Consider the following 50294-nt stretch of genomic DNA (forward strand, 5'->3'; position numbering starts at 1 on the left):
CGTCAGATGTGTATAAGAGTCAGTTCCCCCCGTTTTCCCGTGCGATGCACCCCCCTTGTGTGTCGTATGCACCCCTGATGCAGAGGAGCACGCCATCATGCGTACCGATCTGATCCGCAAGACCGCTCTGACCGCCGCTGGCCTCGCGTTCACCGGCGGCGCCATCGCCGGCCCCGTCACCGCCGCGTACGCGGCCTCGGATGCCAAGCCGGCCAAGACCCAGACCGACCGCAAGCCGTCGGGTGAGCGTCAGCTGGGTGTGCGGTACGAGGCGCAGCCGAACTTCTACTACTGCGGCCCCGCCGCCACCCGTAACGCCCTGTCCGTGCAGGGCAAGGACATCAGCGTGGACGCCATGGCCAAGGAGATGGGCACCACCGAGGCCGGCACCAACTCCATCAACGACATCACCCCGGTGCTGAACAAGGAGACCGGCAAGAACGACGCCTACCACAGCGTGGAGATCTCCAGCCCCAGCGCTGACGGCAAGCAGACCGACAAGCTGCGCGCCGACATCGTCAAGACCGTGGACGACGGTCGGGCTGTGGTCGCGAACATCGCCGGCACCACCACCGATGTTGACGGCGGCGTGCACTCCTTCGAGGGCGGGCACTACATCAGCGTGGTCGGGTACCGCGACGGCGGGAACGTGGTGAAGATCGCCGACTCGGCCGATCCGGACACCGCCTCCTACGAGGTCACCGTCGAGCACCTCGCCGACTGGATCGCCACCCGCGGCTACGCCACCAGCTGACACACACCAACAGGCACGATCGACAAGGGCCGGACCCCCAGGGGTCCGGCCCTTTCGTCATGCCCGGATCAGGATTCGTGGCCCGCGCGCACCGGCTCGGCGTCCGGCGTCGGTTCGGCCGCCTCGAACCGGTGGGCCCGGCGGCGTAGCCACCAGGTGCTGGCCAGGCCGGCGAGCACCGCGAGGGCCAGCCCGGCCCAGGAGATGTCCTTGAGCCAGTGCTCGGCCGCCCGGCCCACGGTGAACAGCAGGTAGGTGGTGCCGAACGCCCAGACCAGCCCGCCGGCCGCGTTGGCCAGCAGGAACCGCCGGTACGGCACGTGCAGCGCCCCGGCGAGCGGGCCGGCCAGGATCCGTAGCAGTGCCACGAACCGACCGAAGAAGACCGCCCAGACGCCGTACCGGGCGAAGCTCTGTTCCGCCCGGGCGAGCTGTGGGGGGCCGAGATGTCGGGGGAAGCGCCGGCCCAGTCGGGCCAGCAGCGGTCGGCCACCTCGGCGGCCCACCGCGTACCCGATGGAATCTCCGATGATCGCGCCGGTGGCGGCGGCGGTGGCCACCCACTCCGGTTCGACGACGCCGGTGGCGGCGAGCAGGGCGGAGCTGACCAGGACGATCTCGCCGGGTAGTGGGACGCCCATGCTCTCCACGCCGATCACTCCGGCGACGAGCAGGTAGACCGCGATCGGCGGCAGCGACACGAGCCAGTGCTGAACGTCGAACACCGTCGACCCCTTCCCCGTCCGGCCTCGAACCCTACCTGCGGCTGGTCGGGTCGACCGGCCCGTGCGGCCGAGCCCACGCCCCGTGACGCGTCCTAGGAGGCTAGGGATGAGATGGAGCGCGCGGGTCGGTGCCGGGTTGCGCAACTAGCAAGACGGACGTACGGTTTTGTTGAGAGCGGAATCGGCGGTAAGTGTCACCTAACCTCGGCGGCACCCTGGCCGGTGCGACACACTGCTCAGGACTACTCACGGTCGCTGGTGTGAAGGAGTACGACGTGGCGAGCCTCGACACCTTCGGTGCGAAGACCCAGCTACGCGTCGGAGACGCGAGCTACGAGATTTTCCGGATCGACAAGGTGGACGGCCACGCCCGGCTGCCGTACAGCCTGAAGATCCTGCTGGAGAACCTGCTGCGGACCGAGGACGGCGCGAACATCACCGCCGACCACATCCGCCAGCTCGGAGGGTGGGACTCCACCGCCGCCCCGAGCGTGGAAATCCAGTTCACCCCGGCGCGGGTGCTGATGCAGGACTTCACCGGCGTGCCCTGCGTGGTCGACCTGGCCACCATGCGCGAGGCGGTGCGCGACCTGGGCGGCGACGCCACCAAGGTCAACCCCCTCGCCCCGGCCGAGCTGGTCATCGACCACTCTGTCATCGCCGACCTGTTCGGCCGCGAGGACGCGTTCGAGCGCAACGTCGAGCTGGAGTACGAGCGCAACAAGGAGCGTTACCAGTTCCTGCGCTGGGGCCAGACCGCGTTCAACGAGTTCAAGGTCGTCCCGCCGGGCACCGGCATCGTGCACCAGGTGAACATCGAGTACCTGGCCCGCACCATCATGGAGCGCAACGGCCAGGCGTACCCGGACACGGTGGTCGGCACCGACTCGCACACCACGATGGTCAACGGCCTGGGCGTGCTGGGCTGGGGCGTCGGCGGCATCGAGGCCGAGGCCGCGATGCTCGGCCAGCCGGTCAGCATGCTGATCCCCCGCGTGGTGGGCTTCAAGCTGCACGGCGAGATGCCGGCCGGCACCACCGCCACCGACCTGGTGCTGACCATCACCGAGATGCTGCGCAAGCACGGCGTGGTCGGCAAGTTCGTCGAGTTCTACGGCCCCGGCGTGAGCGCCGTGCCGCTGGCCAACCGGGCCACCATCGGCAACATGTCCCCCGAGTACGGCTCCACCGTGGCGATCTTCCCGATCGACGGCGAGACGGTCCGCTACCTGAAGCTGACCGGTCGCGACGAGCAGCAGGTCGCGCTCGTCGAGGCGTACGCCAAGGAGCAGGGTCTCTGGCACGACCCGGACGCGGAGCCGGAGTACTCCGAGCGCCTCGAACTCGACCTGAGCACCATCGAGCCGTCGCTGGCCGGCCCGAAGCGCCCGCAGGACCGGGTGCCGCTGGGCAGCGCCAAGACGCTGTTTCGCTCGGCGCTCACCGACTACGTGGCCGACGACGAGGCCGGCGAGCGCGACCTGAAGCCGGGCGTGCCCCGCGAGCAGCTGCCGATCGGCGCCAACGGCCCGGCCGACGAGGCCAGCGCCGAGTCCTTCCCGGCCAGCGACCCGCCGGCCAACGAGTTCAGCGACCCGGCCGACGAGCCGCGCGACCTGGAGACCGCGGCGGTCGGCTCCGGCGGTCGGGCCACCGACCCGATCCGGGTCACCGGCGCCGACGGCGTCGAGTACGAGTTGGACCACGGCGCCGTGGTGATCGCCGCGATCACCTCCTGCACCAACACCTCCAACCCGCAGGTGATGATCGGCGCCGCGCTGCTGGCGCGCAACGCCGTGGAGAAGGGCCTGACCCGCAAGCCGTGGGTCAAGACCACCCTGGCGCCCGGCTCCAAGGTCGTCATGGACTACTACGAGCGGGCGGGCCTCACTCCGTACCTGGACAAGCTCGGCTTCAACCTGGTCGGGTACGGCTGCACCACCTGCATCGGCAACTCCGGCCCGCTGCCCGAGGAGGTGTCGGCGGCGGTCAACGAGAAGGACCTCGCCGTCGTCTCGGTGCTCTCCGGCAACCGCAACTTCGAGGGCCGGATCAACCCGGACGTCAAGATGAACTACCTCGCGTCCCCGCCGCTGGTGGTCGCGTACGCGCTCGCCGGCACGATGGACATCGACCTGGCCAACGAGCCGATCGGCGAGGACAGCGAGGGCAACCCCGTCTTCCTGCGCGAGATCTGGCCGAACAGCGCCGAGATCCAGGACGTCATCGCCCAGGCGATCGGCGCCACCGGGTTCAGCGCCGCGTACGCCGACGTCTTCGCCGGCGACGAGCGCTGGCAGTCGCTGCCCACCCCCACCGGCGACACCTTCGCCTGGGCGAACGACTCCACCTACGTGCGCAAGCCCCCGTACTTCGAGGGCATGCAGCAGGAGCCGAGCCCGGTGACCGACATCGCCGACGCCCGGGTGCTGGCCAAGCTGGGCGACTCGGTGACCACCGACCACATCTCGCCGGCCGGTTCGATCAAGCCGGACTCCCCGGCAGGTCAGTACCTCGCCGAGCACGGCGTGCCGCGGCACGAGTTCAACTCGTACGGCTCCCGCCGGGGCAACCACGAGGTGATGATCCGGGGCACCTTCGCCAACATCCGGCTGCGCAACCAGCTGGTCCCCGGGGTGGAGGGCGGCTTCACCGTCAACCACCTCACCGGCGAGCAGACCTCGATCTACGACGCCTCGATGGCCTACCAGGAGGCCGGCATCCCGCTGGTCATCCTGGCCGGCAAGGAGTACGGCTCGGGCTCGTCGCGGGACTGGGCGGCCAAGGGCACCATGCTGCTGGGCGTCCGGGCGGTCATCGCCGAGTCGTACGAGCGGATCCACCGCTCCAACCTGATCGGCATGGGTGTGCTGCCGCTGCAGTTCCCGGTGGACACCACCGCCGAGTCGCTCGGCCTCACCGGCACCGAGACGTTCACCTTCACCGGGGTGACCGCGCTCAACGACGGCGAGACCGCGCGCACGGTGACGGTCACCACCGACACCGGTGTCGAGTTCGACGCGGTGGTCCGGATCGACACCCCGGGCGAGGCGGAGTACTACCGGCACGGCGGCATCCTGCAGTACGTGCTGCGCCGCATGATCGCCAGCTGACGTACCGACGTCACCAGGGCCCCTGACCGCCGCGAGCGGTCAGGGGCCCTGCCGCGTTCCGGCATGCCGGGCTACGGGTCGAGTTCCGCGGCCCGGCTCAACAGGGCGCTCCGCTCGGCGGCGGAGCCCACCGCCTCGGCGGCCCGCCGGAACAGGGCGGCGGCGCGCAGCCGGTCGCCCTGTCGGGCCACCAGGTCGGCCTCGACCGCCACGGCGTGCGGGTAGCCGTCCAGCCCGCCGCCGGTGCGGGCCGCGTCGAGCAGCGCCAACCCGGCGGCCGGACCGTACGCGTAGCCGTGCGCGACCGCGCGGTTGAGCGCCACCACCGGCGAGGGTCGGAGGTCGCTCAGCGCGTCGTAGGCCCGTGCGATCGCCGGCCAGTCGGTGGCCTCGGCGGACGCGGCGGTGGCGTGGCAGGCCGCGATCCGGGCCTGCCACGCGTACGGCCCGTCGTCGCGTGCCCGGGCCAGCGCGGCGAGCCCTTCGGCGATCGCGCTGTGGTCCCACCGGCGGCGGTCCTGCCGGTCGAGCGTGAGGAGCGCACCGGCGGCGTCGCGACGGGCGTCCCGGCGGGAGTGCTGGAACAGGAACAGCGCCAGCAGGGCGGCGACCTCGGACTGCTCCGGCATCAGCCGGTCGAGCAGCCGGGCCAGCCGGACCGCCTCGTCGGCGAAGGCGGGTTCGCCGTCGGCGACGTAGCCCCGGGTGAAGAGCAGGTACAGCACGGCGAGCACGCCGGGCAGCCGTTCGGCCAGCGCCGGCCCGCTCGGCACCCGGTACGGGATGCCCGCCTGCGCGATCCTGGTCCGGGCCCGGGTCAGCCGTCGGGTCATCGTCGACTCGCTGACCAGGAGGAGCCGGGCGATGGCGGCGGTCGGCACCCCGCAGACGGTGCGCAGCGTCAACGCCACCCGGGCCTCGATCGCGAGCGCCGGGTGGCAGCACGTGAAGATCAGCCGCAGCCGGTCGTCCACCACGTCCTCCCCCATCGCGGGCCCGGGCTCAGCGTCAACCGGCGTGAGCACCGCCAGGTCGTGCAGCTTGCGGCGTTCCACGGCGGCCCGGCGCAGCACGTCGATCGCCCGGTTGCGGGCCACCGTCATCAGCCAGCCGCCCGGGTTGGCCGGCACACCGTCGCCGGGCCAGCGCTCCAGCGCGACGGCCAGCGCCTCCTGGGCGCAGTCCTCGGCCAACGCCCAGTCCCCGGTCACCCGGATCAGGGTCGCGACGATCCGTGGGTACGCCTCGGCGCCGGCGGCCGCGACGGCCTCCGCCGCCTCGGCCGCCGGCGTGCCGGTCACCCGGCCGGCGCGTCCGTGTCGCGCACCGTCCGGCGTTTCGGTACGGGCCACCCGGTCAGCCGGGCAGGCCCGCGAACGGGCGCAGTTCCAGTCGTCCGTGCCGGGCCATCGGGTGGGCACGCGCCACCTCGATCGCCTCGTCGAGGTCGGCGCAGTCGAGCAGGTCGAAACCCACGATCACCTCCGTGGTCTCGGCGAACGGCCCGTCGGAGACGAGCAGCTCACCGCCGCGCACGCGAACCGTGGTGGCCGCGGTGGTGGGCGCCAACGCGTCGCCCTGGAGGCGGCGGCCACGCGCGTCGTTCTCGGCCACCCACGCGTGGATGTCGGGTACGTCGCTCGGGTCGGTGTCCGGTTCGGTGTCGGTGCAGACGAACATCATGTACTTCATCTGGTCGCTCCCTGGTGTGTCCGGGTATCGCCAGCATGACGATCGGCCGCGGCCGTTCCGGACACCGGGTGCCGGAATTATTTCTTCGGACCTCGTCAGTTCGAGCCGGCGGCGCGGCGTCGGGCCTCCCGGGTTTTCATGGCGTGCTCCATCAGCGTGACGAGCACCTCCTTGCTCGACTCGCGCTGACGGGCGTCGCAGAGCAGCACCGGCACCCCCGGGTCCAGGTTCAGCGCGGTCTGCACCTCGTCGAGCCGGTACTGCCGGGAGCCCTCGAAGCAGTTCACCGCGACCACGAACGGGGTGCCCCGGCCCTCGAAGTAGTCGATCGACGGGAAGCAGTCGGCCAGTCTCCGGGTGTCGGCCAGCACCACCGCGCCGATCGCGCCCAGCGCCAGCTCGTCCCAGACGAACCAGAACCGGTCCTGCCCCGGGGTGCCGAACAGGTAGAGCACCAGGTCGTCACTGATGGTGATCCGGCCGAAGTCCATCGCCACGGTGGTGGTGGTCTTCTCCTCCACACCGGACAGGTCGTCGATGCCGACCCCGGACTCGGTCAGCACCTCCTCCGTGCGCAACGGCCGGGTCTCGCTCACCGCGCCGACCATCGTGGTCTTGCCCACGCCGAAGCCACCGGCGACCAGGATCTTGATCGCGGTGGGCAGTGGGGTCGCTCCCGCCGGCCGGTCAGAGTGCCCGTAGTCCATTGATTACCGCCTCGAAGATGCTGTTGTCGGGAAGACCGGCCGTGGTCTGTGGTTCGCGGACCTGCACCAGGTTGCGGGCCGCCAGGTCGCCGAGGAGCACCCGGATGGTGCCCACCGGCAGGTCGAGATGGGCGGCGATCTCGGCGACGGACTGTATTCGTTGGCACAGTCCGACGATCGCCAGGTGCTCCGGACCGATGCCGATCTCCGGTGTGACGTCGGCTCGGGTCGCGGTGACCAGGGAGATCAGGTCGAACGTGCCGGTGACCGGGCGGGCCCGCCCGCGCGTCATCGCGTACGGGCGGACCACCGGACCCGCATGGTCATCCACCCACTGATGGTCCGCGGATTCTCCCTGCACCGTCATGGCCGCTACTTCTCGCCGGCCGGCTGGTCGGCGCCGCGGGATGGGGAGGCGACGTACTTGCCGACCCGGGTGACCAGCATCGCCATCTCGTAGGCGATCAGGCCGACATCGGCGTCCTCACTGGCGAGCACCGCCAGGCAGGCGTTGCGCCCGGCCGCGGTGACGAACAGGAACGACGACTGCATCTCGATGATGGTCTGCTGCACCTGCCCGCCACCGAAGCGCTTGCCGGCGCCCCGGGCCAGGCTCTGGATGCCGGCCGCCATCGCCGCGAGGTGCTCGCCGTCGTCCCGGCTCAGCCCCTGCGAGGAGGCCATCAACAGCCCGTCGGTGGAGAGCGCGACCGCATGCTCGGCCTGCTTCACCCGGCCCACAAGATCATCCAGCAACCACGTCAGGTCGGCACTCGAAGCCGTCTTCTGGGCCACTCGTCGTCCTCTTCTCCCCCGGCTGTTGTCGCCGTACTCGTCTGGGGCTGACCATCACGCCGCACGGAAACCCGCGTCACCGGCGCCCGGTCAGGTAGTTCGCGGGTCCTCGTCGGTCGGCTCGGGCGTCGCCGGCGGGGCGCCGGACGGGCCGCCGAGCAGTCGTGCCGCGTCGGTCCGACCTCGCCGCGTACCGCTCTGGTAGGAGCTCATCATTCGGCGCACCTGCTCGGGCGGACGCGCCGCGTCCTCCTCGTCGGTCTCGGTGGCCGCCGGGTCGTCGCGCAGCTCGGGCACGATGCTCGCCTGCCGGATCCGCACCGGCAGGCCGGAGTCCGTCCGGTCCGCCTCGGCCCGGGCGGGCATCGGCCCGCCGTCCGCGCCCGGTTCGTCGGCGCGGTCCGTCGGTCCGACGCGGTCGACCGAGGGCAGGCCGGTGGGCACCGTCGGGCCCTCCAGGGCCGGCTGGCCCAGGGCGCGCCGGGCCCGGCTGGGCAGCTCCGACGACCCGGTGCCCGGCGTCGTCCGCTGGCGGGTCGGCAGGGCGGCGTCCACATCGGTCCCGTCGGTCTGCGCCGTCGGGCTGGTCGTCCCGCTCGCCACCGGCGCGCCGGCCGGGACCGCCCCCGGGGCGGCCGGGGTCACCGGTTCCGGTGCGTCCGGCGCCGTCGTGCCGGCCGTCGCCGGTGGTGCGGCCAGCGCGAGGGTGGCCGGGCGATCGCTGGCGGCGAGGGCGGCGGTCGACGACGACGGCAGCGGGATGGCCGGCGACCCGGCCCGCATCGCGCCGGAGTCCTCCGGGGACGCGCCGTTCTCGGTGACCAGCTCCAGCGGGATCAGCACGACAGCGGTGGTGCCGCCGTACGCCGACTCCTTGAGCCGGACCCGCACGCCGTGCCGCTCGGTCAGCCGGCTCACCACGTAGAGGCCGAGGCGGGCGGCGTTGGCGAGGTTCAGCTCGGACCGGTCGACGATCCGGTGGTTCGCCGCGGCCAGGTCCTCCTCGCTCATGCCGAGGCCCCGGTCCTCGATCTCGATGGCGAACCCGTGGCCCACCAGCTGGCCACGAACCTCCACCGTGGTGTGCGGCGGGGAGAACGACAGGCCGTTCTCGATCAGCTCGGCGAGCAGGTGGATGATGTCGCCGACCGCGCGGCCGGCCAGCGAGACCGGCCCGAGCGGCAGCACGTTGACCCGGGTGTAGTCCTCCACCTCGGCCACCGCGCCGCGCACCACGTCGACCATCGGCACGTTGCGGCGCCAGGCCCGCCCCGGGGTGGAGCCGGAGAGCACGATCAGGTTTTCCGCGTTGCGCCGCATCCGGGTCGCCAGGTGGTCGACCCGGAACAGGTCCTCCAGCTCCTCCGCGTCCTGTTCGCGCCGCTCCATCGCGTCCAGCAGGGTGAGCTGGCGGTGCACCAGCGCCTGGGTACGCCGGGCCAGGCTGAGGAAGACCTCGCGGACGTTGCGGCGCAGGTCGGCCTGCTCGACGGCGGTACGCAGGGCGGTCTCCTGGACCGCGTTGAACGCCTTGCCGACCTGGCCGATCTCGTCGGTGCCGAACTCCAGCGGCGGCGCCTCGGTGGCCACGTCGACCTCCTCGCCGTGGCCGAGTCGCTCCACCACCCGCGGCAGCCGCTCGTCGGCGAGCTGCCAGGCGGCCTGACGCAACCGCTCGAGCTGGCGCAGCAGGGTACGCGCCGTGGTGATCGAGATGACGACGGACGCGATGACGGCGAGCAGACCCAGGCCGGTGGCGAGCACCAGCCGGACGACGACCATCACGGCGACGCCGGTGGCCCGGTCGACGATGCCCTCGCCACCCGCGGCGACCGCCTCGTTGACCTCGGCCAGCGCGGGCTCGACGGTGCCGCGCCACTGCTCGGCGCTGACCGGCAGCTGGGTCGCCGGCCGGCCCTCGCGGATGATGCCGTCCTGCACGGCGCGCAGCCGGGTGAACGCCTCGCCCTCGACGAGCTGCTGGTAACGGCGCTGATCGGCGTCGCCGAGCCGGGCCCGGGTCTCCTCACCGAGGAACCGCTCGGCGCCGACCAGGCTGACGTAGCGGGCGTACTCCGGCCCGCTCATCCGGCCGTTGCCGAAGAGGCCGCTGAGCAGCGCGTCCTCCTGGGAGATCAGCTCCTTCATCCGGTTGAGCTGGATCAGGGCGGCCGCTTCGGCGGCGATCTCCTTGTCGTCCAGGCTGCCCGTCACGTCGTAGACCTGGAAGATCGACTCGATGGCGCCGGTGTAGGCGGTGGCTGCGGCGACCCGGTCGATCCTGCGGCCCAGCACCTCCACCCGGGTCTGTTCGAGTGCGCCGACCTCGGCGATCGTGGCGTCCAGCTGGGCGTCGAGCGCCGAGCTGCCGGCCACGTCGACCTGCCAGTTGCGGACCGAGCTGGCGAAGTCGTCCGCCAGCTGCGCGGTCTTGCGCTGCTCGGCCTCCAGCGCCGCCCGTTGCTCGGCACCGGGGTTGCTCAGGTACGCCTGGGTCAACCGCCGCTCCAGCTGGAGCTCCTGGAGCAGCGGCTCGCTCGGCGTGTAGACCTTGCTGTTGAGCAACTGGACACCGAGCAGGTTGAAGCCGTCCCGCAGGGTGACCCATGCCGCGAACATCCAGAGCGCGACCAGGGACAGCAGCAGGGCGACAACCTTGGTGCGAATACTCGTACCGCGAGAACGCATTGAACCGTCCCAGGCTGGGCGTTGACTCAGCTCATCAACGGGTGATCATGGAGGGCGATGTCCCACCGCAGCGGGGCATACGGGGCTGAGGCTCTGCGTACGCTAGCAGTGTCCACACAACCCCTCAAGTTGTTGTTTTTGTTGCCTGGTAACCGCAATCCGCCACCGAACGGTCGACACCCGGGGTGCGGGCGGCGGCCAGTCGGCAGGCGGCGAGCACTGCCGAGCGGACGATGGCGGTAGGGCAGTACAGCTCCTTGCCGTACCACAGTGGAGGGTGTTCCCGACCAGCCGATTCGTGCAGGTAGGCGTGCCCCCGGGCCACGGCGTCGTCGACCCTCGGTCCCGCCGTCGGCGCCGCGAAGAGGATCTGCAGGGCGTACGCGGTCTCCTCGGCGGTGCCGGCCCACCGCCCCCAAGAGCCGTCGGCGCGCTGGCTGTCCAGCACCCAGAGGGCGGCCCGGTCCACCGCCTCGGCCGCCGCCGCGCCCCGGCCGAACTCGGCCAGCGCCAGCACACAGCAGGCGGTGGCGTAGTACGGCGAGGCGTGCCACCGGTCCTGCCAGCCGCCGTCGGCGCGCTGGTGCCCGGGCAGCACGACGCTGAGCCGTTCGACCGCCCGGTGGTACCGCCCGTCGGCATCCGGTTGCCGTGCCACGTGCTGGCCGAAGGCGTCCAGCACGTGCGCGTTGGTGGTGACCGAGAAGCCGTCCTCGCCCGGCCAGGTGCAGAAGCCGTCCGTCGTCTCGTACGCCCACAGACTGCCCGGGTCGGCGGGGCGACCGAGTCGAGCCAGCGCGTCCAACGCCACCGAGGTGGTGTCGGCGTCGGTCGGCAGCCCGTCGCCGGTGGCGATGCCCTCGGTGCCGGTGGCCCCGGCCAGGCTCTTGAGCAGGGCGCTCGGCGGGTTGACCGCGATGCCGGCGCGGCGCAGCCCGCTGAGCACCCAGGCCCGTTCGAAGACGGTGATCGGCGCCGGGCAGGGCACCGGGCCACCGCCGTCGCGGATGAGGTCCCGCAGGAAGTCGTGCGCGGTCGGCCCGGCTTCCGGGCCGGCCGTGGTCAGCCAGGCCGCGGTGGCGGCGGGCGAGGCGCCCACGGCGGTCAGGGTGGGCCCGGCGTCGGCCGGCGCCGCGTCCAACACCTCGTAGAAGTGGGCCAGCTTCGGCGGCAGCGCCGCTCCGGCGGCCACCGCCGCCCGCACCGCGCGCAGCCGACCGGGTTCGAGCCCGGCGGGCAGCCCCAGCGGCGGTCGGGGCAGCAGGTCCGCGGTCTCCCGGCCCAGTCCGGCCAGCCGGTTGTTGATCGAGTCGACCAGCGCCGGGACGATGAGGTCCAGCGCCGGGGTGTCCGGCAGCTCCCGGGCGTCGATGGCGAGCAGCGTGCCGGTGAGCGCCCGCAGCCCGCGGGCCACCGGGGCGAGCAGCTCCGTCCCGGCAGGGCTCTCGGCCAGCGCGGCGAGCAGCGCATCGGTGGCGCTCAGCGTGGGCGCCAGGGCGTACCCCTCGGGCGGGCCCCACGCGCCATCCGGGCGCTGGCGGCGCAGCAGGAACCCGATCCGCTGGCGGTGGCCGGTCAGCCACGGGGCGTCGGCGACCAGCCGACCGGTCTCGTACACCGATGGCGCGACCTGCCCCCACGGCCGCAGCACCAGGCCGGCGATCAGCTCGCGGGCGGAGTCGGTGGCCGGGTCGCCGCCGGTGACCGGCCCGGCCAGGACCCGGAACGCGCCGTCACTCATCACGCACCCCCCAGAAGTCCGACACCTGGTAGAAGCCGCCGGTGAAGGAGATCTGCCGGTGCAGGTAGTCCGCCTCGCGCGGGCAGCGTTCGGCGAGGGCGGCCAGCTCCGCGCGGGAAGCGGCCGTCAGCTCGGCCAGCCGGGTCTGCACCTGCGCCGGGTCGGCGACCAGCAGCGCGTTCAGGTCGCCCCACTCGGCGTCCCGGCCGTGCGTGGCCAGGTCGTTCACCAGCCGCAGTACGCGCTGCACGCCGCGCCCGGCGGCCAGCAGGTCGCTCAGCTGGGCGAGCGTCTCGTCGTCGCCGGTGGCGATCCAGTGGGTGACGTTGACGAAGGAACAGGCGAGGTTGTCGGCGTTGTCCAGGTAGCCGTCCAGGTCCGGCAGGCGCTGTCCGGTGGACGGGTCGGCGGGAAGCTTCTTCCAGTCCCACTCCCGGGCCACCGCGGCGAGCATCCGGGCCAGCTCGTCGCGCCAGATCGGCCGCAGCTCGGCGAAGGCCGGCACGGCGGCCAGCTCGTCGCGCAGGTCGGCCAGCAGCCGCGCCAGGTGCCGCCCGGGCGGCGGCGCGCCACCGTCGGCCACCGCCAGGCAGTCGGTCACCACCTCGCGGACGTCGTCGGCGGACCGGGCGAGGTAGTCGACCTGCCAGTCGGCCGCGAAGACCCAGAGCAGGGTACGGGTGGTGATCCGCAGCTCGGCGGCGGTGTGCCAGGGCGCGGTGAACGCGATCGCGGTGGCCACCGAACTGAGCAGCGCCGGGTCGAACGGCGCGGCGTCGAACAGCTCCGGGTGGGCGGCGGTGACGTCCTGCAGGTCGCGTACGCCGCGTACGGCCAGAGCGCACACCCGACCCTGCTCGGCGACGACGTCGCGACCGGTCTGCACCGGCCCCGTCACGGTACGACCGGGCGCTCGACCGGGGTGAGGATCAGCTCGGCCCGCTGCTTGGGTTGCAGGGAGGCGCCCATCCGGGGTGTCAGGTCGACCGGGTGGCGCAGCTGGAAGCGGTAGCGACTCAGCACCGTGCTGACGATGAGCTGCGCCTCCAGCAGGAACAGGTACTGCCCGAGGCACTGGTGCGGGCCACCGCCGAACGGGAAGTAGGAGTAGCGGTAGGGCCGCCGGGGCCGCTCCGGCGCGAAACGCTCGGGGTCGAAGAGGTCCGGGTCGTCCCAGAAGGTCGACATCCGCTGGGTGACGTACGGGCTGACCAGCACGGTGCCGCCGGCCTTGATCCGTACGCCGCCCAGCACGTCGTCGCCGACCGCGGTCCGCGGGATCATCCAACCGGCCGGGTAGAGCCGCAGCATCTCGTCCAGCACCATCCGCCCGTACCGCAGCTCGGGCAGGTGCTCACGGCCGACCCGGCCGCCGCCGACCACCCGCTCGATCTCGTCGGTCATCCGCTCGGCCACGTCGGGCCGGGAGGACAGCACCGGCCAGAGCCAGGAGAGCAGGGCGATGGTGGTCTCGGTTGCGGTGGAGAACATCGCCACCACGTCGCCGCGGATGGCGTACTCGTCGGGTTGGCGGCCGTCCGCGCGGGGCCGGCACAGGGTGGAGATGATGTCGTCGCCGTCGGTGGGCCGGGCCCGGGCCTCCCGGATGATCGGCAGCACCACCTCGTCGATGGTCCGCACCGCCTCACGGAAGGGCCGGTCGCCGGGCATCGGCACCGCGTACGGCACGAAGGGCACCAGCAGGCGCGGGAGCATCGCGGTGGTGACGGTGTCCAGCGCGGCGCTGATCCGCAGCGCGTCCGGCACCGAGATCCGGTCGGCGAAGAGCACCCGCATGGTCGTACGCAGCACGATGCGGGTCAGCTCGGCGCCGCCGTCGATCGGGCGGCCCTCCCGCACCGGCTCCAGCCATTCGTCGACCGCCTCGTTGATGGCGTCGGCCATCTTGTCGACCAGCGTCTCGGCCCGTTTGGCGGTGAACAGCGGTTGCAGCGCGCCCCGGCTGGATTCCCAGACCTCCCCCTCGGCGACCAGGATGGCGTCGCCGACGATCCGGCGGACCGGCCGCCAGAGCAGGCCGTCCCCGTCGCGGGTGTAGTTGGCAACGTTGTCCCTCAGCACCCGTTGCAGGTGCTCCGGGTGGCTGACCAGGTAGGGGCGGAACGAGCCGAGGTTCAGCCGGACGACCTCGCCGCCGGCGGCGTCCGCGAAGCCGACCAGCGCGCCGAGCGGGTCGCGGACCAGCGCGGGCAGGACGCGACGGAGCGGTATCGTCCGGGGCTCGGTGCTGACGGGGGCGGGGCCGGCATCGGACACCTGCGACATGGAACCACGACTCCTCGGCGTCCCACCGACCGCAGCGGTCCACTTCGGTCGGTCGGAACTGTGGAACTTTCACCTTCTGGGCGACGGAAGCATCTCACCAAAACCAGGGCACCTCTAGACTTGCGCTCGGTGGAATTTCCACGCTCATGGTGCGTTCCCCTCGCGGGCGCAGCTCAGCCGGTGTCCGGAATGGAGAGTCAGGAGCATCACCCGCGCCGGCGCTGGCGGGGCTCGTACTCTCGTCGATCGCCAGGTCGGCGGCGAGCCGCCAGAGTCGGGGACGCCGGCACAGCGGCCGGCCCGCGACCGTGACCGGGAACGCACCGGTCCCCCCGAATCCGGGCGATGCCGGGCACCCTGTGCCAGGCTCTGTGGCATGGACGACAAGACCATCCTGAACCGGATCTCTGAACTGGTCGACGAGGAACACAAGCTGCGTGCGGCGGCTCAGGCCCACGAGTCGGGCACCGAGGGCGAGGCCAGCGAGCGGCTGCGTGACCTGGAGGAGTCCCTCGACCAGTGCTGGGATCTGCTGCGCCGCCGGCGGGCCGCCCGGCAGACCCACGGCGACCCGGATTCCCAGGGCGAACGCCCCAAGCCCGAGGTGGAGCGCTACCTGCAGTGACCGGCGGGTCGGGCGGCCGGTGCGGCCGCCCGACCCCTTCCGGTCAGCGCAGTCCCGCCTCGCGCAGCAGCTCCCCGGTCAGCGTGCCGGGGTCGACCTGCTCAGCGGCCAGCCCCCGGGCCACGAACCAGGCGCCGACCACGCGTACGTCGCGGGCCAGGAACTCGGGCCCCTGCGGGTTCGCCACCACGTCGACCACCTGCGGCAGGTCGATCACGATCAGCCGACCGCGGTGCACGAGCAGGTTGTACGGCGACAGGTCGCCGTGCGCGTAGCCGGCCCGGGCCAGCACCCGCAGCGCCTCCACCAGCTGGTCCCACAGGTCGCGCAGCTCGGTCGGACCGGGCCGCAGCTGGGCCAGCCGGGGCGCGGCCTCCCCCGATTCGGCGTCGCCGACGAACTCCAGCATCAACTCGGTGCCCCGTAGCTGCACCGGGTAGGGCACGGCGATCCGGTCGTGCCCGGCGCCGAGTTCCCAGAGCCGGCTCAGGGCGGCGAACTCCGCCGCGGCCCACTGCCCGGCGATCATCTGCCGACCGAAGGCCGTCCGGCCGGCCATCGCCCGGTTCTCGCGGGACCGGCGCACCCGCCGGCCCTCCAGGTAGCCGGCGTCCCGGTGGAACAGCCGGTGCTCGGCGTCCCGGTAACGCTTGACCGCCAGCAGGCAGGACCGGTCCGTGCCGGGCACCGCGCGGCGGACCAGGTGCACGTCCGCCTCTTTGCCGGTCTTCAGCACACCCAGCTCGGTGTCCTTGGCGGCCAGCTCGGTGACCAGCCAGTCCGGGTACGGCTCCGGGCCGTGCACGGCGTCGTCCCAGGACGACCAGCGGTCGCCGGTGTCCGGGTCAGGTTCGCTGTCCGGGTCGGCGGGCGGCTCGGTGTGCCGCCCGCGCTTCAGAAACTGCGGCTCGTCGTCGTCGAAGCGACCTCTGCCGCGGGGCCGGCGCTCAAGCGCCGGAAGGTCGTGATCACGCACTGTGGTGAGGTTCCCTTGGTCGAGGCTGATGAAGGCAGCTGGAAGCGACCTGCGAAGACGGCCATGACCGACCCCCTCTCCTCGACCGGGCGCGTACCCGGGGTGCACGATGCGCTGACCATGCTCGCCGTCGTCCCGGCAGCCGGTCAACCGAATTATCGAAACGTCCGCCGCGAGCGGCGGCGACGCGTGCCGTCAGCCGCCGAGCACGGTGGCGACCGCGGCGATCAGCCCGTCCACCGATCGGCTCGGCGCGAACCGGGTGTCCGACCAGGTACGCCCCCGGTGCAGCCAGACGCTGGGCAGCCCGACCGCGGCAGCGCCGCCGATGTCCGCCTCCGGGCTGTCGCCGACCACCCAGGCGCCGCGCAGCGGCATCCGGACCCGCTGCGCGGCGAGCGCGAAGATCCGCGGGTTCGGCTTGCTGACCCCGGCCTCCTCGGAGATCACCCAGTCGGCGACGTAGCGGTCCAGGCCGGTCTGGCGGATCTTGGCGTCCTCCACGCGTACCGTGCCGTTGCAGACCACCACCGGCACCCAGCCGGCGTCGTCGGCGATCCGCAGGGCGCAGGCGATCAGCGGATCGAGCCGGGTCTGCGCGACCACCCCGTCGTGCAGCTCCTCCACCAGGTCGATCGAGGGTATGCGCAGCTCGTAGCGGTCCCGGATGGCGTCGGCCAGGTCCCAGCGGTCGGTCAGCCCGTCGGCGTCGATCGAGATCAGCCAGTCGATGTCGGTGGGGGGCGCGCCGATGCCGTCCAGGAAGCGCTCACCCCAGCGGCGGAACGGCCCGGCCCGGTCCAGCAGGGTGTTGTCCAGGTCCAGCAGGAGCAGTGGCACTCGGGCACCCTACGGGACCGACGTGTCCGCCAACAGGTCCGGCGGGTGTCGACCTGACGGGGTGCTCAACCGGACATCGACACCCGCTGGCCACCCTGGTCCGGCAGTCGATCGGCGAGCATCGAATGGGCCGTGCGGGTGGCGGCGAGCACGGCCGGGTCCAGCGTCGCCACCAGCACCGCGGTGCCCTCGTCGGCGCCCCGGGCCAGCACCCGCCCCTGCGGGTCGTAAATCGCCGCGCCGCCGTTGAAGCGCCACGGGTCGACGCCTCCGACCGCGTTGGCGAAGACCACGAACATGGTGTTGTCCAGGGCGCGCGCGGCGTAGTACAGGTCCCGGCGATGCTCGGAGCCGGCCAGGTAGCCGCTGGGGCACAGGTAACCGTGCGCCCCGTCGAGCGCGGCGGCGCGGCCGTGCTCCGGAAAGCAGCCGTCGTAGCAGATGCCCAGCCCGAGCCGCCAGTCGTCGACGAGCAGCGTGGCACCCCGCCCACCGGGGCTGAACAGGTCCCGTTCGGTGCCCCACAGCTGCTGCTTGTCGTATCCGACGCGGACCGCGCCGGCCCGGTCGACCACCAGTGCGGCGATGGTCCGCCGGCCGTCCGGGTGCCGGGCCGCGGCGCCGACCACCACGGTGACGCCGGCCTCGCGCGCTGCCGCGCGCAGCGGATCGAGCCGGGGGTCGGCGACGGCCCCGGCCGGGTCGGCCGTGACGTCGGTGCCGGTCGGGTCGGCGGCGAGGGTCGGTGGGTGGTACGCGCAGAGGTACAGCTCCGGCAGGACGGCCACCCGGGCGCCCTGCCCACCGGCCCGGCGGACCAGGTCGGCGGCGGCGACCGCGTTGCCGGCGACGTCGCCGGGCGTCGGCGTCGCCTGGACGGTGGCCACGGTGAGCGGGGCGGCGGGGGTGCGGGGCGCAGTCACGGGGCGATGGTAGCGGTGCCGGCTCGGGTGATATACCAAGCCGTACGTACGGTTTGCGTGACGCGGGGTGACCTGCGACGATCGACGCGTGCCCAGAGTAAGCCAGGACCAGCTCGACGCGCGCCGTCAGGAGATCCTCGCCGCCGCGCGGTCTTGTTTCGCCCGGCACGGCTACGAGGGGGCGACCGTACGCCGCCTCGAGGAGGCCACCAGGCTCTCCCGGGGTGCCATCTTCCACCACTTCCGGGACAAGGACTCACTCTTTCTCGCCGTCGCCGAGGACGACGCCGCCGCGATGGTCGAGACGGTGGCCCGCAACGGCCTGGTGCAGGTGATGCGGGACCTGTTGGCCGGCGCCGTCTCCCCCGATACCACCGGCTGGCTCGGCAGCCAGCTGGAGGTCTCCCGCCGGCTGCGTACCGACCCGGCGTTCGCCCGGCGCTGGGCGGAACGGTCCGCGGCGATCGCCGAGGCGACCCGGGACCGGCTGGCCCGCCAGCGCGACGCCGGGGTGCTGCGCGAGGACGTGCCGATCGACGTGCTCGCCCAGTTCCTGGAGCTGGCCTACGACGGCCTGGTGCTGCACCTGGCGATGGGCCGGCCGGCCGGCGACCTGGGCCCCGTTCTCGACCTGGTCGAGGAGGCGGTCCGCCGCCGCTGACCGCTCCGGCCGCCACGGAGCGTCCTACCCGGACGCCGGGCCGACGACCGTGGCATCGCTGCTCCACAATGAGGCCGCCGAACCCTCCGGCGACAGGAGCAGCCGATGAACGTCCACGCCGCGTCGGGCGACACCTGGGGCATCCCCGGCCCGACCTTCCTCCGGCTCTACCTCGCGGCGGCCGCCGTGCTGGTCGCGCTCTCGGTGTGGCACCGGCTCCGCCGGCCCGCCAGCGCCTCGGACGCCGTGTCGGGGCCACTCGATCCGCAACAGGCCGCATACCTCAACGGCGGTCCCCGCCTCGCCGTGCACGCCGCGGTCGGCGGCCTGCGCGGTGCCGGTGCGATCGGCGTCGGACCGGACCGTCGCCTGCTGACCACCGGCCCCGCGCCGACCGGGCTCACCCCGTTGGACCAGGCGGTGCACTGGGCCGCCCATCAGCGCGCCCGAGCCGGCGAGCTGCCTCAGGACCAACGGGTCCGCACCGCGCTCGACCAGCTCCGCGCCGGGCTCGAGCAGCGTGGACTGCTGCTGAGCCACCAGCGCCGGACCGCCGCCCGGCACTGGGCCCTGGGCCTCGTCGGCCTGCTGGCCATCGGCGGGTACCGGTTCTTCACCGGGCTCTCCAACGGACGCCCGGTGGGCTACCTGATGCTCGCCATGTTCGCGGTGCTGGCGGCGGTGCTGGTGCTGTGGCGGGTGCCCGACCGTACCCGGGCCGGTCGCGCCGCACTGCGCGACCTGCGCCGCCAGCACACCCACCTGGCGCCCGCCTCGTCCCCCGCGTTCGCCACCTACGGCGCGGCCGGCGCGGCGATGGGCGTGGCCCTGTACGGCACGGCGTCGCTCTGGGCCCTGGACCCGGGCTTCGCCGAGCAGGCCGAGATCCAGCGCCAGGCGGCGTCCGGCAGCGGGTGGTCGTCGGGCGGCACGTCGGGTGACGGCGGCGGCAGCTCGTGCAGTGGTGGCAGCTCGTGCGGCGGAGGCGGCGGCTGCGGCGGCGGTGGTGGGTGCGGCGGATGACCGGCCCGTACGGCGTCGGCATCGGCTGGCGCCCGGAGATCGCCGGCTTCGTGGCCGAGCTGCCCGGCCTGCGCTTCGTCGAGGTGGTGGCCGAGTCGGTGCCCGCGACCGGGCCGCTCCCGCCGGGCCTGGCACAGCTGCGCGAGCGCGCGCTGACCGTCGTACCGCACGGGGTGCGGCTCTCCCTCGGCGGCGCCGAGCCGGTTGACCCGGCCCGGGTCGCCCACCTGGCCGCGGTGGCGCAGCGGGTCGACGCCCCGCTGGTCAGCGAGCACATCGCCTTCGTCCGGGCCGGTGGTCTGGAGGCCGGGCACCTGCTGCCGCTGCCGCGCAGCCGGGAGGCGGTCGACGCGGTCTGCGCCAACGTGGCGCGGGCCCAGGCCGACCTGCCGGTGCCGATCGCGCTGGAACCGATCGCCGCGCTGGTGGACTGGCCCGACGACGAGCTGGACGAGGCGGACTTCCTCACCGAGATCCTGGACCGGACCGGGGCGCTGCTGCTGTTGGACGTGGCGAACGTGCACGCCAACGCCCGCAACCGGGGCACCGACCCGCTGGCGTTGCTGGACCGGCTGCCCCTGGAGCGGGTCGGGTACGTGCACGTGGCCGGCGGCGCGGAACGCGGCGGTTTCTACCACGACACGCACACCGACCCGGTGCCGCCGGCGGTGCTGGAGCTGGTCGGCGCGCTCTGCGCCCGGCGGCGACCGCCGGCGCTGCTGCTGGAGCGCGACGGCGACTACCCGCCCGCGGCCGAGCTCCGCGCCGAGCTGGACGCTCTCGCCGCAGCCGCGAACTTCCCGGCCGTGACGTGACCGGCGCGCCACCACCGGCCGGCAACGGGCCGCGGGCCGCCGTCGACCGCGCCGGCGACCCGACCACGGGCCGGCTCGCCCAACGGCAGGCGGAGCTGGTCGCGGCGTTGGTAGCCGGGGGACCGCCGCCGGCCGGGTTCGCACCGGGGCCGCTGGCCGCCACCCGGGCGGCCCTGCTGCGTAAGCGAGCCGGCGAGGTGGCCCGGCACTGGCCGCTGCTCGCCGCCGGCCTCGGCGCGGGCTGGCCGTCGACCTTCGCCGACTGGGCCGCCAACCGCCCCACCGTCGGATCGCTGCGCGACGGCTGGGACCTGGCCCGGGCCCTGCGCGAGCGGGGCGCACTGCCCCCGGCGGGCGCCGAGGAGCTGGTTGCCCGGGAGGTGGTCCTGCGCTACGACGGGCGCTCCACGCCGCGTCCGCGTCGGCTGCCGGCGGTCGCCCGCGCCGGCGGCGCCGTCGCGGCGCAGATCGCCGGCAGGGTACGCCTGCTGCGCCCCGCCCCGCGTCCACCGGCGGCGCTGCCCGCTGGTGGCGACGGCGTACCGGATGCGGCAGGATCGGCGGCATGGATCTCGGACTGACCGACCGGGTGTACGTGCTCACCGGCGCCTCCCGCGGCCTCGGTTACGCGACGGCGCAGTGCCTGGTGGCCGACGGGGCCCGGGTGGTGCTCTCGGCCCGGGACGCCGACGCGGTGGCCGCCGCCGCCGAGCGGCTGGGCGGCCCGGAGCGGGCGCTCGGCCTGGCCGCGGACCTCGCCGACCCGGAGACGCCCGGGCAGCTCGTCGAGGCGGCCCGACAGCATTTCGGTCGACTCGACGGCGCACTGGTCTCGGTCGGCGGCCCGCCCGCGGGCAACGCCGCCGTGATCAGCGACGAGCAGTGGCGGCAGTCCTTCGAGACGGTCTTCCTGGGCACCGTCCGCGCGGTACGCACGGTCGCTGACGCGCTGCCCGAGGGCGGCGCGATCGGGCTGGTGCTCTCCACCTCGGCCCGCGGCCCGGTGCCCGGCCTGGGCATCTCCAACGGCCTGCGGCCCGGCCTGGTGGGGGTCGCCAAGGACATCGCCGACGACTACGGCCCGCGCGGCGTGCGAATCGTCGGCCTGCTGCCCGGCCGGATCCTCACCGACCGCAACCGGCAGTTGTTCGCCGCCACCGGCGACCCGGAGCGGGCCCGCGCCGAGGCGGAGGCCACCATCCCGCTGCGGCGCATCGGGGACCCGGCCGAGTTCGGTCGCGTGGCCGCGTTCGTGCTCTCCCCCGCCGCGAGCTACCTGACCGGCGTCACCGTGCCGGTCGACGGTGGCGCGCTGCGCGGGCTGTGACGCCCAACCCGGTCCGGCGGGCCACCGACGCCGCCGGGCACCCCCGGCCGACCCGGGCGGAGCTGGCCGCCGCCGCGGACCGGACCATCCCCGACGTTCTCGCGCCGGGGTTGGCGGTGCTCTTCGTCGGCATCAACCCCGGCCTGTGGTCGGCCGCGACCGGTTGGCACTTCGCCCGGCCGGGCAACAGGTTCTGGCCCGCGCTGCACCGGGGAGGATTCACCCCCCGGCTGCTGCACCCGAGCGAGCAGGACGAGCTGCCCACCCTCGGCCTCGGCATCACCAACATGGCCGCCCGGGCCAGCGCCCGCGCCGACGAACTGAGCACCGAGGAACTCTACGAGGGCGCCGCGATCCTGACCGACAAGGTGGCCCGGCACCGGCCGGGCTGGGTGGCGGTGGTGGGTGTGACGGCGTACCGGATCGGTTTCGGCCGGCCCAGGGCCGCCTTCGGGCCGCAGCCGGAGTCGCTGGCCGGGGCGCGGCTGTGGGTGCTGCCCAACCCGAGCGGGCTGAACGCGCACTTCACGCCGGCGACCCTGGGCGCCGCGTTCGCCGAGCTGCGCCTGGCGACCGGTCTGCCGGACCGCTCGGCGACCTGAACGCCGCCGTCGCCTCTCGGCGAACCAAAGGCTGCACTGGCGCCGGACTTCCACGTCGGACAGGACGACCCACAGCACCGGGGGGACCGACCAGCGGCCTTGCCTCGCACTGTGATCGACCGGTGTCGTTCCACTGCGAACGGGGAACGAACACCACATGGCCGACGATCAGAGGCCCGATCTGGAGGAGCTGCTCGCCTCGCAGCTGTGGCCCGCGGTGCTCGTCCCGATCGGTGTGCTCGCCGCGCTGGTCGGCGCCGGCATCTGGCTGGCGCCCGCCTTTCCGTTCGTGCCGGTCGCTCTTCTGCTCGCCACGGTGCTGGTGGCGTGGTGGCAGCGGGGCGACGCCGTGTTGGCCGACCACACCGGACTGCTGGTCCGACATCGCGGCCGCGTCACCCGCCGCTACCGATGGGAGGAGATCCGCGAAGCCGGGTTGACCCGGCCCGGCTTCGGGCAGATCGCCCTGGCCGTCTATCCCGATGGCGGGCCGTGGGACGTGCCCGGCCCCAACAGCGCGGTCCTGGTGGGTCGCATCTGGAATTTGCGCAAGCCGGACCAGGAGACCCGGGACCGGGTCAACGCGCTCCTGCGGTCCCGGGGCGTCCACGTCGTCGACTCACCACACCCACCATTCGGTGCCTGACCCTCCCACCGGCGGCCTGCGAACTGCCCGTGTCTCCAACGGAGCACTCGTGGCCGCTCCGCGCTGGAAGGTGAGCCAGATGACCAACCGGGTCAGTTGGCGGCTGCGGGCGGCAGCGCCTCGTCGGCGACGTAGGTGCCCAGCGGCATGATCACCGGCTCGGGGCCGGTCGCGTCCACGTACGGGGTGGGCGAGTCGGCGACCGCGAACTGGGTCCGGTACAGCTCGGCGTAAAGCCCGCCGACCGCCACCAACTCCTCGTGCCGCCCACGCTCGACGACCCGCCCACCGTCCAGGACCAGGATCTGGTCGGCGTCGCGGACGGTCGAGAGCCGGTGCGCGATCACCAGGGCGGTACGCCCCACCAGAGCCACCGACAGCGCCCGCTGCACCGCCGCCTCGCTCTCCGAATCCAGGTGCGCCGTCGCCTCGTCGAGGATCACGATCGACGGGGCCTTGAGCAGCAGCCGGGCGATGGCGATGCGCTGTTTCTCGCCGCCGGAGAACCGGTAGCCGCGCTCCCCCACGGTGGTGTCCAGCCCGTCGGGCAGCGACCGGACCAGGTCGGCGACCTGGGCGCCCGCCAGGGCGGCCCAGATCTCGTCGTCGGTGGCGTCCGGCTTGGCGTAGCGCAGGTTCTCGGCGATCGTCTCGTGGAACAGGTGCGAATCCTGGGTGACGACGCCGATCTCGTCGCGCAGGGAGGCGAGCGTCGCGTCGCGCACGTCCACCCCGCCGACCAGCACCTGCCCGTCGGTGACGTCGTAGATCCGGGAGATCAGCATGGACAGCGTCGACTTGCCGGCGCCGGACGGGCCGACCAGGGCGACCATCTGCCCCGGCTCGACGCTGAACGAGACGCCCTTGAGCACCGGCTCGTTGACGGTGCGGTCGAGCGTGGCGACCTCCTCCAGCGAGGCGAGGGAGATCTCGGCGGCGCTCGGGTAGCGGAACCGCACGTCGCGGAAGTCGACTCGGCCGGCGCCCCGGGGCACCGGCACCGCGTTGGGCTTCTCCACGATGCCCGGCTTCAGGTCGAGCACCTCGAAGACGCGGTCGAACGAGACGAGTGCGCTCATCACGTCCACCCGGACGTTGGAGAGCGCGGTGAGCGGCCCGTACAGGCGGGTGAGCAGCAGCGCGAGGGTCACGACGGTGCCCGCGCTGACACCGCCGGTCACCGCGAGCCAGCCGCCGAGACCGTAGGTGAGCGCCTGGGCCAGCGAGGCGACCAGCAGCATCGCCACGAAGAACGTCCGCGAGTACATGGCGGACTGGATGCCGATGTCGCGCACCCGCTCGGCTCGACCGGCGAACCGGCGGGCTTCGATCTCGGGCTGACCGAAGAGCTTCACCAGCAGCGCGCCGGCCACCCCGAACCGCTCGGTCATGGTCGCGTTCATCTTGGCGTCGAGGTTGTACGCCTCGCGGGTGATGTCGGCCAGCCGCCGGCCGACCCGGCGGGCCGGAATGATGAAGATCGGCAGCAGCACCAGCGAGAGCGCGGTGATCTGCCAGGAGAGGGTGAACATCACCGCGGCGGTGAGCACCAGCTGGATGACGTTGCTGACCACCCCGGAGAGGGTGGAGGTGAACGCCCGCTGGGCTCCGAGGACGTCGTTGTTGAGCCGGCTGACCAGTGCGCCGGTCTGGGTGCGGGTGAAGAACTGCAACGGCATCCGCTGCACGTGGTCGTAGACCCGGGTGCGCAGGTTGAGGATGATGCCCTCGCCGATCCGGGCGGAATACCACCGCTGCGCCAGCGAGAGCAGCGCGTCGGCGACCGCGAGCCCGGCGATGAACAGGGCCAGCTTGACCACCAGCCGGCCGGCCTCGGTGCCGCCCCGGTTGATCGCGTTGATCACGTCGCCGGCGAGCACGGGGGTGGCCACGCCGATGATGGCGGCCAGGACCACGGTGGCCAGGAAGACCACGATGTCGCGTCGGTAGGGCTGGGCGAAGGCGACGATCCGCCGGGCCACCCCGTGCTTCAGCCGGTGGGTGGAGACCTCGTCCCGGTTACGCATCGACCGGAGCATGCTCCAGCCCGCCATGCCACCGCCGGACATCGGGTTGGACACCACTCACCTCCGGGTCGTCGGGCGGACCGAGTCGTCAGGTCAATTCTCCCGACGACTGTGACAACCTCGGTCGTAACCCGGATCTTCCCGAACGGTCCTTACTATTCTCCCTGGCCGGCGAGGTCACGCAGCCGCCGGGTCTGTGCCTCCCGTTCGGCGCGCTGCTGGTCGGCGTGCGACCGCCCGGCCGCACCGGCGATCAGAGCCTTGATCTCCACCACCGCGTCCCGTGCGCCGGCGAGCAGCCCGGCGGTCAGGTCACGGACGGCGTCGTCCAGCTCGGTGGGAGGCACGACCAGCGTGGCGAGCCCGATCCGGTCCGCCTCGGCCGCGTCCAGCCGCCGGCCGGTCGCGCAGATCTCCAGCGCCCGGGCATAGCCGACCAGCTCGACGAGGCGCTTCGTGCCGGCCAGGTCGGGCACCAGGCCGAGGGTCACCTCGGCCATCGACAGGTTCGCGTCGGCGGTCAGGACGCGCAGGTCGCAGGCCAGAGCGAGCTGGAACCCGGCGCCGATCGCGTGACCCTGCACGGCCGCGACCGAGATGACGTCGGGCCGGTGCAGCCAGGTGAACCCGGCCTGGAACTCGGCGATGCGGTCGGCACACTCCTGCTCGGGCAGCGTGGCCAGCTCGGCGAAGGAGCCCGGCCCGGACGCGCCGGCCACGGCGAGGTCGAGACCGGCGGAGAACGCGCGCCCCTCGCCCCGGACCACAACCACCCGCACATCGCCGGGCAGGTCGCGGGAGAAGTCGCTCATCGCGCGCCACATCGCGGGCGTCTGCGCATTGAGCACGTCGGGCCGGCACAACGTCACCGTGGCGACCGGCCCGTCGCAGGTCAGCCGGACCCCGGTCGTCTCGGCGGTCACCGGACCGCCCGGGGAACGGCGCTGGTGGACGACGCTGAGGGTCGGGTCACGCCTTCTTGCGGCGCCGGGCACCGCCGCGCTGACGCAGCTGCACCCCGGACTCGGTGAGCACTCGGTGGATGAACCCGTAGGAACGGCCGGTCGAGGCCGCCAGCGCGCGGATGCTTTCCCCCGAGGTGTACCGCTTTACCAGGTCCTTGGCGAGCGTCTGACGCTCGGCTCCGACGATCCGGCGACCCTTCTCAGTGCTGGTGGCTGTGCCAGTGGCTGCCATGCTGTGTCCTCACGTCCCAGACTGTGCGGTTCGGATACGGTCCCACCTATTAGACCGTCTCGAACGATCATGCGCCAGATATCAACTCTTCGCCAACCGACACGCTATGCAATGTCAGCTTCCCGATAGAGTGATCCTGGCGATCGGTCCCGCCGCGCCGTCCGGGCGTACCACCATCGCCGTGCGACAGTGCCCGCCGACGACCCGTACCCTGCGGTCGTGATCGACCTGCTGGGCACCGCGGCCGGGGCGGCCGTGGTCTTCGCCGCCACCGACATCGACGACATCGTCCTCCTGACGCTGTTCTTCGTCAGCGCCCGCCGCACCGGCCGCCCGCGGGCCCGGCAGATCGTCGCCGGACAATATCTGGGCATCGGGACACTGGCACTGGCCAGCGCGGTGGTCGCCGCGGGTCTGCTGGTGGTGCCCGACCCGTGGACCGGGCTGCTCGGTCTGCTGCCGATCGCGCTCGGGATCCGCGCCCTCGTGCGGCGCGACGACGACGAGGCGCCCGCCGTGGTGGCCTCCACGCTCGGCGTGGCCGGGGTGACGATCGCGAACGGCGCGGACAACGTGGCCGTCTACGTACCCGTGTTCCGCGCCCTCGGCCCGGCCGACAGCGCGGTCTTCCTGCTGGTCTTCGTGCTGCTCATCGCGCTGTGGTGCGCCGCCGGGGCCTGGCTGGGCGGGCACCCCCGGGTGGTGCGCCTGGTGGAGCGCGCCGGCCACTGGCTGGTGCCGGCGATCTTCGTCGGCATCGGGGTGGTGATCCTGGTCAGCTCCGGCGTGCTCGGCCGGCTGGTCGACCTGCTCGGCTGAGGGCGGCCGGGCGGGGCGGCCCCGCCCGACACGCGACCGGTCAGGCCAGCTCGACCAACTCGAGCAGGTCGTCGCTCCAGGCGTCCTCGTCGCCGTCCGGCAGCAGGATCGCCCGGTCCGGCTTGAGCGCCAGGACCGCGCCCGGGTCGTGGGTGACCAGCACGATCGCGCCCGGGTAGTTGGCGATCGCGTCGAGCACCTGCTCCCGGCTGACCGGGTCGAGGTTGTTCGTCGGCTCGTCGAGCAGCAGCACATTGGCGCCGGAACAGACCAGGGTGGACAGGGCCAGCCGGGTCTTCTCGCCGCCGGACAGCACCCCGGCCGGCTTGTTCACGTCGTCGCCGGAGAAGAGGAACGCGCCGAGAATCTTGCGCAGGTCCGTGTCGGACTGCTCGACGGCGGCGGCGCGCATGTTCTCCAGCACCGTCCGCTCCACGTCCAGCGTCTCGTGCTCCTGGGCGTAGTAACCCAGCCGCAGGCCGTGCCCGGCGTGCACCTCGCCGGTGTCCGGCGCCAGCAGGCCGCCGAGCATCCGCAGCAGCGTCGTCTTGCCGGCGCCGTTGAGCCCCAGGATGGCCACCCGGGAGCCGCGGTCCACCGCCACGTTGACGTCGGTGAAGATCTCCAGCGACCCGTACGACTTGGACAGGCCGGTCGCGGTGAGCGGGGTCTTGCCGCACGGCGCCGGGCTGGGGAAGCGGACCTTGGCGACCCGGTCGGCGACCCGCACCTCCTCCAGGCCGGAAATCAGCTTCTCGGCCCGGCGGGCCATGTTCTGCGCGGCGACGGTCTTGGTGGCCTTGGCCCGCATCTTGTCGGCCTGCGCCATCAGGGCGCCGGCCTTCTTCTCGGCGTTGGCCCGCTCCCGGCGACGGCGGCGCTCGTCGGTCTCGCGCGCCTCCAGGTACGCCTTCCAGCCCAGGTTGTACACGTCGACCACGGACCGCGTGGCGTCGAGGAACCAGACCTTGTTGACCACCGACTCCAGCAGCGCGCCGTCGTGGGAGATCACGATCAGGCCGCCCTTGTGGTTGGCCAGGAAGCCCCGCAGCCAGGTGATCGAGTCGGCGTCGAGGTGGTTGGTCGGCTCGTCGAGGAGCAGGATGCCGCCGCCGTTCTCGCCGGCGTCCCGGAACAGGATCCGGGCCAGCTCGATACGCCGTCGCTGCCCGCCGGAGAGGGTGCCGATGGACTGCGCGAGCGCGCGGTCCGGCAGGCCCAGGTTGGCGCAGATCCGCGCGGCCTCGGCCTCGGCGGCGTACCCGCCCAGGGCGGCGAACTGGTCCTCCAGCGCGCCGTAGCGGCGGACCAGCTTCTCGTCGGCGTCCTCGGCGAGCTTGGCCTCGATCTCCTGCATCTGGGACATCAGCACGTCCAGGCCGCGCGCGGAGAGGACCCGGTCGCGACCGGTCACCTCCAGGTCGCCGGTACGCGGGTCCTGCGGCAGGTAGCCGATGGCGCTGCGCTGGTCGATCTGCCCGGCGTACGGCTGACCCTCGCCGGCGAGCACCTTCAGCGTGGTGGTCTTCCCGGCGCCGTTGCGGCCCACCAGGCCGATCCGGTCACCGGGCTGCACACGCAGGGTGGTGTCGGACAGCAGGATCCGGGAGCCGGCACGCAGTTCCAGGCCGGTGGCAGTGATCATCTGTTCGGGGCTCGCTCTCGGGGTCTGGAAGGCTGACTCGGGGCACGCGAAACCGCCGGCGGGCTCGGTGGCCCGACGGCGCGGGGCGGTTCAGCCTTCGCAGCGCAGCACCCAACCAGTGTACCGGGCGTCGCTGGAGGGCCCGTCCGGATTACCGATCAAGATCATCGGGTACCGAAAGCGCTGTCCGGACCCCGTCCGGCATTTTGAGGACAGAACGACATTCACACGACATTCACCGGCATACGGCGATCGGGGTCAGCATGGAACTCAACGAGCGGGCCGAGCTCGACACCTCCCAGGTCAACGACCGGGGCCGGGGCGGTGGAGGGGGCGGTGGCCTCGGCATTCCACTTCCCGGCGGCGGTGGTCGCGGCGGACTGATCGGCATCGTGGTGGCCGTGCTGGTCGCGCTGCTCGGCGGTGGGTTCGGCCTGAACGCGATGACCAACGGCGACGAGGGCGGGCAGGCCGGCGGCACCGACCTGGAGCAGCTCTGCTCGCGCGACAACCCCCAGCGCTTCGACGACCTGCGCTGCCGCAACCTGGCCTACGTCAACAGCATCCAGGGCTACTGGCAGGAGGCGTACCCGGAGCTGGGCAACGGGAAGTACGAGCCGACCGACACCAACTACTTCCAGGCCGCCGTGAACACCGGCTGCGGGCAGGCCGACTCGGGCGTCGGCCCGTTCTACTGCCCCGCCGACCGGCAGGTCTACATCGACCTCAGCTTCTACGAGGAGTTGGCCTCCCGGTTCGGCGCCAAGGGCGAGTTCGCCCAGCCCTACGTGCTCGCCCACGAGTACGGACACCACATCCAGAACCTGCTCGGCACCAACGAGAAGGCCAGCCAGGGCGACCAGAGCGGCCCCCGCTCCGCGTCCGTCCGGCTGGAGTTGCAGGCCGACTGCTACGCCGGCGCCTGGGCCAAGCACGCCACCGAGACCAAGGACAAGACCGGCCAGGAACCGCTGTTCAAGTCGATCACCCAGACCGACATCAGCGAGGCGCTGAAGGCCGCCGAGGCGATCGGCGACGACAGCATCCAGGAACGCTCCGGCGGGCAGGTCAACCCGGACTCGTTCACCCACGGCACCTCAGCGCAGCGCCAGCGCTGGTTCCAGCAGGGCTACGACCAGGGCAACCCGAAGACCTGCGACACCTTCGGCACCGACCAGCTCTGAGACTGGCCCCGGTCGCCGTCCCCGTCGATCATGAAGTTGTGGTGCCCGGTATGGGCGGACGAGCAACCTTCGTCCACCACCACAACTCCATGATCGACACGGGAGGGGCAGCACGGCGGAACGCCAGGAACGCCGGTTCCTCCGAGCGGGCAAGGTCAGTCGGGTGCCGGGTCGCGCAGCCGGATCCGTACCGCACGAGCCGCAGCCACCGCGGCGACGAGCACCGCGTGCCGAGGCTCGGGCACGTCGAGCAGCCGCTCGGCGCGCAGGGGCACGAGCGGGGCCAACCGCCGATCGGCCAGCACCGTGTCCACCGCCTTGCGGTCACCACCGCAGACCATCGCCGTCAGCGCCGCCGCCTCCGGCAACAGCAGGCGTACGGCCAGGTCCGCCGCATCACCCAGCGCCGCCTTGGCCTGGTTGTCGCGCCGCCGGGCGAACCGGTGCTGGGACCATCCACCAGCGGCGGTGCGCCCCTGCACGTACCGGGTGTCCACCTTGGAGACGACAAGGTCGGCGCCCTCGGCCACGCCGACGGCCACCGCGCCCTTGCGGGCCAGCAGCAGGCCGATCCGGCGGGGCGCCACGGCAGCGGCCACGAACCCGGGGACGTCACCGCTGGCCGGCGCGCCGGGTGGGGCGTACAGCTCGGCGGTGGCCCCGTCCGGGGCGGTGAGCAGCAGGCCGTACTCCCGCTCGGTGGTGGCGTGCGGGCCGTGCCGGTCGGCGAAGCCCTCGACCCAGCGCCCGACGCGGGCCGGGTCGACCTCCACCCACCGGCCTCCCCCGGCTGCGGGTCGACTGGTCACCGCCCGACCGTACGGCACGACAGCGCAGATCGGGCGGTCGGGCGCGGCGCTCAGCCCGGCAGCAGCGCGGCCACCGCCAGCGCGGCGATCAGCGCGCTGGAGACCAGGCCGGTGACCAGGCGCCCGCGCGGGCTGCTCAGTGCCCGACCGACCACGGTGCCACCGCCGGCGATGACCAGCTGCCAACTCGCCGACGCCAGGAACACGCCCGCCACGAAGAGCGCCGCCGCGCCCGGGTCCGCGTCGGCGGTGTCCCGACGACCGAGCACCAGCGCGGTGAAGTACAGCACCGTCGCCGGGTTCAGCAGGGTCAGCCCGAGCAACGCCGCGTAGGCCCGCCCGGGCGTGCTCAGACCACGCCCGACGGGTGCCGCCGGCGTCTGCCGCGAGCGGTGGGCGGACCAGGTCCGCCACAGACCGTGCCCGGCGAGACCGAGCAGGACCACGGCGGCGACCACCCGCAGCGGCCCGGCGACCGGCCCGACGATCCCGGCCAGGCCGGCGCCACCGAGCGCGGCGACCGCCGCGTACAGGCCGTCGGCCGTCGCCACCGCGAGCGCCGCGGCCGCGCCGACCCGAAACGAGGTACGCGCACTCAGGCCCAGAATCAGGATCGCGATCGCGCCGACGGGGATGGCGACGCCGTAACCGGCCACCAGACCGGCCAGGAACGCCCCGCTCACGGACGTCGGTGCCGGGTCGAGGCTCGTCCCCGGACCGGCCGCTGTCGACGCACGGCAGTGGCCGCACGGACAGGGACCTGCATCGGGTACGCCTCAATCACACGCGCATCCTGCGCGCCGAAGCCACGCCGGCGCCACCGCATTTCCCAGCCCCGCGCCCGCACGCCCCCGCGTCCCGCGCCGTGCGCCCCGCGCCGTGCACCCCGCGCCAAGATCCGCACAACATCGCCGAAGTTGTTGCCTCCGGGGAGCGGAAGGCCCCAACGTCCCCGATGTTGTGCGGATCTTGGGGCGCGTCGGCGCGTCGGCGCAGCGGGCCCGTCGCAGGTACGAACGATGCGCATGATCGCGCTCGATCCAGGAAGTAGTCCCCATCCGTCGGGCGGTGAGGACTCTTTCCAGGATCGAGCACGATCATGGGTCCGCGACGCGGCGCTCCACAGCACGACGCGACGCGACGCGACGCGACGCTCCACAGGGCGGCACGACGCGGCACGGCGCGGCACGACACGGCACGATGCGGTGCGGTGCGGTGCGGCGCGGCGCGGTGCGGCGCGGCGCGGTGCGGCGCGGCGCGGTGCGGCGCGGTGCCAGCGCAGGCGTGGAGGTGCGGTGGGCTAGGACGGGGGCGCGTCGAGGACCTTGGTCAGGCGGCGCCAGACGTGCGAGCGCCAGCCGCCGTCGAGCAGGGCGTAGGTGCGCTGTTGGAGCGGGTCGTCCGGGTCGAAGCCGGAGTGTTCGAGGAAGAGCCGGGTGCCCCGGCCCTCGGCGAGGAGGGTCCAGGTCACCACCGTGTCCAGCGATCCGCCGCGCCAGGACCAACGCAGCAGGCGCTGGGGGTCGAGGTCGAGCACCTCGCAGCGCACGATGCCGTCGAACCCGGGGCGCGGGTCGGTGCGGAACGTGAACCGGTGGCCGACGACGGGCACGAAGTCGGTCTGCATCAGCCAGCGCGCGATGAGATCAGGATCGGTCAGCGCCCGCCAGACCTTTGCTGGTGGATGGGGCAGGAACTGATCCACCCGGATGGTGCCGCGCTCACTCATCGTCGAGCTCGTCCAGCACGTCGCGCAGCGCGCCGAGGCGACCGCGCCAGTACGCCTCGTACGGGCTGAGCCAGTCGGCGACCTCGCGTAGTGGCTCCGGCCGCAGTGCGTACAGCCGTTGCCGGCCGACTGGCCGCTCGGTCACGAGGCCGGCTTCCTTGAGCACCTTGAGGTGCTCGGACAGGCTCGGCCGACGCATGTCGAAGTGGTCCGCGAGCCGCTGCACCGGCTGCTGGCCGCCGTCGCGCAGCAGCCGCAGCAGCTCCCGGCGGGTCGGGTTGGCGAGCGCCGCGAAGACGTCCGACTCAGACACGGGTGGCCTGCAGGACGATGCCGTTGCCGTCCGGGTCGTCGAAGGTGGCGTAGCGGCCCCAGGGGGCGGACCGGACGCCCCCGTCGGCGAAGTCCACCCCCCGCTCCCGGAGCCGGGCGACGTCCGCGTCCAGGTCGTCGGTCTCCAGCACCAGGCCCTTGAGCGACCCGGGCGGCATGGTCGGGAACCAGGTGACCAGGGTCAGGGCGGTGGCGGCACCCGGCGGTGCGACCTGCACCCAGCGCCCGCCGTCGGGGCCCATCGGGTTGTCCCAGATCAGGTCGAACCCGAGCACGTCGACGTAGAAGTCCCGGGCCCGGTCCTGGTCGGCGACGGGCACGGAGAGCAGTTGCACGTGGGTCACGGTCATGCCGACCACAATAGGTAGGAGTTTTCCTACCGGTCAAGCGGAGACCCTACTTGAGCTGGCCCGCGGTCAGCCCGGTCTGCACCTGTCGCTGGAAGCCCACGTACACGGCGAGCACCGGCAGCACGGCGATGCTCAGCCCGGCGAAGAGCCGGGCGTAGTCGCCGGCGTAGCCCTGACTGACCGACAGGGCGAACAGCCCCTGGGCGAGCACCCACTTGGACTCGTCGCCCTGCATCAACACCTGCGGTAACAGGAACTGGTTCCAGTGGCTGAGGAAGTTGAAGAGCGCCACACTGATCAGTCCCGGACGCGCCATCGGCAGCATCACCCGGAAGAACAACCGGAAGTGACCGCAGCCGTCGACCATCGCGGCCTCGGCCACCGAGGTCGGCAGCGTCCGGAAGAACGCGGTCAGGAAGAACACCGTGAACGGCAGCGAGTAGGCCGCGTACACCAGGATCAGGCCGGTCCAGGTGCCGAAGAGACCGGCGTTGCGGACCACGAAGAAGAGCGGCACCAGGGCGAGGAACACCGGGAACATCAGCCCGCCGACGAAGAGGTAGTAGACGAACTGCCGGCCACGGAACTCGTACCGGGCGAAGACGTACGCGGCGGTGGCGCCCATCAGCATGGTGAGGCTGACCGAGCCGGCCACCACGACCAGGCTGTTGAGGAAGTACCGGCCGATGTGCGCGCCGGTCCAGGCCCGCGCCCAGTTGTCCCAGTGCAACGCCCCGGGCAGCCCCCACGGGTCGGCCAGGATCTCGCCGTTGGTCTTGAACGAGCTGATGAACATCCACAGCAGCGGCAGAACGGTGAGCAGGCCCCAGATCAGCAGGAACCCGTGCGAGAAGACGTTGGCCACGCCGAGTTCGCGGCGGATCGGGCGGTCCCGGCCGGCGGCGGACGTCGGAGCGGTGGCGGTGGTGGCGGGCTTGTCCAGTGTGGTCACGAGTACTCGATCCGATCGCGCCGGCCGACCCGCAGCGACAGCGCCGCCACCGAGAGGGTCAGGAAGAACATCACCACGCCGATGGCCGAGGCGTAGCCGAACTTGGTTTCGCTGCCGAAGGCGGTGTCGTACATCCGTACGCCGATCACGTCGGTGGAGAAGTTCGGCCCGCCGTTGGTCATCAACTGCACGAGGATGAACCCGTCCAGGGCGAAGATGGCCAGGTAGACCCAGGCGACCTGGACGGTGTCCCAGAGCAGCGGCAGCGTGACCCGGCGTAGCGTGGTGAACCGGGACGCGCCGTCGAGCAGCACCGCCTCGTAGATCTCCTTGGGAACGGCCGACATGGCCGCGCCGAACAGCACCACGTAGAAACCGACGTTGCTCCAGACCATCACGGCCAGCACGCACCAGAAGGCGGTCGCCGGGTCGCCGAGCCAGGTCGGCGCGGGGAGGCCGAGGGCGTGCAGCCCACTGGTGAGCAGCCCCTGGTTGGGGTGGTAGACCTCCTTCCAGAGCAGCGCGATGATCACCACGGAGAGCACCTGCGGGAAGAAGTACACCGTGCGGTAGAGCGCACCGCCGCGTACCCCGGTCACACCGGCGCGGCCCTTGCGCCCACCCATGGCGAGCATGGTGGCGAAGAAGAGCCCGAGCACGATGGTCAGCACCGGCACCAGCGCCAGCAGAATCGCGTTGTTCTGCAACGCGTTCCAGACGTACCCGTCGTTCCACAGGGTCTTGAAGTTCGCCAGGCCGACCGAGTTGGCGTCGGCCGAGTAGCCGAGCCAGTCGGTGGTGGAGATCTGGAACGCCTGGAGGTACGGCGACACGACGAAGACGATGTACAGCAGCACCGGCGGCACCAGGAAGGTGACGATCAGCGGCCACTTGCCATGTCTCACGATGAGGACCTACTTCCCGTGGTGCGGCCGGTGGGGGCCGTCCGCCCCCACCGGCCGGGGCGTCACGCTGCCCGCTTGAACTTCTTGATCGAGCTGTCCTGGGCGATCGAGTCGGCGCCCTTCTGGCACTGGTCGAGGAAGTCCGCCGGGCCGATCCGGCCGCTGAAGAACTCGCCGCACGCGGCGTCGACGAGGTTGCGCTCCAGCTTGCGGTAGAAGTTGTTGTAGACCCAGTTGAAGCCGTTGGCGCCGGACGCGTCCAGTGCCTTGACCACGGTGCTCAGCCCGTACGGCAGCTCGACGCCCTCGGTGGCGCCGGCCACCACGGTGAGGCTGGCGACCTTCTTCGTGAAGTCCTGGGCGCCCTTCTTGGACAGCATGGTCCGGAAGTACTCCAGGCCGCCGGCGACGTTGCGGGCCTTGGCCGGCACCATGAACGGCTCGCCGGCGGTGCCCCGGATCGCCTCGAACGGCAGCTTGTCGCCGCTGCCCAGGCTCGGCGTCGGCGCGATGGTCATGTTGAAGCCGGCCGGGGTGACGTCCTTCTGCTCGCTCTCCAGCCAGGAGCCGCAGGAGATGAACGCGGCCTTGCCCTGGCACCAGGCCGTCTGCGACTGCTTGTGGTCGAGGCCGGGCGAGCCCTCCAGGATGTACTTGTCCTTGACGATCTGGTGCCAGGCGTCGGCAGCGGCCTTCATCGCGTCGGACTTCCAGGCGTTCGGCTCCAGGTTGTCGAGGGCGGTGGCCACCGACGGGCCGCCGAACTTGATCGCGGTGGAGATCAGCGGCCAGCTCATGTAGCGCGGGTGGATGCCGGCGTACGTCCAGGGGGCGATGCCGGCGGCCTTGATCTGCTTGCAGAGCGCGATGTGGTCGTCCCAGGTCTTGGCGTACTCCCACTTGCGATCCGTGAACAGCTTGCTGGAGTGCCAGATGCCGTACGCGGTGTAGGTGTAGTTCATCACCAGGAACTTGCCGTCGTACGAGCCGATCTCGACCGCGCCGGGCAGCAGGGTGTCCTTGACCGTCTTGCCGGGGACGTCGAGGCTCGGGGCGGCGAGCAGCTCGCCGAGGTCGGCGAGGGCGTTCTGGCTGACCAGGCCGTTGAAGTCGATCTGGCCGGTGCCGGAGTTGTTGACCACGTCCGGCGGGGTGCCGTCGACGAAGCGCGGCTGGAGGGTCTTGCTGATCTCCTGGGTGACGGAGTGCTTGATCGTCGCCTTCGGGTACCGCTCGGTGTACATGGTCTCGTGGGCCTTGGCGTACTCATCGCCGAACCCACCGCCGAAGATCACCACCTCGAGCGGAGCGTCCTCCTTCACGCCGAGCGGGTTCTGCTCGCTCTTGGTGCCCTTGTAGGCGTTGGCGTCGCTCTTGTCGTCGCCGCCGCCGGTGGCGCAGCCCGTCAGCAGGCCGGCGGCGGGGGTGGCCAGCAGGCCGGCGGCGGCGCTGCGCCGCAGGATGTCACGCCTGTTCATGATGTCTCCTCGGGTCGGGTCGGGCGGGCGCCGGTGATGGGGGTGGCGTCCGTCGCATCGAGGCGCTGGGGGGGATGTGTTGCTTGTCTTCATTTGACACGAAGTCGTTGAAGAATTTCTACGGCAGCGACGCCCGGACTTCAACCCCCGGCAGCCGAACCGTTATCACCACCGGCCAACACCGGGTCGCATACCCTGAGGCGATGCGCCGCCTGCGCCAGCTCGCGGAGCGCACCCCGCCCAGCCGGGAGCGGTACATCGACCTGCTCCGCGCCCTGGCCATCACCATGGTCGTCCTCGGACACTGGGGCGTCACGGTGATCGAACGGGACGCCTCCGGTCGGCCCACCGGGCACTCCGCGCTCGGCGACCTGCCCTGGGCGTACCCGCTGACCTGGGTGGCCCAGGTGATGCCGGTCTTCTTCCTCGTCGGCGGCTACGCCAACGCGGCCTCGCTGACCCGGCTGCGGGCCCGCGACGGCGACGCCGCCGGCTGGCTGCTCGACCGCAGCGCCCGGCTGGTGCGCCCCACCAGCGTGCTGGTGCTGGTGCTCTGCGCCGCGGCGGCGGTGGCCCGGCTGCTCGACGCCGACCCGACCCGGATCCGAGAGGTGGTCTGGTTCGCCACCATCCCGCTCTGGTTCCTGGTCGCCTACCTGGCGGTGGTCGCGCTCACCCCACCGATGTACGCGCTGCACCGCCGCTTCGGCCTCGCCGTCCCGCTGGTGCTCGTCGCCCTGGTCGGCGTCGGCGACCTGGCCCGGCTGACCGGGCGGGAAGAGCTGGCGTACGGCAACTACCTGTTCGGCTGGCTGGCCGTGCACCAGCTCGGCTTCGCCTGGCACGACGCCCGCGCCGCCCCGCCCGGCGTGGCCGGAGCCGCCGGCCCGTCGGCGCCCGGCCATCCGGGGGTACGCCGACGCCGGCTGCCCACCTCCCGCCGGGCCGGCGTGGTGTTCCTGGCCGGCGGGCTGGCCGCGCTGCTCCTGCTCACCGTGCTCGGCCCCTGGCCGGTGTCCATGCTGCACGTGCCCGGCGAGCGGCTGGACAACGCCGCGCCGCCCAGCCTCGCGCTGCTGGCCGTCGCCGCCACCCAGCTCGGCCTGATCCTGCTGCTACGCGGCCCGGCGGAGCGCCTGCTGCGCCGCACCGGCCCGTGGCAGCTCGTGATCGGGGTCAACCTGGTGGTGCTGACCGTCTTCCTCTGGCACCTGAGCGCCGCCGTCCTGCTGGTCGGCCTGCTCGACGCGACCGGGACGCTGCCCACCCCGGCGGTCGGCTCGGCGGCCTGGTGGGCGTGGCGGCTGCCCTGGCTGCTGCTGCTCGCGGTGGTCCTGGCGATCCTGGTCGCCATCTTCGGGCCGGTGGAGGCCCGCAGCAGCCGGCACCGCACCGCGCGCCGGGCCGGCGGCGGCACCACGACCCGGACGGCGCTGACCGTGGCCGGCTACGCCGCCGTGGTGGCCGCGCTGCTGATCAACAGCGCGACCCCGGCGCGAACCCCGGAACCGCTCGGCACGCCCGTCCCGGCGCTGCTGGCGTACCTGGCCGGGGCGGGCGTGCTGCGGCTGCTCAGGTCTGGGTGGGGAACCCGAGGTTGACGCCGCCGTGGCGCGGGTCCAGCCACCGGCTGGTGACCACCTTGCCTTGGGTGAAGAACCGCACCCCGTCCTCGCCGTGCGCGTGCAGGTCGCCGAAGAGCGAGGACTTCCAGCCGCCGAACGAGTGGTACGCCATCGGCACCGGGATCGGCACGTTGATCCCGACCATGCCCACCTCCACCTCGTGCTGGTAGCGCCGGGCCGCACCACCGTCGTTGGTGAAGATCGCCGTGCCGTTGCCGTACGGGCTGGCGTTGACCAGCTCCACCGCCTCGTCGTACGAGCCGACCCGGACCACGCTCAACACCGGCCCGAAGATCTCGTCCGTGTAGATCGACATCTGCGGGGTCACCCGGTCGAACAGCGTCGGGCCCAGCCAGAAGCCGTCCGGGTCGCCGTCCGGCGTCACGTCCCGCCCGTCCACCACCGGCACCGCGCCGGCGGCCACCCCGGCGTCCACGTAGGCGCGCACCTTCGCGGCGTGCGCGGCGGTGACCAGCGGGCCCATGTCGCAGCCGCGCCGGCCGTCGCCGGTACGCAGCCCGGCCAGCCGCGCGGCGATCCGCTCGACCAGCGCGTCCGCCACCGGCTCCACCGCCACCAGCACCGAGATGGCCATGCACCGCTCCCCCGCCGACCCGAACCCGGCGTTGACCGTCGCGTCGGCGGCCAGGTCCAGGTCGGCGTCGGGGAGCACCACCATGTGGTTCTTCGCCCCGCCGAGCGCCTGCACCCGCTTGCCGGCGGCGGTGCCGCGCTGGTAGACGTACCGGGCGATCGGGGTGGAGCCGACGAACGACACCGACCGCACCTCCGGGTGGTCCAGCAGCGCGTCGACCGCCTCCTTGTCGCCGTTGACCACGTTCAGCACCCCGTCGGGCAGGCCCGCCTCGGCGAACCACTCGGCCAGCAGCAGCGCCGCGCTCGGGTCCTTCTCACTCGGCTTGAGCACCACCGCGTTGCCGCACGCCACCGCGACCGGCACGAACCACAGCGGCACCATCACCGGGAAGTTGAACGGGGAGATCACCGCGACCACCCCGAGCGGCTGCCGGATCGTGTACGAGTCGACCTCGGTGGAGACGTTCTCGCTGAACGCGCCGCGCAGCGCCGAGGGCAGGCCGCAGGCGTACTCGATCACCTCCAGACCGCGCTGCACCTCCCCGGCGGCGTCGGCGAGCACCTTGCCGTGCTCGGCGGTGATCACCTCGGCGAGCCGGTCGCGGCGCGCGTGCACCAGCTCGCGGAACGCGAACAGCACCGCCGACCGCTTCGCCAGCGACGCGTCCCGCCACGACCGGGCGGCGAGCACGGCGGCCCGCACCGCGACGTCGACGTCCGCGGTCGAGGCCAGCTCCACCTCGGCGGTACGCCGACCGGTCGCCGGGTCGAACACGTCGCCACGCCGCTCGGACGTGCCGCCGACCCGCTTGCCGTCGATGAAGTGCCCGATGCTCATGCCGCCACCTCCGCCGCCGAGCGGATCGCGTCGACGAGGATCGCCAGACCCTCGCGGGCCTCCTCCTCGGTCAGCGTCAACGGTGGACCCATCCGCAGCACGTTGCCGTACAGGCCGCCCTTGCCCGCGAGCAGCCCGCCGTCGCGGCACGCCTCGAAGACGCGGTTCGTCAGCGCCGGATCGGGCTCGCTGGTGCCCGGCCGGACGAACTCGACGCCGAGCATCAGCCCCTTCCCGCGTACCTCGGCGACGCAGTCGAGACCGCCCACGGCGGACCGCAGGCCGTCGGCGAGGATCGCGCCGACCCGGGCCGCGTTCGCCTGGAGGTCGTGTGCGATCAGGTAGTCGAGCACCGCGTTGCCGGCCGCCGTGGAAATGGGGTTGCCGCCGAACGTGGAGAAGCTGATGGCCGGCACCGACTCCAGCACCTCGGCGCGCCCGACCACCCCGGCGAGGGCGAACCCGTTGCCGATCCCCTTGGCGAAGGTGAGCAGGTCCGGGGTGACGCCGTGCGCCTGGTAGCCCCAGAAGTGCTCCCCGGTACGCCCCCAGCCGGTCTGCACCTCGTCGGCGATGAACAGGATGCCGTGCTCGTCGAGGACCTTCTTCCAGCCCGCGAAGAGCCCGTCCGGCGGGTGCACGAAACCACCGACGCCCTGAATCGGCTCGGCGATCAACGCCGCCACGTCGCCGGCGGTCTGGGTGGCCAGCACCTCGCGCAGGTCGTCCACCGCCGCGTCGACCTGCTCCTCGGCGCTCAGCCGGGCCAGCAGACCACGCACCCGGTCGCCGGAGTGCAGCCAGGCCACCTGGAGGGGGTTGAGCCCGCTGGCCGACCAGTTGCGGTTGCCGGTGACGCCCATCGCCGCGTACGACCGGCCGTGGTAGCTGTTGCGCACGGCCAGGATCTGGTGCGAGCGACGGTGGTTGGTGGCGACCAGCAGGGCGGCCTCGTTCGCCTCGGTGCCGGAGTTGGTGAAGAACACCCGCGCGTCCGGGATGCCGGAGCGCTGCGCGATCTTCTCGGCCAGCTCCACCTGCTGGCGGATCAGGTAGAGCGTCGAGGTGTGCGCGATGCCGGTGGCGAGCTGACGCTCGACCGCCTCCCGGATCTCCGGAATGTCGTAGCCGATCATGTTGGTCAGCACGCCGCCGAAGAAGTCCAGGTAGCTGCGGCCCTGGGCGTCGGTGACCCGGCGGCCCGAGCCGGACACCAGCTCGATCGGCTCGGCGTAGTACAGCGGCATCCAGGACGGGAGCACGGCCCGGTGCCGGGCCAGCAGGTCGTCGGTCATCGTGGCAACCCTTCAGCGGCGTTCGTGGATACCGCACGCTCCCACCGGCGGCCGGTGTGGACAACTGCCACTGTGTAGCGCAGCGCGCACCCGTCCCTGACAGTGCGTCAGCCGGCCGCGGTGGCGCTCCTGCGGCTACGGATCACGCCGACCCGCGTGGCCGCGTGCAGCGCCCCGGCCACCAGCGCGAAGGCCACCCAGCCGGCGGCCAGGGCGGCGACCGGCGGGCCGTCCTGCCACCGGTGGTACGCCGCCAGGAAAGCGACCAGCGCCAGGCTGTTGCGGGCGAAGTGCCGGGTGAACGCCACCAGGTCGCGGCGGCTCTCCACGGCCACCAGCACCCCGGAGTACGGAAACGTCACCACCATCGCGCGCAGCAGCTCGCCGAGCAGCCCGGTGAGCGTCGCGCCGAGCAGGATCACCAGCAGCTTGACCGGCGCCGGCAGTCGTCGCCCCGAATGCGCCCCGGTGACGGGCGCGGCGGGCTCGGGAGCGGGGTGGCGTCGGCGCAGCAGCAGCATCGCCAACGCCCAGAGCGCGACGGTGCCCACCAACGCCGGCGCGAACGGCACCGGCACGGCGAGCAGGCCCGCGCTGAACGCCACGTACCCGGCGATCCCGGCGGCGTCGGCGAGCAGGATCGGCCAGCGCAGCCGGTGGTGGGTGACCGCCACGACGACGAAGAACAGGTTGAGGCCGAGCACCCCGAGCAGTTGCGCGCCCTCCACCCGGTGCCCGGTGCTCACCAGGGCCAGCGACATCGGCAGCGGGAGACTGTAGACGAACGCCCGCAGGCGCACCGACCGGATCAGGCTCACCGCCCACACCACCGCCGTCACCAGCAGCACTGCGCTCACGGTCATCGGCGGGCCCGCCCTCCGGTCGCGGTCAGTCCAGGAAGGTCGCGGCCTCGACGCAGGCCTCGAAGACGTCGGTGAGCCGGGCCAGGTCGGCGGCGTTGACCGAGTACTGGTTCTCGGTGATCTCACCGTGCGCGCTCATCACGCCCTCCCAGCACGCGGCGCCGTCCCACAGGGTCAGGTTGACGTGCCGGGAGGCCTCGACCACGCCCCACGGCAGCAGCCCCACCCGCACCCCGGCACGGCGCTGCGCCCGCACCAGCTCGTCCAGCTCGTCGGTCACCCCGGCGTGCAGGAAGACCCGGGTGATCCGTACGCCCCGGGCCAGCGCCTCGACGTTGGCCGCCCAGTAGTGCCGCCCGATGTCGCCACGCCACCAGCTCAACTCGCCGCTGGCCCTCGGCATCACGTTGGTCACCGCGTCCAGCCGCCGTACGCACTCGCGGGTCGCGCCGAGCAGGTCCTGGAAGTCGTCGCCCGGCCGGATGATCCGCCCGGCGCGCAACTGCTCGGTCTGCGCCCGGAACCGTTCGAAGCGGCGTCGGGCCTCCTCGGCGACCCGGGTGCCCGGATGACGCTCGACCGCCTCCCGGGTGCCGGTGACCACCTCGGGCACCGCGTGCACCAGCCAGGACGGCCCCTCCAGCATCGTCCGCAGGTGGAAGCGGCGCTCGGCGCGGGCCAGCGAATCCACCAGCAGCGAGATGGTGGTGCCCATCAGCCCGGCGAGCAGCGATTCGACCCCGGTCGCCGCGTTCGTCAGGTCCAACGTGACGGAGAGCGAGATCGACAGCAGGATGCCGACCAGGGCGACCGGGTCGGTGTGCGCCAGCAGCCGGACGAACCCGCCGGGCGGTCCGACCCGACGGGGTCGGTGGAGCAAATCGGTCATCGAGGTACCTCCCGGGCGCCGACTGCCGCCAGGGTACGACGGGACGGCAAGAACGCCGTTCCGCCGGCCCGGTACGATCCGGCGGTGCCTGAGCTGCCCGTACCGCTGCCCATCCGGGTGTCGGGCGACCCGGCCGCCGGCATCGCCGGGTGGATCTGCGGGGAACCGATTCGCCGGCTGGTCGACCGCTTCGGCGGCAACTGGCCGGACGGCGACCTCGCCGACGTGCTCCGCTTCCTGGACGAGTTCTCCGCCCGACACTGGGACTTCCGGGGCGGCCGCGAGCGGCCCGACGCCCGGGAGCCGGACCTCGACCCCGCCACCGTCGAGCTGGTGCTCCAGGCGGCGGCGGCCCTCGGCCTGATCCGGCCGGTGGCGCCGGCCCGACCGGCGTACGCCCACCTGGTGGTTCTCGGCGGCCTGGCGCACGCCTGCGTGCGCCGGGTCGGGTACGCCGCGCACCTGCTGCGGGCCGGCGTGCCGGTGCGCGGCGAGGTCGCCGTGCTGGGCAGCTTCCGACCGCTGTCCGACTGGGAACGCCGGACGCTGGCCGACGCGGGCCTGCCCGCCGACGACACCGAGGTCGACGTGCTCGACACGGCCGTCCGGCGGGTGTTCGGGGTGGCCGCCCCCGCGGAGCAGGACGGTGTCGACACCGGGCACCCGCACCACTCCTGGTCGTCGCGGACCTATCGGCCGGAGGGCCTGCCGCCGGTGCGGGTGCTCGCCGCGCCGTCCAGCGAACCGCACCGGCGGCGCGCGCACACCGCCGACACGCAGCGATTCTGGGCCGGGCACGTCCAGCTCGCCCCGGGCGACGAGGTGCTGATGGTCACCGCGCCGATCTACGTGCCGTTCCAGCACTGCGACGCGCTACGCACCCTGGCCGTGCCGTACGGCTGCGGCATCGACACCGTCGGGGTGGACCCGGCGCTGGCCGACCTGGCCGTGCTGCCCGAGCAGACGCTCACGCCGGGGCGCTACCTCCAGGAGATCCGCTCGGCGATCCGCTCGATGCGCGCCCTGCACACCGCCCTGACGCACCCGGCGTGACACCGGCGCCGTGGCTCCTCAGGCGAAGATCAGCAGCGGGTCGGTCTCCGCGCGAACGCCGATGAAGCAGGCCGCCGAGGTACGGCAGCCCGCCCGCACCTCGCGGACGCCGTGCATCCGGCCCGCCTCGAACATCACCAGATCGCCCTTGCCGGGCAGCACGGTGTCCAACGGTGGGCCGACCCGCTCCGGCTCGATCCCGTAGTCGAACGGGTCGGCCTTGAGCGCCACGAACTCCTCCTCGGACAGCGTCCCCCAGAAGTCGATCTCGCCACCCGCGCCGGGCTCCGGCACCTCCAGGTAGATGTTCACCCCCAACCGCCGGTGCAGCCGGTACGCGTCGAGCAGCGGGATCTGCCGACGGTCGATGTGCGGGCGGCCCCGACCACCGGGCGTCATCCGACGCAGCACACCGGGCAGCATCATGCGACCGTCGTGCCGCCCGACCGTCGCCCCGTACGGCCACATCTCGTCCAGGTCGAGCCGGATCAGGTCGGTGGGTGACTGCTGCTCGGCGAACACGTCGTGGCGGATCAGCCGGGTCGTGTCGGCGGCGGTGTCCAGGTAGCGCTGGACGCTGTCGCCGCCGTTCGCCACCTCGCCCATCGACGTGCCGACACTGGTGAACTCCTTGGTGAGCAGGAAGTTCGCCTCGTCGACGGCGCGGACCACCCGGGGCAGCGCGGCGTCGCACTGCTCCGGCGGGTAGTACTCGCGGTGCCAGATCACGTCGATCTCACCGGACGCCAACTCCCGCAGCGACTCGGCGGTCAGTCGGTCCCGGCGACGCAGTTGATCGCTCACATCAGCTCCTCGTCAGGCTGGCTGCGGAACCGGAGCGGGACCTCGACGTCCCGTCCGTCACTCGCCACGAAGCTTCCTGAGGTCGGTCTCGGCCCGGACCGTGTCGGCGTGGTCGTCGCCGAGGATCCGCCGCCGGTCCTTGACCACCCCGGACAGCACCTTCTCCGCCTCGGCGGTGGCGCCGGTGGCGATGAGACACTCCGCCAGGGTGTGCCGGGCGGCGATCATCGCGACGTGCTGGACCTGCCGCTTGGCGCTGTCCGTCGAGAGGATCTCGCGGAGGTCGGCGAGGGCCTCCTCCACCTCACCCTCGCGCAGCCGGCACAGGTCCAGGGTGTGCCGGACCGTCAGGGTCTCGAAGTGGTCCGGTGCCCAGTGCCGCAGGCGGATCTCCAGGATCTCGGCCAGCTCGGCGTGCGCGTCGGCGTACCGTCCCTGGTAGACGATCGCGCGGGCCAGGCTGTGCCGCGCGGTCATGGTGTCCCGGTCCTCGGGGCCGCGCACCCGGTATTCGGCCTGGACGATGTCGCGCAGCTCGTCCTCGGCGTCGTGCCACCGGCCCTGTTCCAGGATGGTCCGGGCCAGCTTGTGCCGGCTGGCCAAGGTGTTGCGGTGCTCCCGGCCGAGCAGCGCCTCCCGGGCCGGGATGATGGCGCGCAGCTCGGTCTCGGCCCAGCTCAGATGCCCCTGCTCCAGCGCCGCCCGGCACCGTTCGTGGCGGAGGCTGAGCGCCGGCCGGCCGTTCAGGTCGACGCCGATGCGGCGGCACCCCGCCAGGCAGAGGTCCAGGAAGATCTCCGCCTGCCCGGGCAGGCCCACGGCCAGGATGTAGCGGGCGATCAGCCGGGCCAGATCGAGTGCGACGTCCAGCAGGTCGGGCCGGGTCCGGGGCAGGTCGCCGCTGTCGAGGAAATCCAACACCGCGCCCATCGTGGGTGGTGCCAGCAGGTGCCAACTCGCCCACTTGTCCGGCTCGTCGGGGTCGAACTCCTCCTCGCGAGGGCGGTCCGGGTCGCGCAGCCGAAGCGCGTCCAGCAGGTCGAGCACCAGCTCGTGGTACTCCGCCCGAGCGGCCACCACGTCGGGTAGGTCCCGGATCAGCTCGCGTACCAACGGATGCAGGGTGACCACGTGGGCGACCGGGGACTGGGCCGGCAGTGACTCGATCACCCCGAGGTCGACCAGCGCGAAGTCCGCCAACGAACGCAGGACCTCGCGCAGCCGGTCCTCCCCGATCTCGCCGATCAGCGGCGACGCCGACAGCCGGATCGGGTCGAGCAGCACGGCGTAGGGAATCGGCGCGTCACCGAGACACGCCAGCAGGCGGAGCACCGGCCGGGCCTGGTCGAGCCCGCGCCCGGCGAGCAGGTCCAGCGACATCTCCCAGGACTGCACCACCGGACGGACAGCCATGTCGAAGCCGCTGGAGCCGTTGCGCCGGATGCCGGTGCCGGTGCGCCGGTCCAGTGCCTCCCGGTAGTCGTCGTAGGTGCGGATCGAGGACCGGGTGGTGCCGACCGGGATGCGGTTGGCCTCGGCCAGGTAGGTGCCGGCGCCGCGCAGCGCCAGCGGGTGCCCCTTGAGCCGGGCGGCGAGCCCGGTCGCCTGGGCCAGGCTGCCGGGGGCGGTGCCGGCGAGGTCGACGAGCACCTGCGCGCCGTCCTCCGGCGACAGCTCGTCCACCAGGTACATCGTGGACCACTCGCCCCACGTGTCCCGCCGGCCGTCCCGGGTGGTGACCAGGACCAGCCCGTTGGCCGTACGCGGCTGGCGGAGCCAGCCCGTGCCGTCGGCGACCTGCCCGTCGGCGGGGGCCAGCAGAGTCGGTTCGTCGGCGTTGTCGAAGATCAGCAACCAGGGCCGGTGCGAGTTGTTCAACAGGTCCCAGACCAGCTCCACCGGGCTGCGGGCCTTGCCGGCCCAGGCGAGGTCGAGCTGGTTCTCCGGAGCCTGGAGCTGGCCCGCGACCTCGCGCATCCCGGCGCTGACCCGCGCCGAGTCCTTCGCCGAGATCCACCAGACCAGCCAGCCACGTTCCTCGAGCTGGCGGGCCACCTCCTGAGCGGTGAGGCTCTTGCCGCAGCCGCCCAGCCCCCAGAGGATCTGCGTGGCCTCCTCCGGGGCACGCACGGTGCCGCCGGGCGGCTCGGCGGCACGCAGGATCGTCTCGACCAGCTCGTCGCGGCCACGCAGCGGCAGCCGGTTGCGGCGAGGCGGAATGATCGAGAACCCGGTGCCCTGTGCCGGCGCGGTCATCGGCCCGGCTCCGTGCGGCCCGTCTCCCTTCGGCGCGTCTCCGGGCTGCCGCGCTCCGGACGGCCCGTCAGGAGACGGGCTGGCCGGGTCCGGCCGGGCCGGTGAAGGGTGGGGCGACGGTGGGTCATCTGGCCTCCCGGAGGGGCGTGACGGCAGGCTCCACGATGGTCGGTCCACGCCGAGGGGGTGGCGGCCGACCGCGTGATCCGTGACCCCAACACTACCCGCTGAAGCGCACACCAACACTCCGCGCAGCCGCACCAGGATGAAAGATGCAGTCCCGTCGGCGGGACGGCCGGTGGGCGCCGCTGAACGGTGGAGCCGAGGGCGGACTGGGGTACCGCGACTACCGTGGACGCATGTCGACTGTGGAGACTCTGGCGTTCATTCCGGTCGGATGGGGCGTCGACTGGGGATCCGTCCCAGACTGGTTCGGCGGCCTCGGCACCGTCGGCACGCTGCTCTTCGGCGTGCTCAGCCTGCGCCGTGAGTTGCGGGCCCGGCGCCGCGAGGACCGGGCCGCGCTGGCCCGACAGGCGCGGCTCCTCTCCAGCACCACCCGCACCGAGGGCAAGGGCGTCCTGCGCGTACGGGTCGCCAACGACAGCGACGGGCCGGTCTTCGACCTGGCCGCCACGCCGGTGGTGCACACCGGCGACCCGGGCCCCGGCGGCCGTCGAGTGCCGGTGGCCACGGTGACCGGCCCCGTCGACCGGCTCGACGGCGGGGCCGCCGCGGAGCTGTTCATCAACGTCGACCGCAGCGTCGACCTCAGCGGGTACGCATCGGCGACGGTGCAGCTGTGCTTCACCGACCAGCAGGGCAACCGGTGGCGGCGGGAGGGGACCGGCCAACCGCAGCCCGACCTCGGTGACGAGGCGGTGCCGGCCCGCCGTTCCTGGCTGCGCCGGCGTCCGTCACGATCCCGCTGAACCGTTCCCGCCAATCCGAGGGTCGCTCCGGGGGTCAGCCGGCGGTGTCGCGAACAGCCTCGGCGAAGACCTCGGAGCGGTGCTCGAAGTTGCGGAACCGGCCGTAGCTCGGCGCGGCCGGGGACAGCAGCACCACCCCACCGGCCGGGGTCAGCTCCCGCGACAGCCGCACCGCGTCCACCAGATCGTCGACCAGCTCGGCACGCACCTTGGGCAGGCCGGCGAGCGCCTCGACGATGCGGGCGCCGCTGTCCGGAATGCCGATCACGGTCAGCTCCCGCTCCGCCAGGTGCTCGGCCAGCGGCGAGTAGTCCAGCCCCCGGTCGTTGCCGCCGACGATCACGGTCAACGGCCGCCCCTCGTACGCGTCGATGGCGTGCATGGCCGCGTACGGGCTGGTGGCGAGGGTGTCGTCGACGAAGGTCAGCCCGGACGGGTCGGTGATCTCGGTGAGCCGGTGGGCCAGCCCCTGGAACTCGGCGACCGCCACGGCCAGGTGGTCCTTGCCGGCCACCACGTCGACGCCCAGCGCGTCGAGCACGGCGAGCGCGACGCAGAGGTTGCCCTCGTTGTGCCGGCCGACCAGCGGCAGCACGGCACGCGGGAAGAGCGGCTGGTCACCGAGGTGGAACCAGGGCGTGCCGTCGGCGCCGGTGGCGACGTTGGTGGTGTCGGGCCGACCCGCGCGGACCGCCGGGAGGGCCCCCAGCTCGGCGGCGAGCCGGGGGTCGGCGCCGTTCACCACGATCGTCTGCGGGTCGTGGGCGAGCAGGTTGAGCTTGTCCCGGTAGTACTCCCGCTCCCCGCCGTGCGCGTCCAGGTGCTCCGGGAAGAGCGCGGTGACCACCGCCACCCGGGGCGAGTCGGTGAGGTCGCTGCACTGGTAGCTGGACAGCTCCAGCACGTACAGCTCCGCCTCCGGCAGGTCGAGGGTGGGCACCCCGATGTTGCCGCCGAAGACGTTCGGCCGGCCCATCGCGGTGAGCAGGTGGCTGATCAGGCTGGAGGTGGTGCTCTTGCCCTTGCTGCCGGTGACCCCGACGGTGCGCGCGGCGTGGTCGGCCATCCACAGCGCGGTGCCCTGGGTGACCAGAACGCCGCGTCGGCGCAGCTCCACCAGCCACGGGTGGGTCTGCGGCACACCGGGCGAGCGGACCACCACGTCGGCGGCGGCCAGCCGCTCGAAACCCGCCTCGCCGGTGACCAGCGGAGCCGCCTCGGCCAGCGGGCCGTCCCAGGGCAGCGAGAGGAAGTTCGCGCTGTCGTCGACGGCGACCATCCCGGCCGGGCCGTGCGCGGCGATCGCGGTCACAGCTGCCCGGCCCTCCCGGCCGGTGCCCCAGACGGCGACGGTACGTCCGCGCAGGTCAGACAGGCGCACTGGGCTCTCCTCGGGGGTCGCGGCGGCGGCAGGGCGGGCCCGGTCCGGACACGGCCGGACGAACCAGGGCCTAGTATGGCGTGTGCCCAACGAGCAGCTCCGGCGGATGGACGCCTTCACCTTCCCGTCCTACTCGATCGACTTCGCCACCGGCGAGGTGTTGTTCGACTACGCCCTGACCGGCCCGGGCGGTGAGCAGCGGTTCACCGAGGTGATCACCCTTCCGCTGCCGGCGGAACCGCCCTCGGACGAGACGGTGGCGACCCTCGGCCGGGTGCTGGAGGTGCTGCACCTCGTCGCCGGGGTCAGCTACTACAAGGCCGCCGCGCCGCCCCGCCTCGTGCTGCCGGCGCCGCTGGGCGCGGCCACCGTCGACTACGTCACCGCCGTCTACACCAAGGGCCTCGCCGAGTACGCGTACCGCAACCAGCTGCCGCACGTGCTGGAGCTGCGCCCGGAGGTGCCGACCGGTGCGGTGACGCCGGCCCGGGTGTACGACGACTCCGACCGCCGTCCGCTCTCCGCGGTCGGCGGCGGCAAGGACTCGATCGTCAGCCTGGAGGCGCTGCGCCGGGCCGAGCTGGACCCGGTGCCGTTCTCGGTCAACCCGAACCACGTGATCATCTCGGTCAACGAGGCGTCCGGGCTGATCCCCCTCGCTGCCCGGCGGCGGATCGACCCGGTGCTGTTCGACCTGAACGCGGCCGGCGCGCTGAACGGCCACATCCCGGTCACCGCGATCAACTCGCTGATCGCGGTGGCGACCGCGGTGCTGCACGGGCTGGGCCCGGTGGTGATGTCCAACGAGCGCTCGGCGTCCGACCCGAACCTGGTCTGGAACGGTCACGAGATCAACCACCAGTGGTCCAAGGGCGTCGAGGCCGAGGGGCTGCTGCGCGGCGCGCTGGCCGAGCACGCCGGCCTCACCGAGCCGTACTTCTCGCTGCTGCGCTCCCTGTCCGAGCTGCACATCGCCCGGCTGTTCGCCGAGTTCACCCGGTACGACGACGTGGTGACCAGCTGCAACCAGGCGTTCAAGCTGCGCGACGCGAGCGAGCGCTGGTGCCGCGACTGCCCGAAGTGCCGGTTCGTCTTCCTGGCCATGGCGCCGTTCATGGCCCGGGAGCGGGTCACCCACATCTTCGGCGGCGACCTGCTCGCCGACCCGGAGCAGATCCCCGGCTACCGGGAACTGCTCGGCGTGGACGGGCACAAGCCGTTCGAGTGCGTGGGCGAGGTCGAGGAGTCGGTGGTGGCCCTCGGCCTGCTCGCCGAACAGGACCAGTGGCGCGACGCCCCGGTGATCCGCGCCCTGGTGGACGCCGTCCCCGCCACAGCCTGGTCGGCGGTGGCCAGCTCCGACGTCTTCACCCCCGGCGGCCCCAACCACATCC

48 protein-coding genes are annotated in these 50294 nt (G+C 72.8%); 16 read left to right on the plus strand and 32 right to left on the minus strand.

Annotation, left to right across the window (positions count from 1 at the left end):
- Window positions 1–97: 97 nt before the first annotated feature.
- Entirely contained in the window at window positions 98–754 is a 657-nt protein-coding gene (locus EAD89_RS17305) for a C39 family peptidase (RefSeq protein ID WP_121656571.1), read from the plus strand.
- Between the two features lie 68 nt (window positions 755–822).
- Here EAD89_RS17305 and EAD89_RS17310 read toward each other — a convergent pair whose 3' ends face one another.
- On the minus strand, window positions 823–1479 hold the full coding sequence (locus EAD89_RS17310; RefSeq protein WP_121656570.1) for a DedA family protein: 657 nt from the start codon (window positions 1477–1479) through the stop codon (window positions 823–825).
- A 260-nt stretch (window positions 1480–1739) separates the two neighbouring features.
- On the opposite strand from EAD89_RS17310, the gene EAD89_RS17315 reads away from it, so the two are divergent.
- Complete coding sequence (locus EAD89_RS17315; RefSeq protein WP_121676480.1) at window positions 1740–4592, plus strand: aconitate hydratase; 2853 nt, start codon at window positions 1740–1742, stop codon at window positions 4590–4592.
- Window positions 4593–4663: 71 nt separating this feature from the next.
- On the opposite strand, the gene EAD89_RS17320 is transcribed toward EAD89_RS17315, so the two are convergent.
- From EAD89_RS17320 to EAD89_RS17360, 9 genes are all read right to left on the minus strand, one after another.
- Entirely contained in the window at window positions 4664–5893 is a 1230-nt protein-coding gene (locus EAD89_RS17320; RefSeq protein ID WP_121676481.1) for an RNA polymerase sigma factor, read from the minus strand.
- Window positions 5894–5948: 55 nt separating this feature from the next.
- Window positions 5949–6275 carry a YciI family protein gene (locus EAD89_RS17325; protein WP_233578776.1) on the minus strand — a complete coding sequence of 109 codons (327 nt, stop codon included), beginning with the start codon at window positions 6273–6275 and terminating at the stop codon, window positions 5949–5951.
- Between the two features lie 104 nt (window positions 6276–6379).
- Entirely contained in the window at window positions 6380–6991 is a 612-nt protein-coding gene (locus EAD89_RS17330; protein WP_121656567.1) for an ATP/GTP-binding protein, read from the minus strand.
- Window positions 6972–7358, minus strand: a complete 387-nt coding sequence (locus EAD89_RS17335) for a DUF742 domain-containing protein (protein WP_121656566.1) — start codon at window positions 7356–7358, stop codon at window positions 6972–6974. Before EAD89_RS17335 ends, EAD89_RS17330 begins: the two co-directional genes overlap by 20 nt.
- A 5-nt stretch (window positions 7359–7363) precedes the next feature.
- Window positions 7364–7786 carry a roadblock/LC7 domain-containing protein gene (locus tag EAD89_RS17340; RefSeq protein WP_074312735.1) on the minus strand — a complete coding sequence of 141 codons (423 nt, stop codon included), beginning with the start codon at window positions 7784–7786 and terminating at the stop codon, window positions 7364–7366.
- Window positions 7787–7876: 90 nt separating this feature from the next.
- Window positions 7877–10474 (minus strand): nitrate- and nitrite sensing domain-containing protein, encoded by a 2598-nt coding sequence (locus tag EAD89_RS17345; RefSeq protein ID WP_121676482.1) that lies wholly within the window; start codon window positions 10472–10474, stop codon window positions 7877–7879.
- Window positions 10475–10598: 124 nt separating this feature from the next.
- Window positions 10599–12215, minus strand: a complete 1617-nt coding sequence (locus EAD89_RS17350; RefSeq protein ID WP_121676483.1) for a prenyltransferase/squalene oxidase repeat-containing protein — start codon at window positions 12213–12215, stop codon at window positions 10599–10601.
- Complete coding sequence (locus tag EAD89_RS17355) at window positions 12208–13101, minus strand: terpene synthase family protein (protein WP_233578774.1); 894 nt, start codon at window positions 13099–13101, stop codon at window positions 12208–12210. The genes EAD89_RS17350 and EAD89_RS17355 overlap by 8 nt, the downstream gene beginning before the upstream one ends.
- A gap of 8 nt (window positions 13102–13109) precedes the next feature.
- The gene (locus tag EAD89_RS17360) at window positions 13110–14447 is read right to left on the minus strand and encodes a cytochrome P450 (RefSeq protein ID WP_199733545.1); all 1338 of its coding nucleotides are present in this window, start codon (window positions 14445–14447) and stop codon (window positions 13110–13112) included.
- Between the two features lie 430 nt (window positions 14448–14877).
- Between EAD89_RS17360 and EAD89_RS17365 the strand changes: the two genes are divergently transcribed.
- Window positions 14878–15126 (plus strand): DUF2630 family protein, encoded by a 249-nt coding sequence (locus EAD89_RS17365; protein WP_121656561.1) that lies wholly within the window; start codon window positions 14878–14880, stop codon window positions 15124–15126.
- A 43-nt stretch (window positions 15127–15169) separates the two neighbouring features.
- Here the strand turns inward: EAD89_RS17365 and EAD89_RS17370 are convergent, their stop codons facing one another.
- From EAD89_RS17370 to EAD89_RS17380, 3 genes are all read right to left on the minus strand, one after another.
- Window positions 15170–16102 carry a serine protein kinase RIO gene (locus EAD89_RS17370; RefSeq protein ID WP_121676486.1) on the minus strand — a complete coding sequence of 311 codons (933 nt, stop codon included), beginning with the start codon at window positions 16100–16102 and terminating at the stop codon, window positions 15170–15172.
- Between the two features lie 195 nt (window positions 16103–16297).
- A complete protein-coding gene (locus tag EAD89_RS17375) occupies window positions 16298–16942 on the minus strand; it encodes an HAD family hydrolase (protein WP_121656559.1) in 645 nt (214 codons plus the stop codon).
- A gap of 65 nt (window positions 16943–17007) precedes the next feature.
- The gene (locus tag EAD89_RS17380; RefSeq protein ID WP_121676487.1) at window positions 17008–17865 is read right to left on the minus strand and encodes a carbon-nitrogen hydrolase family protein; all 858 of its coding nucleotides are present in this window, start codon (window positions 17863–17865) and stop codon (window positions 17008–17010) included.
- Window positions 17866–17953: 88 nt separating this feature from the next.
- Here EAD89_RS17380 and EAD89_RS17385 point away from each other — a divergent pair, with 88 nt between their 5' ends.
- The 7 genes from EAD89_RS17385 (at window position 17954) to EAD89_RS17415 (ending at window position 22939) form a co-directional block, all read left to right on the plus strand.
- Entirely contained in the window at window positions 17954–18526 is a 573-nt protein-coding gene (locus EAD89_RS17385) for a TetR/AcrR family transcriptional regulator (RefSeq protein WP_089019882.1), read from the plus strand.
- Between the two features lie 105 nt (window positions 18527–18631).
- Window positions 18632–19549 (plus strand): TIGR04222 domain-containing membrane protein, encoded by a 918-nt coding sequence (locus EAD89_RS17390; RefSeq protein ID WP_121676488.1) that lies wholly within the window; start codon window positions 18632–18634, stop codon window positions 19547–19549.
- The gene (locus EAD89_RS17395; protein ID WP_121656696.1) at window positions 19546–20364 is read left to right on the plus strand and encodes a DUF692 domain-containing protein; all 819 of its coding nucleotides are present in this window, start codon (window positions 19546–19548) and stop codon (window positions 20362–20364) included. The genes EAD89_RS17390 and EAD89_RS17395 overlap by 4 nt, the downstream gene beginning before the upstream one ends.
- Before the next feature lie 95 nt (window positions 20365–20459).
- A complete protein-coding gene (locus EAD89_RS17400) occupies window positions 20460–20945 on the plus strand; it encodes a hypothetical protein (protein ID WP_233578777.1) in 486 nt (161 codons plus the stop codon).
- On the plus strand, window positions 20930–21691 hold the full coding sequence (locus EAD89_RS17405; protein ID WP_121676489.1) for an SDR family oxidoreductase: 762 nt from the start codon (window positions 20930–20932) through the stop codon (window positions 21689–21691). The genes EAD89_RS17400 and EAD89_RS17405 overlap by 16 nt, the downstream gene beginning before the upstream one ends.
- Complete coding sequence (gene mug, locus EAD89_RS17410; RefSeq protein WP_121676490.1) at window positions 21688–22293, plus strand: G/U mismatch-specific DNA glycosylase; 606 nt, start codon at window positions 21688–21690, stop codon at window positions 22291–22293. The genes EAD89_RS17405 and mug overlap by 4 nt, the downstream gene beginning before the upstream one ends.
- Before the next feature lie 157 nt (window positions 22294–22450).
- Window positions 22451–22939, plus strand: a complete 489-nt coding sequence (locus EAD89_RS17415; RefSeq protein ID WP_121656689.1) for a hypothetical protein — start codon at window positions 22451–22453, stop codon at window positions 22937–22939.
- A 92-nt stretch (window positions 22940–23031) separates the two neighbouring features.
- On the opposite strand, the gene EAD89_RS17420 is transcribed toward EAD89_RS17415, so the two are convergent.
- From EAD89_RS17420 to EAD89_RS17430, 3 genes are all read right to left on the minus strand, one after another.
- Window positions 23032–25008 carry an ABC transporter ATP-binding protein gene (locus EAD89_RS17420; RefSeq protein ID WP_121676510.1) on the minus strand — a complete coding sequence of 659 codons (1977 nt, stop codon included), beginning with the start codon at window positions 25006–25008 and terminating at the stop codon, window positions 23032–23034.
- A 113-nt stretch (window positions 25009–25121) separates the two neighbouring features.
- Window positions 25122–25889: an enoyl-CoA hydratase/isomerase family protein gene (locus EAD89_RS17425; RefSeq protein ID WP_121676491.1), complete on the minus strand. Its 768-nt coding sequence runs from the start codon at window positions 25887–25889 to the stop codon at window positions 25122–25124.
- 46 nt (window positions 25890–25935) lie between these two features.
- Complete coding sequence (locus EAD89_RS17430) at window positions 25936–26163, minus strand: helix-turn-helix domain-containing protein (protein WP_007462679.1); 228 nt, start codon at window positions 26161–26163, stop codon at window positions 25936–25938.
- 219 nt (window positions 26164–26382) lie between these two features.
- On the opposite strand from EAD89_RS17430, the gene EAD89_RS17435 reads away from it, so the two are divergent.
- Window positions 26383–26982 carry a cadmium resistance transporter gene (locus EAD89_RS17435; RefSeq protein WP_121656694.1) on the plus strand — a complete coding sequence of 200 codons (600 nt, stop codon included), beginning with the start codon at window positions 26383–26385 and terminating at the stop codon, window positions 26980–26982.
- A 40-nt stretch (window positions 26983–27022) separates the two neighbouring features.
- Here EAD89_RS17435 and EAD89_RS17440 read toward each other — a convergent pair whose 3' ends face one another.
- Window positions 27023–28627 carry an ABC-F family ATP-binding cassette domain-containing protein gene (locus EAD89_RS17440; protein ID WP_121676492.1) on the minus strand — a complete coding sequence of 535 codons (1605 nt, stop codon included), beginning with the start codon at window positions 28625–28627 and terminating at the stop codon, window positions 27023–27025.
- Between the two features lie 263 nt (window positions 28628–28890).
- On the opposite strand from EAD89_RS17440, the gene EAD89_RS17445 reads away from it, so the two are divergent.
- The gene (locus EAD89_RS17445; RefSeq protein ID WP_121676493.1) at window positions 28891–29811 is read left to right on the plus strand and encodes a neutral zinc metallopeptidase; all 921 of its coding nucleotides are present in this window, start codon (window positions 28891–28893) and stop codon (window positions 29809–29811) included.
- Window positions 29812–29966: 155 nt separating this feature from the next.
- Here the strand turns inward: EAD89_RS17445 and EAD89_RS17450 are convergent, their stop codons facing one another.
- From EAD89_RS17450 to ngcE, 8 genes are all read right to left on the minus strand, one after another.
- Window positions 29967–30620 carry an acVLRF1 family peptidyl-tRNA hydrolase gene (locus EAD89_RS17450; RefSeq protein WP_121676511.1) on the minus strand — a complete coding sequence of 218 codons (654 nt, stop codon included), beginning with the start codon at window positions 30618–30620 and terminating at the stop codon, window positions 29967–29969.
- A gap of 50 nt (window positions 30621–30670) precedes the next feature.
- Entirely contained in the window at window positions 30671–31303 is a 633-nt protein-coding gene (locus EAD89_RS17455) for a LysE family transporter (protein ID WP_121676494.1), read from the minus strand.
- A gap of 617 nt (window positions 31304–31920) precedes the next feature.
- The gene (locus EAD89_RS17460; RefSeq protein WP_121676495.1) at window positions 31921–32349 is read right to left on the minus strand and encodes an SRPBCC domain-containing protein; all 429 of its coding nucleotides are present in this window, start codon (window positions 32347–32349) and stop codon (window positions 31921–31923) included.
- Window positions 32342–32662: a helix-turn-helix transcriptional regulator gene (locus EAD89_RS17465; RefSeq protein WP_121656876.1), complete on the minus strand. Its 321-nt coding sequence runs from the start codon at window positions 32660–32662 to the stop codon at window positions 32342–32344. The genes EAD89_RS17460 and EAD89_RS17465 overlap by 8 nt, the downstream gene beginning before the upstream one ends.
- A complete protein-coding gene (locus EAD89_RS17470) occupies window positions 32655–33032 on the minus strand; it encodes a glyoxalase superfamily protein (RefSeq protein WP_121676496.1) in 378 nt (125 codons plus the stop codon). Before EAD89_RS17470 ends, EAD89_RS17465 begins: the two co-directional genes overlap by 8 nt.
- Before the next feature lie 46 nt (window positions 33033–33078).
- A complete protein-coding gene (locus tag EAD89_RS17475) occupies window positions 33079–33984 on the minus strand; it encodes a carbohydrate ABC transporter permease (RefSeq protein WP_121676497.1) in 906 nt (301 codons plus the stop codon).
- Window positions 33981–34889 (minus strand): carbohydrate ABC transporter permease, encoded by a 909-nt coding sequence (locus tag EAD89_RS17480; protein WP_121676498.1) that lies wholly within the window; start codon window positions 34887–34889, stop codon window positions 33981–33983. The genes EAD89_RS17475 and EAD89_RS17480 overlap by 4 nt, the downstream gene beginning before the upstream one ends.
- Before the next feature lie 62 nt (window positions 34890–34951).
- Window positions 34952–36367 carry an N-acetylglucosamine/diacetylchitobiose ABC transporter substrate-binding protein gene (gene ngcE / locus EAD89_RS17485; RefSeq protein WP_121676499.1) on the minus strand — a complete coding sequence of 472 codons (1416 nt, stop codon included), beginning with the start codon at window positions 36365–36367 and terminating at the stop codon, window positions 34952–34954.
- Window positions 36368–36570: 203 nt separating this feature from the next.
- Here ngcE and EAD89_RS17490 point away from each other — a divergent pair, with 203 nt between their 5' ends.
- A complete protein-coding gene (locus tag EAD89_RS17490) occupies window positions 36571–37968 on the plus strand; it encodes an acyltransferase (RefSeq protein ID WP_121676500.1) in 1398 nt (465 codons plus the stop codon).
- On the opposite strand, the gene EAD89_RS17495 is transcribed toward EAD89_RS17490, so the two are convergent.
- From EAD89_RS17495 to EAD89_RS17510, 4 genes are all read right to left on the minus strand, one after another.
- The gene (locus tag EAD89_RS17495) at window positions 37940–39427 is read right to left on the minus strand and encodes a CoA-acylating methylmalonate-semialdehyde dehydrogenase (RefSeq protein ID WP_121676501.1); all 1488 of its coding nucleotides are present in this window, start codon (window positions 39425–39427) and stop codon (window positions 37940–37942) included. The genes EAD89_RS17490 and EAD89_RS17495 overlap by 29 nt on opposite strands.
- On the minus strand, window positions 39424–40722 hold the full coding sequence (locus tag EAD89_RS17500; RefSeq protein ID WP_121676502.1) for an aspartate aminotransferase family protein: 1299 nt from the start codon (window positions 40720–40722) through the stop codon (window positions 39424–39426). Before EAD89_RS17500 ends, EAD89_RS17495 begins: the two co-directional genes overlap by 4 nt.
- 107 nt (window positions 40723–40829) lie before the next feature.
- On the minus strand, window positions 40830–41585 hold the full coding sequence (locus EAD89_RS17505) for a hypothetical protein (protein ID WP_121676503.1): 756 nt from the start codon (window positions 41583–41585) through the stop codon (window positions 40830–40832).
- Window positions 41586–41610: 25 nt separating this feature from the next.
- Window positions 41611–42474 carry a hypothetical protein gene (locus EAD89_RS17510; RefSeq protein WP_121676504.1) on the minus strand — a complete coding sequence of 288 codons (864 nt, stop codon included), beginning with the start codon at window positions 42472–42474 and terminating at the stop codon, window positions 41611–41613.
- A gap of 84 nt (window positions 42475–42558) precedes the next feature.
- On the opposite strand from EAD89_RS17510, the gene EAD89_RS17515 reads away from it, so the two are divergent.
- Window positions 42559–43527 carry a hypothetical protein gene (locus tag EAD89_RS17515; protein ID WP_233578775.1) on the plus strand — a complete coding sequence of 323 codons (969 nt, stop codon included), beginning with the start codon at window positions 42559–42561 and terminating at the stop codon, window positions 43525–43527.
- An 18-nt stretch (window positions 43528–43545) separates the two neighbouring features.
- On the opposite strand, the gene EAD89_RS17520 is transcribed toward EAD89_RS17515, so the two are convergent.
- Window positions 43546–44331 (minus strand): 2OG-Fe(II) oxygenase, encoded by a 786-nt coding sequence (locus EAD89_RS17520; RefSeq protein WP_121676505.1) that lies wholly within the window; start codon window positions 44329–44331, stop codon window positions 43546–43548.
- A gap of 57 nt (window positions 44332–44388) precedes the next feature.
- A complete protein-coding gene (locus tag EAD89_RS17525) occupies window positions 44389–46587 on the minus strand; it encodes a tetratricopeptide repeat protein (RefSeq protein ID WP_121676506.1) in 2199 nt (732 codons plus the stop codon).
- 359 nt (window positions 46588–46946) lie between these two features.
- Here EAD89_RS17525 and EAD89_RS17530 point away from each other — a divergent pair, with 359 nt between their 5' ends.
- The gene (locus EAD89_RS17530; RefSeq protein WP_147458824.1) at window positions 46947–47519 is read left to right on the plus strand and encodes a hypothetical protein; all 573 of its coding nucleotides are present in this window, start codon (window positions 46947–46949) and stop codon (window positions 47517–47519) included.
- Between the two features lie 34 nt (window positions 47520–47553).
- Here EAD89_RS17530 and murD read toward each other — a convergent pair whose 3' ends face one another.
- Entirely contained in the window at window positions 47554–48900 is a 1347-nt protein-coding gene (murD, locus tag EAD89_RS17535) for a UDP-N-acetylmuramoyl-L-alanine--D-glutamate ligase (protein WP_121676508.1), read from the minus strand.
- 82 nt (window positions 48901–48982) lie between these two features.
- On the opposite strand from murD, the gene EAD89_RS17540 reads away from it, so the two are divergent.
- On the plus strand, window positions 48983–50294 hold a 1312-nt coding region (locus EAD89_RS17540), incomplete at its 3' end, for a hypothetical protein (protein WP_121676509.1).

The sequence above is a fragment of the Micromonospora sp. BL4 genome (assembly GCF_003667505.1).
Lineage (GTDB): Bacteria > Actinomycetota > Actinomycetes > Mycobacteriales > Micromonosporaceae > Micromonospora.

Coding starts and splice junctions, on each gene's coding strand:
- EAD89_RS17325 (WP_233578776.1), bottom strand. CDS start 6,275: ATGATGTTCGTCTGCACCGACACCGAACCGGACACCGACCCGAGCGAC.
- EAD89_RS17395 (WP_121656696.1), top strand. CDS start 19,546: ATGACCGGCCCGTACGGCGTCGGCATCGGCTGGCGCCCGGAGATCGCC.
- EAD89_RS17430 (WP_007462679.1), bottom strand. CDS start 26,163: ATGGCAGCCACTGGCACAGCCACCAGCACTGAGAAGGGTCGCCGGATC.
- EAD89_RS17415 (WP_121656689.1), top strand. CDS start 22,451: ATGGCCGACGATCAGAGGCCCGATCTGGAGGAGCTGCTCGCCTCGCAG.
- EAD89_RS17510 (WP_121676504.1), bottom strand. CDS start 42,474: ATGACCGATTTGCTCCACCGACCCCGTCGGGTCGGACCGCCCGGCGGG.
- EAD89_RS17445 (WP_121676493.1), top strand. CDS start 28,891: ATGGAACTCAACGAGCGGGCCGAGCTCGACACCTCCCAGGTCAACGAC.
- EAD89_RS17530 (WP_147458824.1), top strand. CDS start 46,947: ATGTCGACTGTGGAGACTCTGGCGTTCATTCCGGTCGGATGGGGCGTC.
- EAD89_RS17335 (WP_121656566.1), bottom strand. CDS start 7,358: ATGACGGTGCAGGGAGAATCCGCGGACCATCAGTGGGTGGATGACCAT.
- EAD89_RS17500 (WP_121676502.1), bottom strand. CDS start 40,722: ATGACCGACGACCTGCTGGCCCGGCACCGGGCCGTGCTCCCGTCCTGG.
- EAD89_RS17350 (WP_121676483.1), bottom strand. CDS start 12,215: ATGAGTGACGGCGCGTTCCGGGTCCTGGCCGGGCCGGTCACCGGCGGC.
- EAD89_RS17440 (WP_121676492.1), bottom strand. CDS start 28,627: ATGATCACTGCCACCGGCCTGGAACTGCGTGCCGGCTCCCGGATCCTG.
- EAD89_RS17420 (WP_121676510.1), bottom strand. CDS start 25,008: ATGTCCGGCGGTGGCATGGCGGGCTGGAGCATGCTCCGGTCGATGCGT.
- EAD89_RS17525 (WP_121676506.1), bottom strand. CDS start 46,587: ATGACCGCGCCGGCACAGGGCACCGGGTTCTCGATCATTCCGCCTCGC.
- EAD89_RS17365 (WP_121656561.1), top strand. CDS start 14,878: ATGGACGACAAGACCATCCTGAACCGGATCTCTGAACTGGTCGACGAG.
- EAD89_RS17330 (WP_121656567.1), bottom strand. CDS start 6,991: ATGGACTACGGGCACTCTGACCGGCCGGCGGGAGCGACCCCACTGCCC.
- EAD89_RS17490 (WP_121676500.1), top strand. CDS start 36,571: ATGCGCCGCCTGCGCCAGCTCGCGGAGCGCACCCCGCCCAGCCGGGAG.
- EAD89_RS17470 (WP_121676496.1), bottom strand. CDS start 33,032: ATGACCGTGACCCACGTGCAACTGCTCTCCGTGCCCGTCGCCGACCAG.
- EAD89_RS17495 (WP_121676501.1), bottom strand. CDS start 39,427: ATGAGCATCGGGCACTTCATCGACGGCAAGCGGGTCGGCGGCACGTCC.
- ngcE (WP_121676499.1), bottom strand. CDS start 36,367: ATGAACAGGCGTGACATCCTGCGGCGCAGCGCCGCCGCCGGCCTGCTG.
- EAD89_RS17345 (WP_121676482.1), bottom strand. CDS start 10,474: ATGCGTTCTCGCGGTACGAGTATTCGCACCAAGGTTGTCGCCCTGCTG.
- EAD89_RS17460 (WP_121676495.1), bottom strand. CDS start 32,349: ATGAGTGAGCGCGGCACCATCCGGGTGGATCAGTTCCTGCCCCATCCA.
- EAD89_RS17305 (WP_121656571.1), top strand. CDS start 98: ATGCGTACCGATCTGATCCGCAAGACCGCTCTGACCGCCGCTGGCCTC.
- EAD89_RS17390 (WP_121676488.1), top strand. CDS start 18,632: ATGAACGTCCACGCCGCGTCGGGCGACACCTGGGGCATCCCCGGCCCG.
- EAD89_RS17405 (WP_121676489.1), top strand. CDS start 20,930: ATGGATCTCGGACTGACCGACCGGGTGTACGTGCTCACCGGCGCCTCC.
- EAD89_RS17505 (WP_121676503.1), bottom strand. CDS start 41,585: ATGACCGTGAGCGCAGTGCTGCTGGTGACGGCGGTGGTGTGGGCGGTG.